This window comes from Dechloromonas denitrificans (genome assembly GCF_001551835.1).
GTDB lineage: Bacteria > Pseudomonadota > Gammaproteobacteria > Burkholderiales > Rhodocyclaceae > Azonexus > Azonexus denitrificans.
This window is the reverse complement of record NZ_LODL01000007.1, coordinates 54,108-109,691: the sequence shown is the minus strand read 5'-3', so window position 1 is coordinate 109,691 and position 55,584 is coordinate 54,108. Positions and strand designations below refer to the sequence as shown.

Here is a 55,584-nt window from a genome sequence, read left to right as displayed (position 1 = left end):
GACGATTACCCAGACGGTGCTCGCCCAGCACGAATTCGAAGTCAGCGTCGCCGAGTCGGCCGAGGAGGCTTTGCAGTTGATGCAGGCCGGCGAAGTGCCCGATCTCGTGCTGCTCGACGTACTGATGCCGGGCATCAACGGTTTCGAGATGTGCCGCCTGCTTCGGCATCAGGACCGCTTCCAGCATCTGCCGATCATCATGCTGACGGCGCTCGACGACCAGGCCTCGATCGACCAGGCCTATCGCTGCGGTGCCACCGATTTCATCACCAAGCCGCTCAACATGCCGCTGCTGCCGCACCGTGTCCGTTACCTGCTGCGTTCGGCCCGGACTTACAAGGAATTGATCGATAGCCAGAAGATCCTGATCAACACCCAGCACATCGCCCAGCTCGGCAACTGGGAAATGGATGGCCGGGGCACGGTGATTGCCGCCTCGCGCCAGTATCTCGACATCATCGGGGCAGCGGACGTGCCGGTCGATGCGGCGCGCTTGTTCGGCCGCGTACACCACGAGGACCAGGCCATGCTGAGAAAGGCCCGGGCCAGTCTGCAGGCCGGGCGCGCCTACCGTCTGGATTACCGGCTGCGCAGCCTGAATGACGACAACGAATGCTTCCATGTTCATGAGACGGCCTTCCCGACGCTGGACGAGCAAGGGGGCGTCTGCGGCAGCAGCGGCTTCACCCAGGACATCACGCAACGCGTCGCCCAGGAGGAGCGCATCCGCAAGCTGGCCTGGCACGACGGCGTTACCGGCCTGAATAACCGCAGCCGCCTGATCGAGTTGCTCGAGCGTGACATCGAAGGGGCCAGCGAGCCGCAATACATGGCGGCCCTGTTCATCCATATTGACAGTCTGCGCGATATTTCCAGCGTTTCCGGCCAGGAAGTGGCGGACGCCGCGATGAAGGTGCTGGCCGGCCGCCTCAAAGGCGTGCTCGAAACGCCACCGAGCTGTTGCAGCGGCCTGCGTTGCCATGCCCAGTCCGCCAAGCTGGCGCGCTACGACGAGCAGTCCTTTGTCATCGTTCTGCCGGGCAGCCAGGGGCGTGAGCAGTTGCACTGCTTCGCCGATGCGATCGTCGGCGTCATTGCCCAGCCCATGGTGTTGCTCGGCGAAGAGTTCCTGATCCGGACGTCGATCGGCATCGCCTTCTATCCCGAGGATGGGGCCGATACGCATGAACTGCTGCGGCGGGCGATGCTGGTTGCCACTCACGCCGCCAATCCCGAGGAGCACGCGCTGGTCAATTTCTTCGACCCGCAGCATGACCGCGAAGCGGCGCAGCGGATGATCCTCGAACGCAGCCTGCGTCAGGCGGTCGAGCAGGGCGGCCAGCTGCAACCCTATTTCCAGCCCAAGATTTCGGCCGGCAGTGGCGAACTGGTCGGGGCCGAAGTCCTGTTGCGCTGGCAGCATCCGGAGATGGGCATGGTCTCGCCGGTCAATTTCATCCCGCTGGCCGAGGAAAGCGGCCTCATCCACCCGATCAGCGAATGGCTGCTCGACGTCGTCTGCCGGCAACTGGCCGACTGGCTGGCGGATGGCCAGGCGCTGGCCAGTGTCAGTATCAACCTGTCGGCCGAAAGCTTCTTCGAGCGCGGCCTGGTCGAGTTGATCGACGAGGCTCTGGCCCGGCACGGCATCCCGCCCGGCCTGTTGATCGTCGAGCTGACCGAAAGCGTGCTGATGCGCGATGCCGAAGCGGCCCGCCGTGTCATCGATGCCCTGCGCGCGCTGGGCGTCCGTATCGCGCTGGACGATTTCGGGACCGGCTTTTCGTCGCTCGGCTACTTGAACCGTTTTGCCATCGACGAAATCAAGATCGACCGTTCCTTCATCACCGATCTCGCCAGCGACCGCACCGAACGGGCGCTGGTCCAGGCGGTGATCGATCTCGGCCATGCCCTCGGCCTGAAGGTGGTGGCTGAAGGCGTTGAAACGGCAGAGCAGGCGGCATTGTTGCGCCGGATGGGCTGCGATATCTTTCAGGGCTTCCTGTTCGCCCGGCCGATGCCGGCGGCGGAGTTCATCGCCTTCCAACCGCCCCTCGCCGCGGAGGCCCCTCAGCAATGAGCATGTCGTTATCACGCCGCCGGCTGCCCCGTGCCAGCGCCTTGCTGTTGGCACTGATGGCTGCCGGACTGGCGCGGGCCGAGTTCGATGCCATCGAGATACCGCTCGAAGATCTGGTCAATGTGCGCATCATGTCGACGCCGAAATTCGCCGAGAATGCCGACGCGATTCCCTCGGTCGTCTCGATCCTCAAGCGGGAAGACATCCGGCTCTACGGCTGGCGCAGCCTCGGCGATGCCTTGCGCACCCTGCAGGGGTTCAATGTCACCAACGACCACACCTACACCTATGCCGGGGTACGCGGCATTTCGGCGCCGGGCGACTATCGGCCGCGCCTGCAGATCCTGATCGACGGGGTGCCGATCAACGAGAACATCTATGCCGGCGCGCCGGTCGACAGCGCTTTTCCGCTCGATCTCGACTTGGTCGAGCGGATCGAAGTCGTGCGCGGGCCGAGTGCCTCGGTCTACGGCGGCGATGCGATGTTCGGTGTGATCAATGTCATCACCCGCAGCGGCCAGAGCCTCAAGGGCAGCGAGCTTGGCCTCGCCCTGGGCAGCGGCCAGGAAGGCCGGGCCCGCCTGAGCTGGGGCGGGCGAGCCAAGGAAACCGACCTGCTGCTCTCGGTGAGCGGTTTCGATGCCGGCGGGCGCAGCCTCAATTTCGACGATGTCAGCGCCAGCGGCGAGCCGCAGCGGGCGCACGGGGTCGGTGCCGAGAACGGCGGCCAGCTCTTCGTCCGGGCCCGCGGCAGCGACTGGCGCTTCACGCTGATCCACAGCGAGCGCGACAAGACGGTGCCGACCGCCAGTTACGGCACCATTTTCGACGACCACGGCCACCGGGAAAGCGATCGCTATTCGCTGGCCGAGTTGGCCAAGGACTGGCAGATCAATGCCCGGACCGCGCTCTACCAGCGCCTCTACGTCGGCGAGTACGGTTACGACGCGAATTTCCCCTACGACTATTCGCCGGATGTCGCCCGGGTGATCAACCGCGACCGGGCGCGCGGCAACTGGTGGGGTTTCGAAAACCGCCTGGTGTCCACCGCCTGGTCCGACCAGCGGTGGACGCTCGGTCTCGAATACCGCTTCGATACCCGCCAGTACCAGCTCAACGACGACCCTGGCTACGGCTGCTACGGTGTCGGCAGCGCGCCCTGCCTGAACGACAGCCGGCAGCGCCGGCAGGGCACCCTCTATCTGCAGGACGAAATCCAGCTCGGCAGTGCCAACCTGCTGACCCTGGGCGTCCGCTACGACCAGGTTCCCGGCCAGGAGTCGTTCTGGAGCCCGCGTCTCGGCCTCGTTCATGATGGTGCGGACTACGGTATTTTCAAGCTGCTCTACGGCACGGCCTTCCGGACGCCGTCGGTCTATGAGCGCTTCTATGTCGCACCGAGCTATTCCTACGGCAACCCGGACGTGCAGAGTGAAAAAATGCAGTCGCTCGAATTCGCCTGGGAGAAGCGTTTGGGCCTGACTTCGCGGCTGACCGCGGCGCTCTACACCTTCAACCTGCAGCGTCTGGTATCGACCGATACGACCGGCCAGGCGATGAATGGCAGCACGGTGCGGGCGACCGGTCTGGAACTGGAATATGAACAGCAGTGGAGCAACCGCGCCCGGCTGCGCACCGGCTACACGACGCAATATGCCGCCAATGCCGAGGGCGGCATGGACAATTCGCCGCAGCACATGCTCAAGCTCAACCTCGCCGTGCCGACCGGCCTGGCCGGCCTGATGGCCGCTTTCGAAGGGCAGTGGGTGAGTGAGCGGCGGGCGGCCGGCGGCAGCGAGAAAGTGCCGGCTTACGGCCTGGCCAATCTGAACTTCAGCTATGCCCCGGCGACGCAGCCCTGGGAGGTTTCCTTCGGCATCTATAACCTGTTCGACCAGCGTTACCAGGATCCGGTCTCGGTCGACGAGCAGCTCCCGATCACTCGCTGGCGCATGCCGCAGCTTGGGCGCAGCGTGTTGCTGAAAACGATCTTCCGTTTCTGATTGCTGCGGTCGACGTATCAAAAAGGGCAAAAACCGAATTCCGGTTTTTGCCCTTTGCACGCCTGGTCTGGGCGACCTGCTTAGTAGGCGGTGGCGGCGCGTGCCGCCTGGTCGTAGCGGCCGGACAGGTGGCGTAGCGTGCGGGCCAGTTCGCCGAGTCGCTCGTTCTCTTCCGAAAGGCCGGAAAAGCCGGGCAGCAGGCAGGCTTCGCGTACTTCCCGGTAGCGCTGGCAGAGGGCGGCGCCTTCGTCGGTGGTCGCGAAAAATACTTCCTTGCCGCGCTTGGTGCTGTTGAGCAGGGCCATGCCGAGCAGCTTTTTCACCGAGTACGAAACGACGTGGGTGTCTTCGATATTGAGGACGAAGCAGATGTCGGACAGCCGTTTCTCGCTGCGCCGGTGATTGATGTGGTGCAGCACCAGCACGTCGACCGGCGTCATGTCCTTGACGCCGGCGGCGCCCATGCAACGGATCAGCCAGCGGTTGAAGGCGTTGGCGGCGATGATCATGCCGAATTCGAACTCGGACAGTTCCGGCGACTTCTCGGAAACGAGGTGGGCCGACGAAACGATACGCTGGCCAACCGGGGCGCGATTTTCCTCAGGGCTGCTGGCTTGTTGCTTGGGTGCGGTCATGGCAATTCGGTCCGGGCAAGATGGTGAAAGTATAGCAAAACAATATGTTGACTTTTTATTAACGTTTTCTTAACGTTACATCGCCGTATCGAATTTGTTAAGCACCCGGGGCCGCCGTGTTGAACAGCGGCCCCGGTCATGATGTCCCACTGGCACGCCACCCCAACCCGACCCCAGGAGATTGCCATGCTGAAAACCCTCGCCGCCCTCGGCGTTACGAGCACCTTGCTGTTTTCAACCGCCGCCGTCCATGCCCAGCAGAAGTGGGACATGCCGACCGGTTACCCGACCTCGAACTTCCACACCGCCAATATCCAGTTCTTTGCCAAGGATGTCGAGAAGCTGACCGGCGGCAAGCTGACGCTGACCGTCCATGACAGCGGTTCGCTGTTCAAGGCCAATGAAATCAAGCGGGCCGTGCAGGGCGGTCAGGCCCAGATCGGCGAAATCATCATTTCCGGTTACTCCAACGAGAACCCGATTTTCGGCACCGATTCGATCCCCTTCCTGGCCACCAGCTACCCGGAAGCGCAGAAGCTGTGGCAGGCCTCGCGTGCCGTCACCGAAGCCCATCTCGCCAAGCAGGGCATCAAGCTGCTCTACGCGGTGCCCTGGCCGCCGCAAGGCATTTTCAGCGCCAAGCCGATCAACTCGGCGGCTGACCTGAAGGGCGCCAAGTGGCGGGCCTACAACCCCAACACCAGTCGTATCGCCCAACTCGTCGGCGCCCAGGCGGTTACCGTGCAGGCGGCCGAATTGACCCAGGCGCTGGCGACCGGTGCGGTCAATACCTTCATGACCTCGGCGGCGACCGGCTACGACAGCAAGGTCTGGGAGCAGGTCAAGTATTACTACGACGTCAGCGCCTGGCTGCCGAAAAACCTGATCATCGTCTCCAAGAAGTCGTTCGACGCCCTCGACAAGCCGAGCCAGGACGCCCTGCTGAAAGCTGCCGCCGAAGCCGAAAGCCGGGGCTGGAAGATCAGCCAGGAGAAGAATGCCTGGTACATCGAGCAACTGGTCAAGAACGGCATCAAGGTTGAAGGCGGTTCGGCCCAGTTGAAGGCCGATCTGAAGAAGGTCGGCGAAACGATGATCGCCGACTGGACGAAGCAGGCCGGCGCCGATGGCCAAGCCATCGTCGACGCCTTCCGCAAGTAAGCATTGCCAACCCCCAAGGGTCTTTCCGCCGGAAAGACCCTTTTTTGAGAGATTCGCCATGCGCAAACTGCTGAACAGCCTCTTTTCGATGGCCGGCTATCTGTCGGGCCTCTTCATGATCGGTACGCTGCTGGCTGTTCTGGCAAGCATTTTCGGCCGCCTGATTCCGGCGCTGGATCTGCCCGGTGCCGACGCCTATGCCGGTTACTGCACGGCGACCGCCGCCTTCCTGGCGCTGGCCCCGACCTTGCGCCGCGGCGAGCACATTCGCGTCACGCTGATCATCAATCAACTGCCGGCCGCCGCCCATCGCTACCTCGACATCTTCTGCCATCTGGTTGCCGTCGTGCTGGCCGGCGCCCTGGCCTGGTTCTCGATTCGCCTGGTGCTGCAGAGCCGGGAGTTTTTCGACATTTCCACCGGCCTCGATGCAACGCCGCTGTGGATTCCGCAGATCGGCATGGCCGTCGGCACCAGCCTGTTCGCGCTGGCCTTCGTCATGGATCTCGTTCTGCTGCTGACTGGCCGCACCCTGCGCGAAGAAGCGCTCGACGGCGAGCCGGCCCACATCGAATAAGGAAACAACCATGGATCTCACAATCACCTTGTTGCTGGTTGTCGCCCTGTTCGCCATTCTCGGCTCGGGCGTCTGGATCGGCCTGGCACTGACCGGCGTCGCCTGGATCGGCATGGAGCTGTTCACCAGCCGCCCGGTCGGCGACAGCATGGCCGTCACCATCTGGGGTTCGGCCTCGTCCTGGACGCTGACCGCCTTGCCGCTGTTCGTCTGGATGGGCGAAATCCTGTTCCGTACCAAGCTCTCCGAAGACATGTTCAAGGGCCTGGCGCCGTGGCTGGAAAAGCTGCCGGGCCGGCTGTTGCACACCAATATCATCGGCTGCACCATCTTCGCCGCGGTTTCCGGTTCGTCCGCTGCGACCTGCGCCACCATCGGCAAGATGACGCTGCCCGAACTGAAGCGGCGCGGCTACCCGGAGCACATCGCGATCGGCACGCTGGCCGGCGCCGGGACGCTCGGCCTGCTCATTCCACCGTCGATCATCATGATCGTCTATGGCGTCACGGCCAATGTCTCGATCGCCCAGCTCTTCATCGCCGGCGTCGTGCCCGGCCTGCTGCTGGCCAGCCTGTTCATGGGTTACACCATCGTCTGGTCGCTGCTCCATCCCGACCAGATCCCGCCGGCCGACCAGAACTTCACCTTCCTGCAGAAGCTGAGCGAATCGCGTCACCTGATCCCGGTCATCTCGCTGATCGCTGCCGTCCTCGGCTCGATCTATACCGGCATCGCCACCGCCACCGAAGCAGCCGCCCTCGGCGTCGTCGGCTCGATGATCATCGCGCTGACCCAGGGCGAGCTGAACTGGAAGAATTTCCGTGACGGCTTGCTCGGCGCGACCCGGCTTTATTGCATGATCGCACTGATCCTGGCCGGCGCTGCCTTCCTGACGCTGGCCATGGGCTACATCGGCCTGCCGCGGCATCTGGCCGAATGGATCGGCAGCCTGAACCTGTCGCCGTTCTCACTGATCCTCGCCCTGATGGTGTTTTTCGTCGTCCTCGGCTGTTTCCTCGATGGCATCTCGATCGTCGTGCTGACCATGGGCGTGCTCCTGCCCACGGTCGAGGCGGCCGGCCTGGATCTTGTCTGGTTCGGCATCTTCGTCGTGCTGGTCGTCGAGATGGCGCAGATTACGCCGCCGGTCGGTTTCAATCTGTTCGTGCTGCAGGGCATGACCAAGAAGGAAATCACCTGGCTGGCCAAGCATGCCTTCCCGATGTTCCTGCTGATGATTGGTGCCGTGCTGCTGCTCTATTTCTTCCCCGGCCTGATTACCTGGCTGCCGCAGCAGATGGCGGGCTGACCGACGATCATGAGCTACGAGAAAGATCAGCCCCACCTGCTGCCGCTGGGCGACGGGGCCTGGACCGTGGAGTTCGGCGATCGCATCGATCCGGCGGTGCACGGCCGGGTGATGGGCTTTTTCGAGTCGCTGCAGGCGGCCCGGGGGAGTTCGCCGGCCTTGGCCGGGATCATCGACATCGTGCCGACCTTTCGTTCGCTGACCGTTCATTACGATCCGTTGCGGGGCTCGGGGGCGGCGTTGGGCGAGGCCCTGCGCCAACTGGCCGGGCAGGCCCGGGGCAGTGTCGTGCAGGGCCGCCACTGGTCCCTGCCGGCCTGTTTCGACGACGACTTCGCGCCGGATCTGGCGGCGGTGGCCGAGCGTCATGGCCTGAGCCGGGCCGCCGCGCTGGAGCTGCTCTGCGCCAGCGAGTTCCGGGTGTACATGATCGGTTTCATGCCCGGCTTCCCCTACATGGGCGGTTTGCCGGCCCAGTTGCAGACGCCGCGCCTGGCCAGCCCGCGCCAGAAGGTGCCGGCCCGTTCGATTGCCGTGGCCGGCGAAATGTGCGCGGTCTATCCCTGGGAAAGCCCGGGCGGCTGGAATCTGCTCGGCCGTACCCCGGTTTCGCTGTTCGTCGCCGGCGAGGCGCAGCCCTCCTTGCTGGCCTCGGGCGATATCGTCCGCTGGCAGCCGGTCGACCGCGCCGCCTATGACGCCATCGCAGCCGACCTGCACAGCGGTCGCCGTCGGCGGCTCGATTTTCTGCAAGCGGGAGTGCCATCATGAGCGCCTTCGTCGAAGTGCTTGATGGCGGCCTCGGCAACAGCATCCAGGATGCCGGGCGGCCGGGCTATCGCCATATGGGCATCGCCAGTTCCGGTTTTCTCGACCCGCTGTTCGCCCGCTGCGCCAATGCCCTGGTCGGCAACCCGGGCGGGGCGGCCTGTCTGGAAATCCGCGGCATCGGCCCACGCCTGCGGGTTGGCCAGGGGCCGCTGCGCCTGGCGCTGACCGGCAACCTCACGGCCAGCATCGTCCGCCAGGGTGGCAGCCCGCAGGAGCTTGTCGCCTGGAGCACGGCGACGCTCGATAGCGGCGACTGCCTGACGGTCGGCCCGGTCAACGGTGGCACCGCCTATCTCGCACTGTCCGGCGGCATTGCCGTAGCGAGTGAACTGGGCAGCCGCTCGACCTATTTGCGGGCGGCCATCGGTGGCCTGCACGGGCGCCTGCCGGCGGCGGGCGACTGCTTGCCGTGCGCCCGCCTGGGCCAGCGCGAATATCGCGAATACCAGGCCGAGCCGTGGACGCACGACAGCGGACCGCTGCATGTCATGCTCGGGCCGCAGGCGACGCACTTCAGCGAAGCGGCACTGGCCGAACTGCTCGGCCAGCCCTACACGGTGACGCCGGAAAGCGACCGCATGGGCATGCGCCTGAGCGGTCCCCGCCTGGCTCATCGCAGCGCCGCGGCGGCCGATATCGTCTCGGATGCGGTGACGCCGGGCGCCATCCAGGTGCCGGGCAACGGCCAGCCGATCATCCTGCTCGCCGATTGCCAGACGGTCGGCGGCTATCCGAAAATCGCCACGGTGATCAGCGCCGATCTGCCCCGGCTCGGCCAGTGCCGCCCGGGGGAGGAATTGCGCTTTGCTGCGGTCGACCTCGAAAAAAGCGCAGAAATCCTCGCCGCCCGCGAGGCGCGCTGGCAGGCCTGGGTAAATGGCATCCGTCCTTATCTGCCGGCTGGCTATCTCGACGAGGCGGCCCTTTACCAAGGCAACCTGATCAGCGGCATGGTCCGCGCCGATCGCTAGTCAATTGCAAGGAGCAAGCATGGCCACTCGCATCAATCTCAATGCCGATCTCGGCGAAAGCTTCGGCGCCTGGTCGATGGGGGACGATGCCGCCTTGCTCGACATCGTCGGCAGCGCCAACGTCGCCTGCGGCTTTCATGCCGGCGACCCGCTGGTCATGCGCAACACGGTGCGCGCGGCAAAGACACGCGGCGTCAGCCTCGGCGCCCACCCGGCCTTCCCCGACCTGCAGGGCTTCGGCCGGCGGCGGATGGATATTCCGGCCGACGAGCTGGGCGCCTTGCTGATCTACCAGATCGGTGCCCTGCAGGCGATGGCAGCCAGCGAAGGGCAGGCGGTGACCCATGTCAAACCGCACGGCGCGCTGAACAACATGGCCTGCGCCGACCCGCAACTGGCCGATGTCGTCGCCGCCAGCATCGCCCGTCTCGACCGTTCGCTGATCCTGCTCGCCCCGGCCTGTTCGGCACTGGCCGAGGCTGGCCAGCGGGCCGGCTTGCCGGTCGCCATCGAGATCTTTGCCGACCGGGCCTATCAGGATGATGGCCAACTGGTGCCACGCAGTCAGCCGGGCGCGATGATCCACGATGCGGCAGCCAGCCTGGAACACGTGTTGCGCATGCTGGAAGCCGGGGCGCTGATCAGCCTGAGCGGCAAGCGGCTGCCGACGCCGATTGCCAGTATTTGCGTGCACGGCGACGGCGCCCAGGCCGTTGCCTCGGCCCGCGCCATCCGCCAAGGTCTGGAAGCGGCCGGCTATCAACTGGCGCCCTTGAGCGATCTCGCCCTGTAACCGCTTTTCCGGTGCACGAAAAACGGGCCGGACGCCGCCAGGCGTCCGGCCCGTTGTCGTTCAGCCGGAAAAACTTATTGCTTGATCGCTTCGATGGCGATGTCGATGCGGACATCGTCGCCGACGTGGGGGGCGTACTTGCCGGCGTTGAATTCGGAGCGCTTGACGACGGTGAAGGCATTGGCGCCGATCGCATCCTTCTTGACCATCGGGTGCGGCATCGCCTGGAAGGAGGTGACGGTCAGCGTGACCGGCTTGGTGACACCCTTCAGGGTCAGGTTGCCTTCGATGCTGACCGGCTTGTCGCCTTCGAAGACGACCTTGGTGGACTTGAAGGTGGCGGTCGGGTACTTGGCGGTGTCGAGGAAGTCTTCACCCTGGATGTGCTCGTTGAAAGTGTCGTAGCCGGTGTTGACCGACTTGGTGTCGATCACGACTTCGACCGAGGCAGTCTTGGCGGCCTTGTCGAGGACGATCTTGCCGCTGGCCTTGTCGAAGCGCGAGAGCTGGGTCGAGTAGCCGAAGTGGCTGTACGAGAAGCGCGGGAAGGTGTGGGTGCCGTCGGTGACGTAGGTTTCCGGGGCGGCCAGGGCCGGAGCGGCGGCAGCGGCGGCGAGGACGAGGGCGGCAGAGAGCTTGGTCAGTTTTTGCATGGTGATTCTCCTGGGGTTGGGGTGGGGTTTTACTTGCTTGCTGCGGTAATGCGGAACTTGATGACGACGTCGTTGGCGACGATATCGAACTTGGCCCAGCTGCCTTCGCCGATCGAGAAATCGGCGCGGCGGATGGTGAAGCTGCCATCGAAGACGCCGCTGTTGCCATTGGGCGTGAAGGTGGCGGGGACGACGACGTCCTGCGTCTTGCCTTTGATGCTCAACTGGCCGGCGACTTCGTACTTGTTGCCGCCGAGCGGCTTGACGGTGCCGGAAACGAAACGGGCGCTAGGGAAAGCCTTGGTGTTGAACCAGGCCTTGCCGGCCACTTCCTGGTCGCCTTCGGTGGCGCCGGTGTCGACGCTGCCGAGATCGACATCGAAGGAGGCCTTGGCGGCCGTCGGCTTGGCCGGATCGAAGCTGAGGACGCTGGCGAACTTCTTGAACTTGCCATCGACGGCGACGCCCATTTGCTTGTAGGTGAAGTTGATGGCGCTCTTGTCGGCCTGGACCTGGCTGTATTCAAGGGCCTGGGCCGAGGTGGCGGCCAGGGTGAGCAGGGAAAAAGCGGTGGCGAGGGTGAAACGTTTCATGTCAGATCTCCTTGGCGGGCTGGGGCAGCATCCGGGTCAGGATGTCGTCCTTGTCGATGAAATGATGTTTGAGGGCGGCGCCGATGTGGGCGGCGAGGGTGGCGACGAAGAGCAGGTTGAGGCCCATGTGCACGGTCTGCAGCAAGTCGCCGACTTCCTTGTTCTTGTCGAGCAGGTCGGGGATCGGCAGTACGCCGAACCAGACGGTCTGGAAGCCCTTGGCCGAACTCATCAGCCAGCCGGACAGCGGAATCGCCAGCATCAGCCCGTACAGCGCCAGGTGGCCGGCATGGGCGGCGAGTTGCATCAGTTTCGGCATGGTGGCCGGCAGGGCCGGCGGAACATGCGTGACGCGCCAGCCGAGGCGGGCCAGCACGAGCAGGAAGGCGGTAACGCCGGCCCACTTGTGCCAGGAATAGAGCTTGAGCTTTTCCGGTGACAGCGGCAGATCCTGCATATAAAAGCCGAGCGCGAGCAGGCCGAAGAGCAGGATGGCCATCAGCCAGTGCAGGCTCTTGGCGGTTTTGGTGTAGTGGGTTGCCACGGTCGACCTCCTTATTGGGGCAAAAATGAATAGGCATCCATGGCAATGACGTAATCGTCGATGCCGGCGTGGAAGCGTCTGGCCTGGGCCTGCTCGCCGCCCGCCCCGAGTGCGACATAGAGCGGCAGCAAATGTTCGTCGCTCGGGTGGGCCTGGACGGCGCCCGGTCCCTGCTGGCGATAGTCGAGCAGCGCGGCAATGTCGTGGGCGGCGAGACGGCTGGCCAGCCAGTCGGAAAACTGGCGGACATAGGCCGGGGTCTGGCCGCCGCTCTGGTAGGCCCGCTGGTAATCGCGCAGGTTGTGCGTGACATTGCCCGAGGCGATGACCAGGAAACCGCGGGCGGCCAGCGGGGCGAGCGCCTGGCCGAGGTGGTAGGCCTGTTCGGCACCGGCCCGGCTCTGGATGGAGAGCGGGATGACCGGCACTTCAGCTTCCGGGAACATCAGGCGCAGCGGCACCCAGGCGCCGTGGTCGAGGCCGCGTTCGGCATCCTTGGCGACCGGCAGGCCGGCGGCGGCAATTGCCGCCACCACTTCGTCGGCTGCCTCGCGGCAGCCGGTGGCCGGATAGCGGATGGCGTACAGTTCGTCGGGGAAGCCCCAGAAGTCATGGATCGTCTCCGGCCGGCCGGCAAAGCCGACGGTCGGCACGGCGGTGTCCCAGTGGGCGCTGACGATGATGATGGCGCGCGGCGTCGGCAGCGTGCCGGCCAGCGTGCTCAGCGCGGCGCCGGCCGCACCCGGGCGCAGCGCAAAGGTCGGCGCGCCGTGGGGAACGAATAGTGCGGTGGGTGAGGTGTTCATCGGAATGACTCCAGAAGCGATGGACGTACTTTATTCCCCCTTTTTGCAGCGAAATAGCCGACAATCTGCAAATATTTATTGCTGGATTTGCAACAATGGATCGACTCGACGCCATGCATCTTTTTGTCCGGGTGGCCGAACTCGGCAGCTTTTCCGCCGTGGCGCAGCAGATGGGCGTCGCCCGCTCGGTGGTGACCCGGCAGGTCGCCGCCCTCGAAGCCCACCTCGGCGTCAAGCTGATGGTGCGCAGCACGCGCCGCCTGGCACTGACCTCGGCCGGCACCGCCTACCTGGAAAAGTGCCGGGTCATCCTCAACCTGGTCGAGTCGGCCGAAACCGATGTCGCCGAGGAGCGCCTGACGCCGCGCGGCAACATCCGGATCAGCCTGCCGCTCAGCTTCGGCCTGAAACGGCTGGCCCCATTGCTGCTCGATTTCTCCCGGCGCTATCCGGAAGTCGGCCTCGACATGGATTACACCGACCGCCGGGTCAAGCTGATCGAGGAGGGCATCGATCTCTCGATCCGCATCACCCGCCGGCTGGAGCCGGGCGACGTGGCGCGCAAGATCGGCACCGGCCACATGCTGGTCGTCGCGGCGCCGGATTACCTCGCCCGTCACGGTCGACCGCAGCATCCGTCCGAACTGGCGCATCACGAATGCCTGGGCTATACGGCGGCCGGTAGCAATCAGGTCTGGCAGTTCATGGTCGATGGCCAGATGGCGAGTTACCCGATCCACAGCCGCCTCAACGCCAACAACGGCGAAGTGCTGACCGAGGCTGCCGCCCAGGGGCTGGGGCTGACCTGCCAGCCGGATTTCATCCTCGACACCTTCCTCGCCGCCGGCCGTGTCGAAGCCATTCTGGCCGACTATCCCATTCCCGAACTCGGCATCTACGCCATGCTGCCAAGCAACCGCCACGTACCGCACCGGGTCCGCGTGCTGATGGATTTTCTCGGGGCCGGGCTGGCTGAAATTGCCGCATCGTGAATTGATTCACAGACAGTTCGGGGGGGCCGCCGCATCATGAACTCACGTTCAATTCGACAGGACGACCGAGATGGCCTCCCTCAATCGCAATCAAGGCGCTTCGCCCAATGCCAGTGTTCAGGTGGGCCGCGATACATCCCGCGCCGGCGATGCCGAACTGTCGAATTTCGACCTGCGCGACGCCCTGGCCGACATCACCGTGCGCGAAACCTCGTTCAGCGAATTCCTCGCCGCCCTGCGCCAGAACGGCCAGCGGCCAGCCTGAGTCAGCTGCCGCGCTTATCCTCGCGAATCTCCATTTAGCACGCCGTGTTAGCGCCCAGCCAAGCGTTTGGCCAGATGCAGGCTGATGTCATCAGGCTTCAAGGAGCGGACGTTCATCGTTGCCAGATAACCGGCCGTCAAAGGGGCGATTAACTCTGATACTTGCCGGATGATCAACGGAAGCTCGTCGGCCTAAGCGGTCGGCCCAAGAAGTGACTGAGGATGTCCGCTCATTGCCGATCCGCCGATCGGCAGCGATTGGGCCGTCCGACAGCGAACGGCTTATCCCTCGTTCTTCTCGTGGTCGCCGAAAAGCAGACTCCCGGTGCACCAAACGGCGTGGCCGAAGTTGTGGATTAACTGCTCGCCCTGTCGCAGATACGACGCCGCGACGTCGATGCCGGCGAGCTTGAGTGCTTCGCCGATCTTTGAGCTAGTCGGGTGCGCATCGCCAAGGCGCATGTCGTAGGCTCCGACGATGGCAGCAAAGACCTCTCGCGCGCGCTCCTCCCCGGCCTTCTGGGCAAGGATGTTCTGCAGCAATTTGTTAGAGCCCAACTTGTCCTTGTCGGGGTGGTTGGACAGCTTTCGAAGAGAGCGCACGTCGAGTCGGTCGGAGAAGATGCGTACGAGCTCCTTGGCCAGCCGCAAGAGTGACGCCTGGTCCTTGCTCGAAAAGCGAGAGATCTGCTGCATCGAGGCCGCATCATCAATCTCATGTGAAAACAGCGACACACCGAATGTCTTGCGAAAGTCGCCCTCCAGTAACCGCATGCATTCAAACAGCATCTCCTCTACTGCATAGGTGTCCGCTGGCTGTGCCTTGACCTGCGAGGCGAGGAGCTCCGCGCTGACCTTGCCCTCCGGGGCGACATTAGTCGCGGCCCACAGGAGCTGTTCCCAGGCGGGCAGCTTGGCGATGTCGTACGCGTAGACGGTGATGAGTTCCGAGGAGTTGATACCGAAATGGGTTGAATACCCCGAAGTGGATTTGATTGCGCCGGTTTCAGCCGTGTACCACTTTAAGGAGAAGCCCCGATGGCTCAGGAGCTCGCTTACCACGGACGGACGGAACCAGAGCCACCGTCCAATGTCTTCGTTGTTGAGCTCGGCAGAGAACTTGCGCGAACCGTCAGTGTCGACGATGAAGTGCGGCAGATTCTGATCCTCGTCGCCGCGCACACGCGTGCTCTTTCCCTGATGTTCGATCCACTCGTCTCGCCAGAACTCGCCTTCGACGCGCACACCGGGGTAGCCGCTTCGATGGCCCCTGGCACTCTCTGCGGCGGTGTTGTCGTTCGTCTCAGGCCCCATGACCGGAGCGTCTTCCTCCTCGTCGACGTCGGTGCGCCACATACGAAACGACGCCCAGCTCCCGCCGAACACGGCGTTCAGTTCCTTGATGCGCAGCTCGTACCTTCCACCTTCACGCTGCTCCTGGAACTCGTTCAGGCCGGCATAGGGGCTGTCTTTGAGGTCGGCCACGTTTTCGACGCGCTGGCGGTAATAGGACAGACGAAGGGACAGGCCGCGCGCGGCCAGATAGTCCATTAGGAACTCGCGCTTGATCTCTATCAGGCGATGGCTGCTATCGCTGTCCACCGTCTCCCTGGCGACCACGACAAAGTCCTCTTCCGGCCTGACCCAGTTAGACCCTTCCTTAATCAGGCGAAGCGCGACCACCAAGTCAGGATTCAGGATCCACTGCCGGCCGCCAACTACGGGCTGTGGGTGCTCGAAAACAAGGTTGATCCCGATGGACTCCTTGTCGTTGTACTGGTACTCATCGATCGGCGAGTAATGTCCGTCCGAGTACGCATACGGTGCCACGGTGTGCCCGATGCCGATTTCGCTCCAGCTCAAGCGCTCGGCAAGTTCGCGATGCTTGCTTGGAAAGGCGACGGAGCCGCAAGCGAAGATGTCGCCGATATACCCAACTTCCTTCACGTTGCACTTCTCGTCATTGAGAGACGCGCGAAGAGGAACCCAGGTCGCCCGAGAGAACGGGCGCCGAATTTCAGAGGTTTGAAGAATCCAAGCTTCGTTCATAGATCGGCTTTCTAGGCGATGTCATCAACATCTACTTTAATCCATCAGCCCGCGCCCGAGTTACGTGGGGGCTGTTCGCTGATCGCAGGTGGGGAGGCCAGCGCTGCATCGGTACAAGTTGGGCCGGGAGCGACTACCAGAGAGCAGTCACGGACGCGCGCGAGCCCTTAGCCGGCAGCAGCTCAAGGGTCGTCTTATGGGAGAGACCGCTGTACGCTGCTCAGCGGTCGTTCGCGGATATGCAGCTCACCGTCCACTGCCGAAAATCGGCCTCATGCCAGTCGCAACCGGCAATAATTCGGCCATTCGGGTAGCCAATAAATTCAGTCCGCAATCCGTCTGTTTGCCGCCGACCAGCGATGCCTAGCGCCCTTCCGATGGAAATGGCACGGTCGTTTGGCTGGGTAGTTTGTGCATGCAGTGCATAAACAAAGGGCTTGAAAGCCAGTTTGCCAGCCATGCCTTTAGTGCTGGCAGTTGCAACAGCTCAAACCAGTCTGGCTCTACCGCCGCGAATTGCCGCACGAAGGGGAAGAGCGCAAGGTCGGTTGCACAGGGCCCGCTTTCGCCCAGGAAGCTGCTCTGTTCCAGTCGGGTGTTTAGCGGTCGAAGAAATGTTGCGAGCGCATTTTCACGATGTCCAGCCCGGTCTGTTTCGTAGTAACGCTCCGGGTATTTGTACCGGTCGAGGTGGTGTTTGAACATACCGTCGTTCCTGGTCAGCCATTCCAGGTTTTCAGTCGATTGAGCGGGCTCCCACCAACGCTTGCTTGCATCCTGATTCAGCGCCCAGCGCATGATGTCCCAGCTTTGCTCCAATACGCTGCCATCTGGTAGAAGCATGACGGGAACCGAGCCCTTGGGGGAGCGGGTCAGCATCTCCGGCGGCTTGTCGCGTAGCGACACCTCGTGTGCATCGAAATCGATGCCAGCGACCAAGAGCGCCATTCTGGCTCGCATGGCGTAGGGGCATCGGCGGTAGGTGTAGAGCAGTGGTTTTTGCATGCTCAGTTACTGAGACTGTTGATGTTTTGCAAGGACCTGTTCGACCTTCGCCTTGGGAATGCCTTGAATCTTGCGCAGCAATTCATGTGTCACCTGCCGAATCCCATACCTGCTGCGCAACTCATCGGCCAGGTGCGTCAAAAGGCTGGCGGCCATCTCGGCATCGGCTAAAGCCCGGTGAGCACGGCCTGCTAAGGGGAGGTTGGCATATTCGACCAGGGCCCCGAGTTTATGGCTGGGGGCCAGCGGCAGGAGTCGCCTCGAAAGGAGCAGTGAGCATGCGAATTCCTGCCGTCTGGTGAGGTTGATGCGCGCCACCTCAGCATCCCAGAACTTGCAGTCGAATGAGGCATTGTGGGCAACGAGGGGAATATCGCTAACGAAGTCGGACACTTCGCGCATGACGACGGTCGCCGTTGGCGCCTGGCGAATCATCGCGTTTGAAATTCCGGTGAGTTCCTCGATGAACGAAGGAATGCCTACGCCGGCGTTCATCAAGCTCTGGTAACGGTCCACGACCTTGCCGTTTTCAAGGATGACGGCCGCTATTTCAGTCGCCCGGTCACCCTGTGCAGGGGACAAACCTGTCGTTTCAAAGTCGATTACAGCTACAACGTCCAAAATTCATCCCCCTGGTGGTTCAATTCGCAATTCGTTGGTGCGAATTGTCTCATTTGCCAAGGTGCCGAGAACTTGCTTATAGTCAGCGCTCCCTACTCAAGGACGTCATCATGTTCTATCTCGCCGCGCTCGTTCCCAGCCATGACAAGCCTGAGCAATACACCTATGGAACGGTTCACACGGAAGCCGATAGCTACTTGAACGCTGAAGACCTGTTAAGCGGCCTCGTTAGTGAGGGCAACCACGTCTTTGAGCTCGGGGTGGATGAATTGCCGAGCGGCGCTGACGACATCCGGGAATGCCTGCTGTGCAACCCCGGCCGGGTTTTCGTCAGCATGCTATTCGGCGAGCCCGATTATTTCTGTATTGTCGAGCTGCCCTGAACTGGTCTCGAAATGAGCAAACTGACGATCAAATCCGGTTGCGTTGAAGCTGTGTTCAAGCGTGGCAGGGAGCGCACAAAAGGCACTGAGCGGAACCAGTCGCTCAAAGCCGAGCACCCCACGCCTGCGTCCGAAACAGCGTTGCGAGATGCCGAGCTGGACACTCCCCAACCGATGACCCAATCCCTGGGTGGCGGTTGTGAACACCTCGTACGGCCCGGCAAAATCGAGGACTTCGACCACGGGGAAAAGAAAAGTCCCGATGCTGGTTTGCCTCATCCCTGTTCCTTGCCAAGGCCTGCCGGCAGGGCCGGCAACGGGTAAAGATCGGCGCCGCTCTCCGCTTGCGCTGCGCCGGGCTGACAGTGCAGCGGAATGACGCCGGCCCAGACCGGAATCTGCATGTCGTCGGCGCTGTCTTCAACCCCCCAGTTGCGGATCTTGGCGGCGGCTTCGGCCAGCGGGATGCGCAGGATGCGGGTGCCGGCCAGTTCGGCCGGGCTGCTCGTCCGCACCAGGGCGTTGCGGCCGGGGCTGACGTGTTCGAGAAAGGCGGTCATCGCCATTTTCTTGTCTTTTCCATCGTCGACCGCAGCAAACTGCCCGTAGATCACCACCGAGCGGTAATTCATCGAATGGTGAAAGGCCGAGCGGGCCAGGACCAGGCCGTCGAGATGGCTGATGCAGACGGCGCATTGGCCGGCGAGCAGGGCAGCGGTCAGGCGCGAGTTGTTGGCGCCGTGGATGTAGAGAAAATCACCATCGCGCCAGCAGGCGGTGGGCAGGCAATGCGTGCTGCCCTGGTCGGCAAAGGCGATATGGCAAAGTAAGGCGGCATCGATGATGGCGTGGATGCTGGCGGGGTCGTAATGGCCGCGTTGCGGCTTGCGGCGGATTTCGGTGCGCGGACTGGGCGGTGAAGTGTTCATGACAGGCTCCGTTAAAGGGTAGGGCGAGCATAGTCGGCCTGTGGCACTATGCATGGAGCCATAACTGTCGATATTGATGGAGCCACATGCAGCTCGCCCATATTCTCCAGCCGCTCACCGTACCGCCCGCCGACCTTGCCCGGCCGCGCCAGCAGCAGCTTTACCAGTTGCTCAAAGAAGCGATTCTCGGCGGCGTGCTGGCCCCCGGCAATCCCTTGCCGGCCAGCCGCAGCCTTGCCGCGGAGTACGGCATGGCCCGCAACACCGTGCTTTACGCCTACCAGCAACTGATCGCCGAAGGTTTTCTACTGGCCGACCGGCGTGGCACGCGGGTTGCGGTACTGCCGGTTTTGCCACCTGCGACGAGGTCGACCGCCGGTGTTGCGCAAAATCAGCCGCAACTGGCGCGCCGCGCGGCAAGTTTGCAGGTGCGTCAGGGTGATGCGGTGTTGCCGTTTGCGCCCGGTGTCGCCGATCTGAACGCCTTTCCGTGGGTGAGTTGGGCGCGGCAATTGCAGAAGGCCTGGGGCGAGGTCAGCGCCCGGCAGTTGGCCTACGCGCCGCCCGGCGGCGAGCCGGCATTGCGCCAGGCCCTGGCCGATTTCCTGCGAGCGCGGCGCGGCGTACTCTGTCGTCCGGAACAGATTTTTATCGTCGGCGGCGCGCAATTGGCGCTCGACGCCTGCGCCCGCCTGCTGGCCGATGCCGGCGATACCGTCTGGCTGGAAAATCCCTGCTATCCGGCGGCCCGCACCGCGATGCAGGCGGCTGGCCTGAAAACGGAGTTCGTGTCGGTCGACCGCGCCGGTCTGGCGCCGCCCGACAGTCTCTGGCAAAACCAGCCGCCGCGCCTGCTCTACCTGACCCCGTCGCACCAGTACCCGCTCGGTTCGGTGCTCAGCCTGGAACGACGGCTCGACTTCCTGCGCCGGATCGGCGACGGCTGGATCATCGAGGACGACTACGACAGCGAGTTCAACCATGCCCGCCCCGGGCTGGCGCCGCTGCCGGCCATCCAGGGCCTGCGGCCGGAGGCTCCGGTGGTTTATGTCGGCACCTTCAGCAAGCTGCTCCATCCCGGCCTGCGTCTCGCCTACATGGTGGTGCCGGGCTGGCTGGCCAGCGATTTCGGCGAGCGGATCGGCAGTCTCTACCGTTCCGGCCAGGCCGTCGAACAGCGGGCGCTGGCCCGTCTGCTCGAAAGCGGCCGGCTGACCCGCCACCTGCGGGCGATGGCGCCACGCTACCGGGCGCGCCAGTCGCTGCTGCGCCAGGCGCTGCAGGCCGGCTTCGGCGAGGATGTCGAAATTCTCGGCGGCGATGCCGGCCTGCATCTGACCCTGCGCTTGCCGGCCGGCCCGCCGGATACGGAAATTGTCCGCCAGGCCGCCGCGCTCGGCGTCACCGTCCGCGCTCTCAGCGAGTACTACGCCGCGGGGGCCGCCGTTCCGGCGCAGAACGGGCTGGTCCTTGGCTACGGCATGGCCGAGGAAGCGCGCATCCCCGAACTGGTGGTGCGCCTGGTGCAGGCTTGGCGCAATGCCGAACAGCTTCGGCTTTGAGCTTGCCGGGTGAGCGCTTGGGCGTGGCCGATCAGTCGCCCAAGGTCTTTTCGTTCAGCTTTTGCAGTTTTTTGCTGAGGAAAGGTTTTTCGCAGTAAATGTAAAAAACCGCGCACAGCGTCAGGGTGCCGAATACGGTCAGGAGGGCGTTGAGCGGGCTGGTGATCGGCACCAGCTGCCGGACGACCATGGCTGGCAGCTCGAACAGCTTGCCGTGCAGCAAATAGACGGAATATGAAATCACCCCGAGAAAGGCCGCCGCCTTGATCAGCCAGCGCACCGGCCGATACCCCCCGTGTTTCGCCGCTTCCAGCTGCAGGCCGATCGGCTGGCCAAACCACAGGATCAGTGCGCAGACCGTGGCAAAGCCCAGACTGGCCGATGGAAAGAGCTTGCCCAGCACGTCGGTCAGGGTGCCGAGATAGGCCAGGCTGAGCAGCGTGCCGAGGAGCAGCGCAACGGCGGGTGCCGAAACGGCTAGGCGATCGATTTTGCAGTCGTGTTTGATGACGTGGAAAAGGCCGATGCCGAGTGCGAACATCGGCCAGAAATACAGGAACAGGCCGCTGTTCAGCGCTTGCGGGTAGGCCAGCAGCACCAGGCTGGCGGCGGTCACCGCGGTGATGATCAGCAGGAAATGGCGGCGGAAGAGCAGCGCCAGATAGACCAGCAGGTAAAACTGGAACTCGATGGCCAGCGTCCAATACACCGAATTGACCTGGCTGAACTGGCCTTGCAGGTCGCCGTCGTCGGCCAGGAAAACCTTGGTCAGGCTGATCAACTGCAACCACTCGCCGCCGGTCAGTGCCAGGAACTGTGGCAGGGGGGCTTCATAGACGCCACTTTTCAACATCGAGATGGCGGCGATCAGATAGGGCAGCGCGAGGACGACCAGGATCGAGTACCAGAAAGGCGGAAAAATCCGCAGGAAGCGCCGTTTCAGAAAGGCGTTCGCCGATTCGTTCTTGCGGATGATGGCGTCGGCCGAGGCGGAAATGACATAGCCGGAAATAACGAAGAACAAGGGCACGCCAAGGCTGCCAAAACGAAAAATGCTGGCCACGGCCGGCATCGATTCGTGCAGGCCGTCGCTGATGTGAAACAGGAAGACGCCGAGGGCGGCAATACCACGCGCGATGTCGAGGATCAGGTTCATGAGCTTTCCTCAGTAAAGGGCTTCTCAGGAATTCGCTTGGCCACGCCTCGACTGACCGGGGGGCGTGTTATGACGGCTGCTCAAGTATAGAGCAATGGCATGCCGGAAAAACGTCATTGACGCACTGCACAATTCGCCGGCAAAATAGCTTCATGGTTTACGTCCTTTCCCTGTTCGCACCGATCATTCCGTGCCACCGCGTCCTGCGTGCGTGGCGCGCTGCCGTTTTTCCGGGGCCTGGGGGGAGTTAGCCGAACGTTTCCACCGATTTTCAGCAAAGGCCGCGGATTTCAACCCGCGGCCTTTTTGTTTTTCATCCGTCCTCAGCGCATTACTGTAGGAGAACGCTGTGTCCATCCCTGTCGCCTATCTCTCCATCGTCCTTATCTGGTCTACGACGCCACTGGCCATCCAGTGGAGCACGCAAGGCACCGGTTTCGCCTTTGCCGTGCTGGCCCGCATGCTGATCGGCGTCATCGTTGCCGCCTTGCTGCTCGCTGTCTGGCGAATCAACCTGCCGCTGCACGCCCGCGCCCGCCGCGCCTATCTGGTCGGCGGCCTTGGCCTCTTTGGCGGCATGGCGCTGACCTACTGGGGGGCGCGTTACATCCATTCCGGCCTGATCTCGGTAATGTTCGGCCTGTCGCCGCTGATGGCCGGCGTGCTGGCGGCCCTCTGTCTCGGCGAACGCTCGCTGACGCCGTGGCGACTGGCCGGCATGGTGCTTGGCATGCTCGGGCTGGCGGTGATCTTCATCCACGGCGACAGCCTCGGCGGCGAACATGCGCTGGCCGGCTTGCTGGCGCTGCTGGTGGCGGTCTTCATCTATTCCGGTTCGCTGGTCTGGCTGAAGCAGATCGGCGACGACAGCCCGCCGCTGGCGACCACGGTCGGCTCGCTGAGCGTCTCGCTGCCGCTGTTCGGATTGGTCTGGCTGCTCACCGACGGGCAGTTGCCAGCGATGGTGCCGCCGCGCTCGGGGGCGGCGATCGTCTATCTCGGGATCTTCGGCTCGGTGATCGGTTTTGCGCTGTACTACTACGTGATCAAGCACCTCGAAGCGTCGAAAGTGGCGCTGATCACGCTGGTGACGCCGGCGCTGGCTCTGTGGCTGGGCAGTGTGCTGAATGGCGAAAGCATCAGCCTGCGTTTGTGGGCGGGCACGGCGCTGATCCTGTCCGGCCTCAGCGTGCATCAGTGGGAATCGCTGGTTTCCCTGCTGGCGCCTGCCACACCGGCGACTGAATAGGTCCGGCCAAGCATGGCAATGTCTTGTCCATCAGTGCAAGTTGGCTGGCTGGCGGGCCTTGCCAGCGGTCGGCTTCTGTTAAAATTCGACATCTTTGTGAATTTTGAATATCTGGAGCCGGTTCGATGCGGATCATGATCATCGATGACAATGCCGCCATGCTCAAAGTGCTGGCCGCCGTCTTCGCCAAGACCGGGCATGAGGTGGTTGGTGCTTATTCGGATGGCAATGGTCTGGAGGAGCGCCTCCGCCAGACCATGCCGGATCTGGTCTGCCTCGACTACAACCTGCCGGGGCGTGACGGCCTGGCGCTGTTGAAAGTCATTCAGACGCAGGCACCGAACATCGATGTCGTCTTCATGACCGCCTCCAACGAGGCCGGGCTCGAGGAAAAGGCGGCCGATGCCGGCGCCTCCGGCTTCATTCGCAAGCCTTTCGGGCAGAACCAGATCATCGATGAACTGCGTGAAGTGACCGCCGCCCGCAAGCTGGCCGAGAAGGCCGGACAGGCAGCCACTGCCGCTGCCACGCCGGCGCGCGGTACGGCTCGCGGCACGGCGGTGATCGCCGACGACAACGGTTCGGTGCGCCTGGTCCTCAAAGGTTTGCTCGAAGAGTGCGGCCTGCGTGTCGTGCAGTCGGTGGCCACCGGGGCGGAAGCGCTCAGTGCGGCCAAGGCCCACCAGCCGCGCGTCCTTTGCCTCGATGTCAATATGCCGGTGATGGGTGGCCTGGAAGCCTTGCCGCTGATCGTCGAAGCCAGCCCGGAGACGGCGGTGGTGATGGTCACCGGTTGTGCCGACAAGGTGCTGGTCGCCCAGGCGGCCGGGCTCGGGGCGGTCGGTTACATCATCAAGCCCTTGCGGCCGGCTTATGTCGAAGCTTTCATTCGCAAGTTGCTCGGCTGAAAGGCGGTATTTCGGCAAAAAGTTGCCGGTTTCGGGTTTTTCAGGGAATTGATTGACGATTGCGCGGTCAGAGTCGCTCTCGATCACAACCACAGGAGTTTCAAATGGCTAATTCCGTAACGCTGGGCGGCAATCCGATTGAAGTGAGCGGTGTTTTCCCCGCCAAGGGCGCGCAAGCTGCCGAGTTCTCGCTGGTCGGCAAGGATCTGGCGGACGTCACGCTGGCCAGCCTGGCCGGCAAGCGCAAGATCCTGAACATCTTCCCGAGCATCGATACGCCGACCTGCGCCACCTCGGTGCGCAAGTTCAACCAGTCCGCCAACGATCTGAAAAACACCGTCGTGCTCTGCATTTCCGCCGACCTGCCGTTCGCGCAGAGCCGCTTCTGCGGCGCCGAAGGCCTGGCCAATGTGCAGACGCTGTCCACGATGCGCGGTCGCGAATTCCTCGAAGCCTATGGCGTGGCGATCAAGAGCGGTCCGCTGGCCGGCGTCGCCGCCCGGGCCGTGGTCGTGCTCGATGAAAACAATCGCGTGCTGCACAGCGAACTGGTCAGCGAGATCAAGAGCGAGCCGGATTACGCCCCGGCACTGGCTGCCCTGGCCTGATCGCCCACCGGTCGATCGCCCGGTTTTTGCCCTTTTCGGGCGGTCGACCGCAGCCCTGAGCAAATATTCCCGATGCCGATGAACAGGCTTTTTCCCGGTGTGTCGAGCGGCCCTTCACCGTATGGGCTGAAGCTGGCCGAGCTGATTTCGGCGCTGTCGCACGCGCTCGATATCACCGAAGGCCAGCCGGAAGGCCATTGCGTGCGCTGTTGCTGGATCGGCATGCACATCGGGCGGACCATCGGCCTCGCCGACGAAGACTTGTGGGGCCTGTACTACACCTTGCTGCTCAAGGATCTCGGCTGCAGCAGCAACGCCGCCCGCATCTGCGAGTTGTACCTGACCGACGACCTCGGCTTCAAGCGCGACTTCAAGACGGTCGGCGACAGCCTGCCGCAGGTGCTCCAGTTCGTGCTCAAGCACACCGGCCTCAAAGCCGGGCTGGCCGAGCGCTTTCGCGGCGTGCTCAACATCATGCGCGAGGGCAGCGAGATCGCCCAGGAACTGATTGCCACCCGTTGCCAGCGCGGCGCCGAAATCGCCCGCCTGCTGCGCTTTCCGGAAAACGTCGCCCAGGGCATCTACAGCCTGGACGAACACTACAACGGCCAAGGCAAGCCGGAAGGGCTGGCCGGCGACGCGGTGCCGCTGTTTTCGCGGATCGCGCTACTGGCCCAGGTGATCGACGTCTTTCATACGGCCGGCGGTCAACAGGCGGCGCTTGACGAAATCCGGCTGCGCGCCGGGCGCTGGTTCGACCCGCGGCTGGTCGAGGCCTTCGAGCAGATCGCCGAAGTCGAAGTGTTCTGGTCGACGCTGACCTCGCCGCAGATCGGCGAAGCCGTGCTGGCGCTGGAACCGGCTTCGCATGTCGTGGCCCTCGATGACGATTATCTCGACGATATCGCCGCCGCCTTCGGCCAGGTGGTCGACTCGAAAAGCCCCTACACCAGCGGCCACAGCGCCCGGGTGGCGCTCTATACCGACCTGATCGCCGAGCAGATGGGGCTTTCCGCCGAGCGCCGGCGCTGGCTGAAGCGCGGCGCGCTGCTGCACGACGTTGGTAAGCTCGGCGTCAGCAACAGCGTGCTCGACAAGCCGGGCAAGCTCGATGCCGACGAATGGGCGGCGGTGCAGGCACATGCCATGTACACCGAAACCATCCTGGCGCGCATCGACGCCTTTGCCGAACTGGCCCGCGTTTCGGCGGCGCACCATGAGCGGCTGGATGGCAAGGGCTACCCGCGCGGTTTGCTGGCCGACGAAATCAGCATCGAAACCCGGATCATCACGACGGCCGACATTTTCGATGCGATTACCGCCGAACGCCCCTACCGAGGGGCAATCCCGATTCCAAAGACACTCGAAATGATGGCCGAAAACCTTGGAACGGCGATTGACGAACGCTGTTTTGAGGCGCTGAAGCAGGCACTCGACCGCCTGCCGGCCTGATTCCCCCGTAAAATACGGTTTTTTCGCATTCGGGCATTCCCGGACAAGGTTTTTTCGCATGACTATTGAACAAAAAGTGCCGACCGTCGGCTTCGTTTCGCTGGGTTGCCCGAAGGCTTCATCGGATGCCGAGCGCATCCTGACCAAGCTGCGCGCCGAAGGTTATGAAATCTCGCCGAACTACGACAATTCCGACCTGGTGATCGTCAATACCTGCGGCTTCATCGACGCCGCCGTCGAGGAATCGCTCGATGCCATTGGTGAGGCCTTGAACGAAAACGGCAAGGTCATCGTCACCGGCTGCCTCGGCGCCAAGGGCGACATCGTGCAGACAACCCACCCGTCCGTGCTCGCCGTGACCGGCCCGCATTCGGCCGACGAGGTGATGGGCTACGTGCACAGCCACCTGCCGAAGCCGCACGATCCCTATACCGACCTCGTGCCGCCGCAGGGCGTGCGCCTGACGCCGGACCACTTCGCCTACCTGAAGATTTCCGAAGGCTGCAACCATAGCTGTACCTTCTGCATCATCCCGTCGCTGCGCGGCCCGCTGGTGTCGCGGCCAGTCGGCGACATCCTGGCCGAAGCCGAGAACCTGGCGCGGGCCGGCGTCAAAGAGATTCTGGTCATTTCGCAGGACACCAGCGCCTACGGCGTGGACCTCAAGTACCGCACCGCCTTCTGGGGCGGCAAGCCGGTGAAGAGCCGCCTCAAGGAATTGTGCGAGGCGCTGGCCAGCTTCGGCATCTGGGTGCGTTTGCATTACGTCTACCCGTACCCGTCGGTCGATGACGTCATTCCGCTGATGGCCGAGGGCAAGATCCTGCCTTACTTGGATGTGCCTTTCCAGCACGCCAGCCCGAAGATCCTGAAGGCGATGAAGCGCCCGGCCTCGGCCGAGAACACGCTGGAGCGGATCGCCAAGTGGCGTGAAATCTGTCCGGAAATCGTCATCCGCTCGACCTTCATCACCGGCTTCCCGGGTGAAACCGAAGAGGATTTCGACCAGCTGATCCAGTTCCTCGAAGATGCCAAACTCGACCGCGTCGGCGCCTTTGCCTACTCGCCGGTCGACGGTGCCAAGGCCAACGAAATCGAAGGTCTGCCGCCGGAAGAAGTGCGTGAAGACCGCCGCCGCTGGTTGATGCAGGTCCAGGAAGACATTTCCGCCGCCAAGCTCGAAGCCAAGATCGACACCACCATCCAGGTGCTGGTCGATGCGGTCGATGAAGAAGGCACCATTGCCCGCTCCAAGGCCGATGCGCCGGAAATCGACGGCCTGGTCTATCTCGACGGCTACTTCGATGCCCAGCCGGGCGACTTCCTGCAAGTCAAGGTCATCGACGCCGATCACCATGACCTCTACGCCCAGCCTGTCTGAACGGCTGGCCGCGCAGTTGGCAAAAGCGGTCGGGGCGCCTAACGTCCTGACCGATCCCGCCGAGCTCGCGCCCTTTCTTACCGACTGGCGCGGGCGCTACCGGGGGGCGGCGCAGTGCATCGTCCGCCCGGCAAATACCGCCGAGGTCGCGGCGGTGGTCAAAATCTGCGCTGAAACCCAAACGCCCATCGTGCCGCAGGGCGGCAATACCAGCCTGTGCGGCGCGGCGACGCCGGATGGCACTGGCAGGGCCGTCGTCCTCAGCTTGGGCCGCCTGAACCGCATCCTGGCGGTCGACCGGCAAAACAACACGATTTCGGTCGAGGCCGGCTGCCTGCTGGCCGCCGTGCAGGAGGCCGCCCGCGCCGCCGACCGCCTGTTCCCGCTCGCCCTGGCCTCGGAAGGGACGTGCCAGATTGGCGGCAACCTGTCGACCAATGCCGGCGGCGTCCAGGTGCTGCGCTACGGCAATACCCGCGAACTGACCCTCGGCCTCGAAGTGGTGCTGGCCAATGGCGAAATCTGGGACGGGATGCGCGGTCTGCGCAAGGACAATACCGGTTACGACCTGAAGCAACTGTTCATCGGCGCCGAAGGCACGCTCGGCATCATCACCGCGGCCGTGCTCAAGCTCTTTCCGCTGCCCAGAACGCAGACCACCTGCTGGCTGAACGTCGCTTCGCCGAGTGCTGCGGTCGACCTGCTGAATTTGGCAAAAACCGTTTTCGACGCGCAACTGACGGCTTTCGAGCTGGTTTCCGAAACCGCACTCGGCCTGGTCCTGAAGAACATCCCGGACAGCACGCGGCCGGCGGCAGCCAGCCCGTGGTACGTGCTGGCCGAGTTTTCCGAGGCGGCGCCAGCCGCCGTCGAAAGCTGGCTGGCGAAGCAGCTGGCCAGCGGTGCGGTGGCCGATGGCGTCATTGCCCAGTCGGCGGCCCAGGCGAAAAAGCTATGGGCCTTGCGCGAAAACATCTCGGAAGCGCAGAAGATCGAAGGCATCAGCATCAAGCACGATGTCGCGGTGCCGGTCTCCCGCCTTCCGGCCTTTCTTGAACGGGCCGACGCGGCGCTGGCCAGCGCCTTCCCCGGCATTCGCGTCGTCGCCTTCGGCCATGTCGGCGACGGCAACCTGCACTACAACCTGTCGAAAGCGGATGCCCAGCAGAACACCGCTTTCATCGACAGCCAGCCGGCGGTCAACCAAATCGTCCATGACGCCGTGCACGCGCTGAACGGCTCGATTTCCGCCGAACACGGCATCGGCCAATTGAAGCGCGATGAACTGCTGCGCTACAAGAGCCCCGTGGAAATGGCGCTGATGCGCTCGGTCAAGCAGGCGCTCGACCCGCAAGGCTTGCTGAATCCGGGCAAGATTCTTTGATTTTCCCCGCCTGAGACATCTACGGGAGCTGCGGCTCCCGTTTTTTGTTCAATCCCGCTTGCCCGCGAAGTAGGGCAGCAGTGCCTTGGCTGCCTTGATCCGCTGGCCGGCCGAGGCCGACGGGTCGTTCATCACCGCCAGCAAAAAACTTTTCGGATCGCTGTAGTTGCTGCCGACAGTCAGCGTCGAGTGCTTGTCGGCGGGCCGCTGGGGGCTGTCATCCGGCGCAGGGCTGGGTTCGTCCGCTGCGAGCAGGGCCAGCCCATGCCGGAATGCAGCTGCGTCGATAGATTTCAGGCTGGCCAGAAGATCGGCTTGACGGTCCATGTTCGGCGCCATTTCGAGGCCCGACTCGTCGCTGAACATGCTGCCCAGGCTGGGGTCGATGAAGGCCGACCATTTGCCGGTGGCCGTGTTCAAAGCCGGTGCCAGGTCTATCGTCGCCGGCTCGGCGCCGGGAACGAGTTCGAGACTGGCCGGCGGCAGATCGGCCAGGTAGCGGCGCCGGAGTTCGGCAAGGAAGTGCCGGGCCTGCGCGACGGGGATCGGCTGGGCGAGCGACAGCCAGAGTCGAAAGCCCTTGTCACCCGACACCGAGATGGCCGGAGCCGGCAAATCAAGCTCCTCCCGCAGCGCCTGATAGAGCTGGGCCAGCACTTCCCAATCGCCGGGCCGGGCGAATCTGATGCTGAGGGTCCGCACCGTACCGTCGGCGCTGACCGGCTGGAAGGGCAGGTTGCTGCCGTCATCCTCGGGGCTTTGGCCAAGCCCAGGCTGGTCAGGCAGGAAGTAAAGCCGCTGTAGCTGGGTAATCAGTTTGTTCATGCGCTGGCGCGGAAGAAAATCCGCTCGTCCCGTGAATAGGAGTCAGGCCGCAGCCTGGGAGCTGGTGTTTTAGCATACTGCGCCCCCGGTGGCGGCTGAATTTCAATGCAACGCGGCCCGCTCCGGCTGACTGCTGCGGGCGCGCTTGATCTGGTACATCCGCTGATCGGCAATTTCGAGCAGATGTTCGATCTGCTCGCCATCGCCCGGAAATTGCGCGGCGCCGATACTGGCCCGCAGAGAGAAGTTCGTGTTGTCAAACGAGAAAGGCGGCGCGATCGCTACCTGGAGACGCTGCACCGCCTTCTCCACGCCATCGGGGGCATCGACCGGCGCCAGAACCACTGCGAATTCATCGCCACCCAGTCGGGCAACCAGATCGGACTGGCGGGACTCCCCCTTGATGCGCTGGGCAAACTCTTTCAGTACCGCATCCCCGGCGCGATGCCCGTAGGTGTCGTTGATCTGCTTCAGGCCATCCATGTCGATCATCAGCAGTCCGGCCGCACGATGTTCGCGCGTGCTGCGCTGGAGCACATTGCGCAAGCGATCCATGAATAGCGAACGGTTGGCCAGGTTGGTCAGGCTGTCATGCGTTGCCTGGTGGAACAGATCGTTGTCGGCGTACTTGGTCGCAAAGTACATCGAGGCGCCAACTACCTCGGTCAGCAGGGAGAGGAGTTCTTCGTCCGCTTTCCTGAAGCCGTTCGGGATCGCCGAGACTGCCTTGAGGACGCCAACCGTTCCACCTTGGTGCTTCAGCGGCCAGACGCTCATCGAGCGCAAGCCGACCTTGCGGCAGGCCTCCCGGTCCACGCGGGGATCGGTCTCGGAATCGTCGCAGCGCAGGAATTTTCCGGTACGTATGCACTCGCCGGACAGACTGTTTGCCTGCTTGAGGCGCAGGCCGAGATGCGGCTTGGCCAGGCCCGAGGCGGCGCGATAGACCATCTCGTCCTCCTCGGCCAGTTCGATGATGGCGCCGTCCACACCAATCAGCGTCAAGGTGCGCTCGACCACCAGGGCCATGACCTCCCCCAGGTCGAAGCCGAGTTTGCTGATCTCGCTTTGAATTTCTATGATCTTGAGAAGCTGGGTCTTGCTCGGCATGGCATCCCCCTGATGCGTTAGCGGCAGATATGAGTCGTCGCCTCTATTTTAGCCTTTAGCCATGCCGATGCTATGCCTTTAGTAATAATTCGCGTTGCTCCACCCGGCCGCCGAAACTCAGCTGCGGAAAAAATCCCCGAAGACGCGGGCGAAGAGCAGGGGTTGTTCCAGGTTCATCGAGTGCCCGACATAGGGGAAGACCTCGAGACGGGCGTTCGGCAGTTTCTGGACCATGATGTCCATGTGCTCGCGGGGGATCCAGTAATCCATCTTGCCAAACAGCACCAGATGTTCCTGCGTCATCTCGCCCATGCGTTCAGCCAGGGCGCCGGAATCCCATTCCATGCCCAGATTGTGCGGGGTGCCGAACCAGACGCCATCCGAAAGCAGGCGGGTCTTTTCGATGATCCGCGCGAACAGTTCGCGCTGGGCTGTCGATGTGGCTTCGGCAAACTGCGGCGTTTGTCCGGCAACCAGGGTTTCCGGCCGGAAGAGGGTCGGGGCAGCGCTGGCCAGGCCGGCGAAGCAGATGTCGCTGTCGGTCTTCATCGCGGTCAGCACGCCGACCTGGCCGGGCGCCAGTTGCAGTCCGAGCGGGCTGACCGGATCGAGCATCAGTACCTTGCCAAATCGCTGTGGGGCCATCGCCAGCATGTGCGAGGCAATGATGCCGCCAGTCGAATGACCGTAGAGATGGCATTTCTTGATGCCCAGGGCGTCGAGTAGAGCGAGGTGGTCGCTGGCGTGGACCGCCATCGTGTAGTTCGAGTAATCGGCGGTCGGTTCGGGCTTGTCGGAGTCGCCACAGCCTCGCCATTCGGCGGCGATGACGCGAATGTTGGCTGGCAGCAGGGGCATTGCCAGATCCAGCCAGTCGGCGCAGCCGAGGTTGCCATGGACGGCGAGGACGACGTGATCGCCGCTGCCGTGTTCGACGTAGTTGAGGGAAAGTTCTCCTGCGGTGATTCTCGGCATCTCGGTCTCCTTGTGGTGAAGCGATGTTCGAATTTGTCATTCCGGCAGACGGTGCAATCCTACTCCGCGTTAGCTGCGCAGAACCGTCCGCATGCACACCGGCTTATGGCATAGTAATTTTGTCCATTATCGACTTTTGTAGCAATCCGGGTATTCCATTTGCGAAAAAAATGGCACAGAATCAGCCGGCCATGTGCGTAGTCATCTGATTTCATGGTGCTCCGCACGAAGTTGAAATTTTTCGCAAATTACAACGAGGGGACAACAATGATGCACAAAAAGACGATCAAGACCGGTTTGGGTGGTACTGGTGCAATGGCTTTATGCATGCTTGGCCTGGCTGCCGTGGCGAATCCTGCGCAGGCACAGCAGACCGATGTGGCATTGCAACCTTTGGTGGCAGGCCCGAGCAACCCGTTCGTTGATAACGCCAAGGCGGGCTATGTCTTCCGTACAGCGTATTTCGATCGGCGTACGGGCGGGGACGATCGTGGTGCTGGTCCTTATGATGCCAATGCGATGGGTATTGGCGGCTGGATCTACGGGCGCACCGGCGAGATTGGCAATATCCTCTCCTTCGGGGCAACCTACAATTTCACGTGGGCGTTGTATTCGCCGGATGACGTGACCAATGCCAGCTACATCCTGCGCTATCCGGGGCAGAGTTCGGTCAACGTGCTTGGCGAACTCTTCGTCAAGGCGCGCTTCGACAACAATGCATTAGTTCTCGGGCGGCAGGAGATCAATAATTCCTGGTACATGCAGGATGTTGTCCGCTTCTACAACACGATCGACCAGAGCATGATTGGCCGCAACGACATCCGCGGCATGCAGCCGATCCACTTCTCCGCCGTGACCGCCAAGGGGCAGTTGCTCGATGACACCCTCCGTTACTACGGCGGTTATCTCTGGGGAGTGCGCGGCAACGCCGAAAACACCCTGTCCGACAACGAGAATCGCTTTAACAGCCTGGGCGAATTCAACGGCCTGGCAGAAACCGATGGTGGCGCCTATGGCGGGGTTCAGTACAAGCCGACCAAGAACAGCATGCTCGAGGGGTCCTACTATGACTTCCAGGATCTCCTCAACATGGCGTACCTCTCCGGTGACTACGTCTATCGGCTGGAAGGCAAGAACTATCTGCGCTTTGGTGCCCAGTATTTCTGGCAGGGCGGCAATGGCCAGAACCTCATGACGGGCGGCAAGGATTTCAGTACCAGTGCCTGGGCGCTGTACGGAGAATTCAAGCTGCTGCCGCACGTGGTTCCCTATATGTCCTATGGTGAGACCGACAAGGAGCAACAGATCCGCTCACCGTTCGCCATCGGTCCGCACTACGCGACGCAGCGTATCAAGGCGATGCCGGTCGCCGGTGAAAAAACCATGTTCATCGGCACGATCTTCGACTTCGGAACTTTCGGAGCGAAGGGGCTGACCTTTGATGTGGCCTATGCTCACCGCATTGACCGGCGTTCCGATTTCAACGGCCCGCGCTTGCCCGACTGGAGCGAATTCTCGACCGATCTGGTCTATGTCCATCCGGGTGATGGCTTCTTCAAGAACATGCGTACGCGGCTGCGCTGGGCAACCGCCAAGGAGGACGGCGGGACAGCATCACTCGCTGGCGAGCGTAATTGGCAGGACATCCGTTTTGATGTCAGCCTGCCGATTAGCTTCTTCTAATTCGCCGCGGCCCCCAAGCCTACAGCCTGAAGCCTAGGGGGCCGCACTCAGCCAGGTCAGCAAATCGTTGAAGACGGCATCGACGACTTCCTGGTCTTGTTCGACCAGTGCTTCGCGCTGGGCCAGCGGCATTTCGCTCCCCATGCTCTTCAACAGGCGGATCTGCGTCTGCAGCATCCGGCCGTTTTCCTGTTCGATGCGGTGCAGGACAAGTGCGAACGGGTTGAGCGGGTCTATCTGTTCCGGAATGATCGGTATCAGCCGGATGCGCGCCAACTGGGCATGGCCGAGCGAGATGCCACGGTAGACCGCCGGCGGATTGAAAAGTGGACCGGGGAATTGCATGACCTTGCCCCAGGCGGCGAGCAGCGGGGCGACGATACGTTGGGCTTCGAGTGCCAGCATGGCATTGGTCGACCACTGGGTCGTCCGCAGCAGCAGGGTGACGGCTTCCAGTTCGCGTGCTGCCTGCGAAATGAAAAATTGCTGGACGACGCCGAGATTGGGAAGCCATTGCGCCTGGCTCTGGAAGAGCAGATTGGCGTTCTTGGTGGCGCAGACGACCAGGGCAATCCTGCTCTGGGTGTCGGGAGTGAAGCCGTCTGCCGCAATGCGGTCGCGGGCCTGGTCGTAAAGGGTGGGTTCGATCATGTCGGCGTCTTCCGGGGCTGAGTTTTCCGGGGGCGGGCCGGCGTGGGCGTGGCAGGTGAAGCCGCGACCGGGCGCACGGCGCGCATCCAGTCGCCATCGCAGGGCAGCCACTGGATTTTGGCTGTCGGATCATCGGCGGCGATCCAGACGCTCTGGTCGCCTTGCCAGGTGCCGTTGGTAATGCGGTCGAGAAACTCGCCGAGCTGGCGCATGGTGACCGCCGGCATTTCCAGCGTGAAGGCATGATAGGCGTGCTGGATGATGAGTAGCCGGGAGTTCCTGATCTTGCTGCGAATCAGTTCGTGGCATTCGCGCGGCGTGAAGAAATCGAACTCGCCGTTCATGATCAGCGTTGGTACCTTGATCTTGGGCAATTGGGCCGTCAGTGGCTCGAATTCGACGAAGGACTCCATCAGGTTCTGCAGCGCATAGCCGTCGTTGCCAATGTAGCCGGCCCGCTTCATGGCCGGGATACGCTCGCGGTTGGCGGCGATCCAGGCTGAACTCATGTTCATCGGGTAGAGCATGTTCTGCAGGTAGGGCAGGCCAACCTCGGTCAGGCCCTGGGTCATGACTGCACCGAGAAATTCGAGTTGCGGCGTTAGTTCGGCAAAGGTGCTCATCGCTGTCAGGCTGTATAGCCGCTGGCCATAACGGATGGCGAAGTCGAGTGCGACGATGCCGCCGAAGGAAATGCTGACCAGATGAATCTTGTCGATTTCAAGCTCGTCGAGCAGGTGGGCCAGCGTGTCGGCATGAGTGGCCAGCTTACTGTCGATCACCGGCTTTGAGGATCGCCCCTGGCCCAGCATGTCGTAGGCTAGAACCCGGTAGCCGCGGGGAACAAAATGCTCAGCGTAACTCTTCCACAGATTGGCGTTCTGGGTCAGTCCGTTCAGGAAAGTGATGACCGGCCGGCCAGGCTCGCCGACCAGTTCGTAATTCACCTTGTGGGGGCCAAAAATGACGGTCGGCATGTTGCTCCGCAGCAATTAAATTGATTGGAAAAAGGCTTTTGTCATCGTGCTTCTGTGCCTATGATGATAGCGCGTCACGAAAATTATGTTTCATAAAAAACTGAAGCAAATAATCTCTTCACCGGAGGATTCGGACATGATCAATAACCCATCGGGTTGGCGAGGGGGGATGCGCTGGTTGGCATCGTTGACCTTGACGCTGACCATGGCTTTCACGGTCAACGCGCAGCAGTCATTAACAGCGCGTTCGGTAGTCGCGGCGCAGGACAAGTTGAAACAATCCTACTCAGTCAAGAATTTCCGGATCGGCGGGAAATATGACCTAGCCAATCCCTCCTCATGGGAGAACGGTGCCGAGGGCGGCACGACGCTCGAATCACTTGGCGCGCCGCCGGCGACCACAGCCTACATGGCGCTGGGTACGCCGAAGCGCAACGCCAAGGGCGAGATCGTCAATGCCATTGTGATCAACTCGTATTACTCCGGCGATGCGACGACGATGTACACCAACTGGGTTGCCGGCCAGGCCGGCAACGCCTTTTCCGGCGGCGCGCTGGTCGGCCCCGGTCTGTTGTTCGACACCAATCGCTTCTATGTCGTCTTCGTCGATGCCCTCGGCCTGTGGGGCGCCTCCAAGCCGTCCGACGGCCTTGGCCGAAAGTTCCCGGTCTATAGCTACTACGACATGGTGCAGCTCAACTATCGTTTGCTGCGTGATCACCTGAATATCGGCCAGGTTGTGCTGGCGACCGGTGCCTCGATGGGTGGCACGCAGTCCTATTATTGGGGCCTGATGCATCCCGGCTTCGTCAAGGCCGTGATGCCGATCGGCGGCGCCTCGGCGACCGATGGTGAAGGTCCGGTCGCGGCCTGGACCTTCCAGTTGGCCAAGGCGGCACTCGAGTCCGATCCGGTCTGGATCGAGACCAAGGGCGATTACTACAAATTGCCCAAGGAAAAGCATCCGAACAAGGGGGTCGAGTTCCACTGGTCGGTGTTGTCGCTTACCGGCTACCAGCTCAACTACCGCCAGTCGCTGGGCTGGGAGGCCGTTTCCAAGGAGGTGTTCACCTGGAATAGCGACCTGCGCATGGGTAAGGAGGCCGGGAACAACCTGAAGGGGCTGGCTGCACAGTTCGACGCGGTCGACCTCTGGTATCGCGACACCGTCGGCGAGATCCATAACGTCAACAAGCTGCTGCCCGGCATGAAGGCGCGGACCCTGGTCATGCATATCGACAATGACCAGTGGCTGATCTCCGACAAGGCCCGGGCGGCGGCCAACGCCATTCCGGGCGGTCAATACGTCGGTTTCAGCAGCCCGATGGCCCACTACGCGGTGTTCAAGGCGCCGAACGAAATGAAGAGCGATCCAACCTTCAATTCATTCATGCGCGACATCGGCGTGGTTCAGGACAAGAGCATCGTCTGCGAGGCGAAGAACTACCGCTCGCCGAAGATCAACATGAACCCGAACCCGGCTAAGTCCTTCTGGAAGGACGAGATGGTTTCGCCTTTCCCGGTCAAGTACGCCAAGGTCAAGGACAAGCGCGGCGTCGAGTGGGAAATCGGCTACATGGACGAATATTGCGGCAAGTCGGCCAATCCGCCGACCCTCGTCGTGGTCCATGGCAAGGGGGCTTTCGGCGCCCACTACGGTTACCTGATCAAGTTTGCCGTCGAGCGCGGTTACCGTGTCATTGCGCCGGACATGCCGCAATGGGGCACCTCCGGTCCGGGCAATATAGACAAGCCGATGACCAGGACGCTGGATGATGTCCGCGATGCCTTCCACAATCTGATTGTCGACAAGCTCGGTGTGCGCAAGGCCTTCTATCATGGCCATTCGCTGGGGGGGCAGACGGTAATCGGCTATGCCATGCGTTATCCCGATGCCGTGCAGGGCCTGATCCTTGAGGGGCCGGCCGGCCTGGAGGAATATCCCAAGTTTCTGGCGATGGGCGACAAGGAATATCCGATCTGCGACAAGTCGATCGCCTATGATCTGAAGCGCTGGCATGCCGCCTACGACCCGATGGGCTTGGTCGAAGGCGAGATCAAGCGGACGCCGCAGGGGGTAGAGGACTTCTTCTATTTCAAGAAGCGCGATGCCAACGGCAACGTGACGCCGAGCGCGGCCGGCTACTTCTTCAACGATACCGAGTACGCGCGTCTCCACACCAACCAGCGGATCGCGATGATCACCGGCAACAAGCGCGAGTTCGAGCAGTGGGCCTTCATGTTCACCTATGACCTGTACTCGATTTGCTCGGAAAACGACAAGGCCGATCCGAACTCGATCTACAAGCGCCTGCCGACCATCAAGGTGCCGATCTTCCTGGCCTTCGGCGCGAAGGAGCCGTTCATTCCGGGCACCGGCCTGAATGGCGTGACCGACCTCGCCAAGAACATCACCATTCCGTTCAAGGAGCGCATGACGGCGGTCGGCAACCCGCCGCAGATCAAGGTCTATCCGGGTGTCGGGCACTTCATTCATACCGATGTCCCCTATGAATTCGCCAAGGATACGGTCGATTTCATGAAGACCCGCCATGTCGATGCCGCTTCGGCGGATGTCATCGATGCGCTGATCAACAACGTCGGCCCCGCCACCGCTGCCCCGGCTGCTGCCGCCGGCAAGCCCAGCGGCCTTGCCAAGTGAGGTGCATGATGACTACGAACATGAGGAATACCCACATGAAAAAGTTCATCGCTACGCTGGCCCTGGGGACCGTCTGCGTGCTGCCCGGTGCCAGTTGGGCTGCTGACGACTACAACCCGAACCGGATCACGCCGCCGTCGTCGATCATGGCCCAGAATCAGATGAAAAAGTACTACGAGATTCCGGGCTTCCGCATTGGCGGCAAGTACAACCTCGATGCCAGCCCTGAAACCTGGCGCAACGGTGGTGAGGGCGGTACGACGCTTGAGTCGCTTGGCGCGCCAGCGCTCAAGGTCGGCTACATCGCGGTTGGAACGCCGAAGCGTAACGACAAGGGCGAGATCACCAACGCGCTGATCATCAGCACCTTCTACTCCGGCGACTCGACCTGGATGTACAACACCTGGTACGAGGGGCAGCCGGCCAATGCCTTCTCCGGCGGCGCCATCGTCGGCCCCGGCAGGACTATTGATACCAACCGCTTCTACGTCGTTTTCCTTGATGCCATCGGCCTGTGGGGCGAAGCCAAGCCCTCGGCCGGGCTCGGTCGCAAGTTCCCGCAATACAATTATTTCGACATGGTCCAAGCCAACTACCAACTCCTGCGCGATCACCTCAAGGTCGCCCAGGTCGAGGTGGCGACTGGCGTCTCGATGGGTGCGACGCAAACCTGGGTGTGGGGCGTAATGTATTCGCCCAGCGGCTTCGTCAAGGCGATCATGCCGATCGGCGGTACGACAGCCTCCGATGGCGACGATCCGGTTGGTCAATGGACCTTCCGCCTCGGTCAGGCAGCGATCGAGAGCGATCCGGTATGGCGCCAGACCAATGGTAACTACTACCACCTGCCAGTCGACAAGCAGCCCAAGCAGGGCCTGGAGTTCATGTGGTCGATCCTGCAACTGACCGGCTACACCTTCCCGGTGCGTTCGGCTACGCCCTGGGTAAACCTGCAGAAGGAGGTCTTCTATTGGGAACCAAAAGGTGACCAAACCCTGAGCTGGATCAACCGAACCAAGAACGAGGACATGGTCGACTACTGGTACCGCAATAATGCCGGGTTTAGCTACAACATCAACAAGGAGTTGAAGCGTATCAAGGCGCGGACCTTGGTGGTCCACGTTGATACCGACATGTGGCTGATGGTCGAAAATGCCCGCAAGGCAGCCGAGACTGTTCCAGGTGCTTCATTCGCCAGTTTCCCCGATGCAACGGCGCATTACGGTGTATTCAAGGCGCCGAATCTCATCCGGGATACGATCCAGGGCTTCGTTGAGAACGCTTTTGTCGCCAAATTGCCGGGTATTGGTGGTGGGGCGGGGGGCGCGGCGCCGGCTGCAACTCCGAAGCCTGCCGGGCTGGCCAAATAGCAGATAGCTGATCGAGAGAGGGACGGGCTGCCGGAACGGCAGTCCGGCCTTTTTCACACACGGGTTAGGATAATTGAAGGCGGCTAGCCTGTATGGCCAAAGCAGCGAAAGGCATTTCGAGCGGGCTTGTGTCGGATAAGCGCTACAACCGCTGCCTGCATTACTGGATCACCTTTGACCCCATCTTCCGCTTGGTGAGGTCACGGAGGAAGCGTTCGACCATGTTCAAGGAGGCCGAAGTCGGCGTGAGGTGCATGACGAAGCAATGACGCTTGACGATCCATTTCAGTACCCAGACGCGCTTAGCAAGATCAATTCAATTATTTGTGCAAGGTAGGGTTCAGGCCTATAGTCAGATTGCATTCTCATAACGAACTTAACGAAATGTGGGGGGCATCATGGATGCAATCAGGACGTTGCTGGAATCGCAACTGTTATTTAGTCTCTTTCTGACAGTTGCATTAGGTTATGTCGTTGGTGAAGTGAATATCAAGGGCTTCTCGCTGGGTTCGGGAGCTGTGCTTTTTGTCGGCCTGGCCGTCGGTGGCTTTGCCCCGAAGTCTGCTCCGCCGGGTCTTCTGGGTACTTTGGGTCTGTTGCTGTTCCTCTATGGCGTGGGTATTCAGTACGGCGCCCAGTTCTTCAAGGGCCTGACCAGTGCCAATGGCTTGAAAGCCAATGCATCGGCACTTTTCGGGGTTGTCGGTGCGGGCGTACTCGCCGTTGCGCTGGTACCGATGTTCGGCATCAAACTGGATGAATCGCTTGGTTTGTTTGCCGGGTCGGGGACCAGCACCGCGACCTTGCAAGCCATCATTGCCGCGCTCCATAGCGATGGTGCCTCCGTGGGGTACAGCGTGGCGTATCCGATCGGCGTCGCCGGCCCCATCCTGGGCTTATATGTCCTGCATGCGGTGCTGAAGCCCAAGATCGTCCAGCCAGCAGCCAAAGTAATCGAGACCGCTGAAATCCTGGTTAAGAATGCCGAATTCATTGGCATGAAGTTCTCGGCCCTTACTTCCCGGCTTCCCCCTGGTGTGGCAATTGCTGCTGTTCGCCGTGACAAGCACAACCAAATCCCGACCGAGGATCTGGTTATCCGTGCCGACGATGTCCTGTTGGCAACCGGAACGGACCCGGTAGCCCTGAAACAGGCTGCGGAGACCTTTGGCGTGTTACAGACCGGACGCATTACGAGCGATCGCGAAGATCTGGACTACCTGCGGGTCTTTGCCTCCAGTAAGGCAGTGGTGGGGCTTGCTCTCGGAGATATCCGGTTTCCCGAAGGCGTCATCTGCTCGATTGCCCATGTCCGTCGGGCTGACGCCGATATGCTGCCCAATCCCGATCTGATTTTGGAGGTTGGCGACCGTGTCGGCCTTTTGGTCAATCGCGCGCACATCAAGGCGGTGCGAAAACTCTTCGGTGACTCCATTAAAGGAACCGCCGAACTCAGTTTCATCTCGATCGGCATGGGGGCGGCGCTCGGCTTGTTGCTTGGCTTGATCCCTATCACCGTCCCAGGCGTTGGCAAGCTGACTTTGGGACTTGCCGCACTCCTCTTGCTGGCGCTCTATCTTGGCAAGATCCGGCGCTCCGGGCCGTTTATCTGGACCATGCCACTGTCGGCCAATCTGGTACTCCGGAATTTCGGACTGACCATTTTCCTGGCCCAGGTCGGCATCGCCTCCGGTCCGAAGTTCTTTGCGACGGTTGGAACGGCCGGTGTCTCATTCCTGCTCTACAGCCTTGCCATTGCCTTTGCCCTGGTCCTGATTACCGCGGTGTTTTGTCTCTGGGTATTCAAACTGCCCTTCGACATGGCCGTCGGCGTCATCAGTGGTGCGACCGGAAATCCGGCCATTCTGGGCTTTGGTAATCGAATCGCCCCGACCGATCAACCGGATATCGGCTACGCGATGATTTTCCCATCGATGACGATCGCCAAAATTCTGTTCGTACAGATTGCCGCAGCCCTGATGGGAGGGTAGCCCGCGGCATATTCAGGTAACCGAACACTATCTTGTTGGGAGACTGCAATGAAAGTTTCAGTATTTAGCGCCAAGCGCTACGACCGCGAATATCTGGACGCGGCAAATCGCTCTGCCGGACATCAACTCAAATATTTCGAAGATCCTCTCGATCTCGACACGGTTGCCTTGGCGGCCGGTGCCGAGGCGGTATGCATCTTCGTCAATGATAAAGCCAATGCCGCGGTGCTCGAACAACTGAAGGCCGGTGGTACGCGGCTCATCGCCTTGCGCTGCACCGGCTTCAATAACGTCGATCTGCAGGCTGCGGCGAGCCTTGGGCTCAAAGTGGTTCGGGTCACCGATTACTCTCCGTATTCCGTGGCGGAACATGCCGTCGCCTTGCTCCTTGCCATCAACCGAAAGATTCACCGGGCCTACAACCGGACCCGCGACTCCAACTTTGCGTTGGACGGACTGATGGGGTTCGATCTGCACGGCAAGACGGTCGCCGTTATCGGCACCGGCAAGATCGGCCGTGTCTTCGCCAAGATCATGGTGGGCTTTGGCTGCAATCTGATTGGCTACGATAAATTTCCTTCGCCGGAATTCGAGGCGCTTGGTGGGCACTACGCCGTCCCCGGCGAGATCGGAAAAGATGCCGATATCGTCTCGCTGCACTGCCCCCTGACGCCCGAGACGCATCATATCGTCAATGCGGAAACGCTCAGTCGTGCCAAGCGCGGTGCACTGCTGATCAACACCAGTCGGGGCGGGCTGGTCGATACGGAAGCGGCCATCGAGGCGCTCAAGAACGGTCAATTGGGTGGATTGGCGCTCGATGTCTACGAGCAGGAATCCGACCTGTTTTTCCGGGATCTCTCGAACACCATCGTGACCGACGATGTGTTCCAGCGCCTCATTTCCTTCCCTAATGTCATCGTAACGGGACATCAAGCCTTCTTTACCCAGGAAGCCGTTAGGACCATTAGCGAAACCACCCTGCAAAGCGTGTCGGAGTTTGCCAGCGGCAGACCGTTAACGAACGAGATCAAAGCTCCTTGAGCCAGCCTGGGTGCCCGGCACCCACTCACCTACGTTGTCGAAAAAATAGCGAAGGAGATCATCATGGCCATTACCCGTCATCCCGTAGCGGACTCCCTGCGTGCTTCGGATACCGGCAAGATTGTGTCGGCCAAAGAGGCTGTTCGTCTAATCAAGGATGGCGATACGGTGGCAACCGGCGGCTTCGTCGGCATCGGCTTTGCCGAGAACATTGCTATTGCCCTTGAAGAACGTTTTCTCGAAGCTGCTGCGAGTGATGTGCATGGTTTGGGAAGTCCCCGCGACCTGACCCTGCTCTATGCGGCCGGGCAGGGGGACGGGAAAGAGCGCGGCCTGAATCATCTCGGCCATGAAGGGCTGGTCCGCCGGGTACTGGGTGGTCACTGGGGCCTGGTTCCCAAGTTGCAGCAACTGGCCGTTGCCAACCGCATCGAAGCCTACAACCTGCCGCAGGGGGTGATTGCCCACCTGTTCCGGGATATCGCCGCCGGCAAGCCCGGCACGATTACCCGCGTCGGACTCGGTACCTTTGTCGATCCGCGCTTTGGCGGCGGGAAGCTGAATGAGATGACCACGGCGGATGTCGTCCGCCTGATGGAGATCGACGGCGAGGAATACCTGTTCTACAAGGCGCTACCGGTCAATGTCGGCATCATTCGTGGCACCACAGCGGATCCCGACGGCAATGTCACCATGGAGAAGGAGGCGCTGACGCTGGAAGCGCAGGCCATTGCGATGGCGGCGCGCAATTCGGGCGGCATCGTCATCGTCCAGGTCGAACGCATCGCCGAGCGGGGAACGCTCAATCCGCGCCAGGTCAAGATTCCCGGCATTTTGGTCGATTGCATCGTCGTCGCTGAGAAACCCGAGTACCACATGCAGACATTCAGCGAACAATACAGCGCGGCCTATGCCGGTGAGATCCGGGTGCCGATGTCGGCGATACCCGCCATGGAGATGAGCGAACGCAAGATCATCGCTCGCCGGGCGGCCCTGGAACTCAAGGCCAATGCCGTGGTGAACCTCGGCATCGGCATGCCGGAAGGGGTTGCCAATGTTGCCTCGGAAGAGCGGGTGATCGATCTGATGACGCTGACCGCGGAGCCCGGCGTGATTGGCGGGGTACCGGCCGGCGGGATGAGTTTTGGCGCGGCGATCAATCCGCAAGCCATCATTGATCAGCCGAGTCAGTTCGACTTCTATCAGGGCGGTGGTCTCGACATTGCCTTCCTGGGCCTGGCGCAGGCCGATAGCCAGGGCAATCTGAATGTTTCCAAGTTTGGCCCGCGGTTGGCCGGGGCTGGCGGCTTTATCGATATTTCCCAGAACGCGAAAAAAGTGGTGTTTGTCGGTACGTTCACCGCCGGCAAGCTCGAGATTTCGGTTACCGATGGGAAGTTGTCCATTCTTCAGGACGGCAAATCAAGGAAATTCGTCACGGAGGTCGAGCATCGGACCTTCAGCGGTTCACAGGCCGCCAAATGGGGCAAGGAGGTCGTTTATATCACCGAGCGCTGCGTCTTCAAGCTGCGCAGCGATGGAATTGAACTGACCGAAATCGCCCCCGGCGTCGATCTCCAGAAGGACATTCTGGACAAGATGGATTTCACCCCGATCATGGATCGCCCGCCGGTATTGATGGATGCCCGCATTTTTTCCAACGATCCCATGAACCTCAGGGCTGCGCTGTTGGAAATTCCGCTCGAAGATCGCTTTACCTACGATACGAACGAAAATCTGTTCTTTGTGAATTTCGAAGGTCTGTCGGTACGCAGCCTCGATGAAATCAATCGCATCGGGCAGGCCGTCGAAAAGAAATTGGCGCCGCTCGGCCACAAGGTCAATGCGATCGTGAACTACGACCGCACGTCCATCTTGCCGGAACTCGTCGAGCCCTACATCGCCATGGTCAAAGCTGTGGTCGATCGCTACTACATCGACGTGACCCGCTATACCAGCAGCGCGTTTATTCGCATGAAGCTTGGGGAGGCGCTGGAGAAGCGCAATATCGCTCCCCAAATTTATGAGACGCCTGAAGAAGCTCAGCAGCACTTGCCTCGTTAAGGCTGTTCCATACACCGACGATACATTCCGAGTTCAATATTTAGGAGCAAATGATGGCCAAGGAAAAAATGGTCCGCCGCCCAATTCTCGAAGGTAAAAAGGCCTTGATTGTCGGCGTGGCGAACGACAACTCGATTGCCTACGGCTGTGCCCGTGCGTTCCATGAACTCGGCTGTGAAGTGGCGATTACCTACCTCAATGAAAAAGCGAAGCCACACGTCGAACCGCTGGCCGGCGCGGTTGATGCCAAAATTTTTGCCCCCCTCGACGTCTCGCAGCCGGGCGAACTCGAAGCGCTGTTCGAGAGGATCAAGAATGAGTGGGGGGAACTCGACATCCTTGTCCATTCGATCGCTTCGGCCAAGAAGGAGGACATCAAGGGCAAGCTGGTCGACTGCTCCGCGGATGGCTTTGCGCTGGCCATGGATATATCGGTGCACTCGTTTATCCGGATGGCCAAGCTGGCCGCACCGTTGATGAAAAAGGGCGGCACGATGTTCGCCATGACCTATCACGGCGCCCGCAAGGTGGTCCCGAACTATGCCGTGATGGGGCCGGTCAAGGCGGCCCTCGAAGCAGCCTGCCGCTACCTCGCCTTCGAACTGGGCAAGAAGAAAATCCGTGTCCATGCGATATCGCCGGGGCCGCTGAAGACGCGCGCCGCTTCCGGTCTGAAGGACTTCGATCTGCTGCTCAACGAAGCCGTCGAGCGCGCTCCGGTGGGTGAATTGGTGGACATCATGGATGTCGGCTTCACCTGTGCCTACCTGGCAACGCCCTACGCCCGCCGGATGACGGGGGAGACGCTGTACGTCGATGGCGGCGTCAATATCATGGCCTGAGGGACATGGTAAAAAATATCAACTCTGATCTTTGGCTAAAATGCCGGGCATGAATCGATCAGAATCTGTATTCACCCCGAAGAGCGGAGAAAATTTTTTCCCGGGAAAGCTCGTCCCACCGCGCAGGGGCGAAGAAGTTGCGTGACCGGGGCGATGTCGTCAGATAAGCGCTGCAACCAGTGCCAGAATTACTGGATCACCTTTGACCCGATTTTTCGCTATGGCTGCCGGGCGCTGGACTTTAAAAGCCGGCGGTTGCCGGAGCGTGATGTCATCGAGTCATCCGGGCAGCCCTGCCATTTCTTCCAGGCCAAGCTGAAGTCGCCGGCCGGGCGTTAGCGGAGGACGGGCATCGTCCGCAGGCAGGCGACGTAGGATTTGTCGCTGACGCCGATGTGCTCGACCAGCCATCGCTGGATGAGCTGGATGATCGTCAGGCTGACGTCCTGACGCACCGCCTGTTCCTCCAGTTGCGCCAGGTGGGCCGAGAAGGCGCGATGCTCCGCGATATGCTGTTCCAGCTCGGGATAGCCGTGCAGCCGCATCAGGGCTTCTTCGACGACGAAATGGGTGCGCGCGAAATGGCTGAGTTCGTTCAGTGCAAAGTAGACGACGGACCAGTTGTCGCCCCCTTTGACGACGCCCTGAAGCTTGTCGAGGATCTCGAACAGGGTTTCGTGCTGTTCGTCGATTTCCTGAATTCCTGTCAGAAGTTCAGCAGTCAAGCCCATGGCGTGCGATCCAAGCTAAAACGCGATTGTAGCTTGCGTTGTCGGGCGCTTTGTCGCTCAGTCGCGAATATGCCGGGTCAAGGCTTGCGTAGTGCCAGGCCCGAGGTGCCAACGGCTTTCCAGAACTGCTCCAGTGTTGCCAGCAGCAGCGGCGAGCTGGCGACCGGGTGGCTGCCGTAAAGGGCAATGACCAGCCGGCGGTCGAAGTCGATGTACAGGCTGGTGCCGTGCGGACCGATTAGCGCGGCCCGGTTGCTTTCGCCGCCGAGGTGGATGAAGCCATAGCGCGCCTCGCTGCCTTTGGCAAGGCCGGGGATTTCCGGCGTGCGCAGGCCGGCCGAGGCGGTCAGGGTTTCGATGAACCAGCCGGGGATGCGGCTGCGCTGGCGCGTGTTGCGGGCCTCGAGCAGCACGTTGCCGAGGCGGCCGAAATCGCGCAGCGATAGGGCCAGGCCGTCGGCCAGTTCGACGCCTTGCGGGTCGGTCAGCCAGAGTACCGGATGTTCCGGTTTCAGGCGGCTCTGCAATTGTTCGCAAAAGAGGCGGGAGAGCGGTGTCGCGTTGCTCTCGGCGAGCAGCCAGGCGAGCAGGTCGTCGTCCGGGCTGCCGGCGCCGGGGAGGTCGATCTTATCCGGCAGCGCGTTCCAGCGGCCTGGCTGGCTCAGCCAGGGGCGCATGCCCTCGCTGGCATTGCTGGCGGTCCAGCCGCCGGCCTGGCGCCAGCCGGCGATCTCGTCGGCGCTCCAATTGTGGCCTTCCTCGTTTTCGAGCAGGCGCTGGACGGACAGTTTGCGGATGCCGGGCTGGCTGCTCAGGCTCGGCAGATAGCGATTGAGCGGGCGGTCGGCGGCAAGCTTGCCCTGGCCGATGGCGATGGCGCCGAGCAGGTTGAGCAGCGGCCGTGTCGCCTGCTGGAGCAGGCGCGGCTCATCGGCGCGCAGGCCGTTGCGGTAGCGCTCGGCGAGGATGCGGCCGTTTTGCAGTATCAGTACGCCGTCCGCCTGCAGCCGGCTGTCGAGCAGGAAGGCCAGGTCGCGTTCGCGGCCGTCGCTCGGATCGGTGGCCTTGGCGGCAGCGAGATCGAGCTGGCGGTTGGCCGGGCGCAGGGCTTCGCCGTCGGCTTCCGGCTGGCGACGCAGGGCGGGCATGAAGAGGTGGGCGGCGGGCAGTGTCAGGCGCAGGTTTTCGTCGTTCAACCAGTTGCTTTTGTTGATCCAGCGACCGAGTTTTTGCGGGCCGCTCGCCACTTTCTCGAACTGGCAGGCCGGCGCCGCTGCCGGCGCGGCGGCCGGCAGGGCGAAAAACAGCGTCAGGGCGGTCAGCCGGCGCATCATCGAATGTTCTCCCAGGATTTGTCGGATGAGCGCGGCATCAGTCGTTCGCAGGCGTCGCGCACCACGTCGTTCAGGTTGTTGTGTTGGGCATGGCGTCGCCGCAGCCAGGCGGCGTCGCCGGCTTCATCGCTGACGATCGGGCGCAGCGCATTGAGCCAGTGTTCGCAGCCGAGCTGGCGGGCATCGTCGCTCAGGGTGTCGAGCAGGTCGAGCAGGCTTTGCCGCAGCGGCACCTGGCTTGGTCCGGCGGGATCGGCCAGCAGCGCATCCATGCCGTAACGGCAGGCCTGGAACTTGTTGGCGCGGGCGACGTAAACCTGTTTCGCTGCCTGCAGTTCGGGCCGGGTGCGCAGCAGCCAGCGGCTCAGCGACTGGGCCAGCGCAGCGAGCGAGGCGGCCTGTTCGATGGCGAGCGGGGTGTCGCAGACGCGGATTTCGACAGTGCCGAATTCCGGTTTCGGCCGGACATCCCAATACAGATCCTTGATGCTGCTGGCGATGCCGCAGGCCTGCAGGAAGCTGAAGTGCTCGATGAAGGCCGCCCAGTCGGCCAGCGGTGGGCACTGGCCGCTTAGCGGAAAGGCCGAGACGGCGTTGAGGCGGGCAGACTGGAAGAAGCTGTCGACGCCATCGACATAGGGCGAGGCGGCGGAGAGGGCGATGAAGGTCGGGACGTAGATGCCGAGCGCCTGGGTCAGCCAGATCGCGTCGTCGGCCGAAGTGACGCCGACGTGGATGTGCTGGCCGAAGACCGTGAATTGCTTGGCCAGGTAGCCGTAGCGCTGGTACAGCGCCTCGAAGCGGTCGCCCGGGCAGATGCGGCGCTCCGGCCAGTGGTGGAAGGGATGGGTGCCGCCGCCGCAGATCGCGATGTTGTTGCGGTCGGCGTGAAGGCGCAAAGTGTCGCGCAGGCCGGCCAGGTCGGCGGCGATGCCATCAACCGTGGCCTGCGGCTGGGTGCTGACCTCGATCATGCTTTCGGTGATTTCGAGCTTGATCTCGCCATAGCGGCCGTCGTAGTCGAGACTGCCGATCAGATCGGTGGCGCCGCGCACCAGGTTGAAGTCGCGCCGGGAAACCAGTTGCAGTTCCAGTTCGACGCCGAGCGTCAGCGGTGCGCTGTGCTTGAATTCGCCGATCGCCTGCGTCATGCGATACCTCCTGCTTGGGTCGTTGTCGTCTCGCACTCGCCGGAACGGCGCAGCGCCATCTGGCACAGGGCGGGGCCGGCCAGTTCCATGATGGCGGCGGCGAACAGCGGCAGGGCCAGCGCCGAGCGGCCGATTTCCGGGTAGAGGGCGGCGATTTCGTAAGCCATGAAGACGGCGGTGGCCGACAGCGGCTGGATGCCGAGGCCGACCAGCAGGCGCTTGGGCAGGGGTAGGCTGCCACCCGACCAGGCCAGTGCCGCGCTCTTGGCGGCGGCGCGGACGACGAGCAGGCCGAGCGCCTGGAGGCCGGTCAGCCAGGTGAATTCCTGCCAGGGCAACGAGGCGCCGACGATGACGAAGAGAATGATGGCGAGCAGCCAGTGGCCTTCCGGCAGGCTGGTGTAGCGCAGTACCTGCTGGCGGTCGCCGGCGGCGAGCAGGATGCCCATCAGGAACAGGCTGAGGAAGACCGGCACGGCCAGCATGCGGGCCAGGCCGACGGCAAGCAGGGCGCTGGCGACCAGCACGAAGACCTGGGCCAGCGAGCCCTTGGGCAGGCGGCGGGCGATGACGATGGCGATCCGGGCGCCCAGCCAGCCGATCAGCAGGCCGCCGCCGGCCACCCAGAGCGGATGGGTGGCGGCATTCAGCCAGTCGGTGCTGTGTTCGGCATGGATGATGCCGAGCACCAGCGTGAAGGCGACGAAGGAGGCGGCCGAACTGAGTGCGGTGTGCAGCATGATGCGGTCGCTGACCAGGCCCTGCGCCTTGCCGTCCTCGATGGCGAGCAGCACGACACTGGGCGCCGAGGCCATGGTCACGGCAGCCGTCGCCGCCGCCCAGCCCGGACTCATGCCGATCAGCCAGAAGGCAAAGGCGAAGATCAGCGCAAAGGACAGGGTGATGTCGCTCAAGGTGCTGCGCAGCAGTTCCGGGTTGCGGAACAGCCAGCCGAGATCGAGCCGGCGGCCGACTTCCATCATCAGCAGGCCGAGTGCGGCATCGGCCAGCGGCCGTGCCTGGGCCAGCGCCTCGAAGCTGATCCAGCCGAGCAGGGTCGGGCCGAACAGCGTGCCGGCCAGCACGTAGCCGACCACCTTCGGCCAGCCGGCGCGGGCGTGCAGCCATTCGCCGAGCAGCAGGCCGACGACCAGCAGCAGGCTGAACAGGGCCAGTGAATCGATCTGCTCGGGAAAAGGTGGCAGGAAGAGCAGGCGCTCGAGCAGCGCTTCCCACGCCGTCCGCAGGGTCTCAAGCATTTTTGCCCTTTTTCGACAGTCGACCGCCGGCCTTGGCTTGTCCGGCCCTTACCAACGACGGCCCCGGGCAGCGTTCAGGAATTCGTCGAGGATCGGCGTGCAGTCGAGCAGTTGCTGGCTGCCCGGCGGGTGGAACTCCGGGTGCCATTGCAGGCCGAGGACGTAGGGCTTGCCATCGAGGCGAATGGCCTCGATCAAGCCGTCGCCGACGCTGCGCGCCTCGACCCGCAGGCTGCGGCCGAGGCTGCGGATGGCCTGGTGGTGGATGGAGACGACGCCGCCGCCGGTCTGCTCCGGGTAAAGCTTGCTCAGGCCGGAAGCGGCGTCCCACTCGATGGCGTGGGCGTATTTGTCGTAGTCGGCATGCAGGTGAATCGCCGGATTGTCGTACTGGGTCGGGATGTCCTGGTACAGCGTGCCGCCCAGTGCCACGTTGATCAGCTGCAGGCCGCGGCAGATGCCGAGCACCGGCTTGCCGGCTTCCATGAACTCGTGCAGCAGTTCCATCTCGTAGGCATCGCGCAGACGGTCACCGTTCCATTCGGCGTTGAGCGGCTCCTCGCCGTAGCTTTGCGGGCTGATGTCGGCGCCGCCCTGCAGTACCAGGCCGTCGAGATACTGCGGGTAGTCGGAGAGACGGATGCTGCTGCGATGGACGATGCCGTCGCCGCTGACCGAGGGAATCATCAGCACCATGACCTCGCGCGACATCACCCAGTGGGCGACCGACTGTTCCAGATAGTGCAGCGATTTCGACTGCAGGCCGGTGGCGCCGGGCTGCGGGTGGTAGATGCGGGCGGACAGGCCAATGCGCAGCGGTCGTCGACTCATGATGGCGTACCTCCTTGGGGGGCGGTTGCTGTGGGCGGCGGCATCAGCCGGCTGGCTTCGCCGAATCCCTTGATCGCTGTCTGAGTGGTCAGCGGTCCGAAGAGTTGCATGAGCAGGATGGCGGCGAGCAGGATGCCGGTCAGTTGTGGGTCGAGCCCGGCGTAGAGCATTTGCGTATTGGCCAGCAGGACCAGCGCGACGCTCGACATCGGTTGCAGGCCGATGCCCATGAACAGCGCTTCGCGCTGCGTCAGGCCGATCTGGCGGGCGGCTGCGGAGCACGGCAGCCATTGCGCCAGGAAGCGGCAGAGCGCGATGCCCAGCGCCTCCAGCCAGTAGTCGCGCAGGTAGGCGATATCGAGCGCGGCGCCGGCCAGCACGAAGGTGATGACGAGAAAGACCCGGGCATCGCTGGCAATGCGGATGGCGACGACTTTCTGCTCACGGTCGAGGGCGCGAACGAGAAAGCCGAAGATCAGCATCGGCAGGAAGACCGAGGTGTCGAGATAAATCGCTGTACCGACGCCGAAAACGATGCCGCCGAGAATCAGCAGGTGCTGGTGTTCCGGTTGTTTTTCCAGGCGGCGGGCGCCGAGCAGGACGAGCGCCGCGCCGCCGACGCCAATGCCGAGCGAGCCGGCAATGCTGCCCAGTGCTTCGGCCAGGCGCAGCAGCGGGCTGGCCTGAATGGTCTGGTCGAGAAAGGGCGTCATCAGCGCGATTGCGGCAAAGGCGATGCAGCCGTTGATGGCGACCAGCGTGTAGAGCAGGCCGCTCTTCTCGCCCCGGGCGCCGACATCGCTGCAGGTGGCGATGGTGATGGCCGGCGAGGTGGCGAGCAAGAGGGCGGCGGCGAACAGCGCGTCGCCGGCGGTGAACCCCCAGTAAAGCAGCAAAAGCAGCACGCCCAGGCCGGTGCTCAGCGCCACCAGCGTGCCGGTCGCCAGGCGCTTCAGGCCGACCTGGAGCGGGGTGCGCGGCACCAGGTAGCCGAGTTCGAAGAGAATCAGGCCGAGCGCCAGGTCGATGAATAGCTGGGCTGACTCGATATGCAGTGGGTCGATCCAGCCGAGGCCGCTTTGTCCGGTCAGCAGCCCGAACAGCACATAGCCGGTGGTGCGCGGCAGGGCGGCAACCCGGCGCGCCAGTTCGCCGGCCGCCAGGCCACCGAGCAGAACCATGCCGAACAGTTGGATCGAATTGAGCATGCGTGAACGGGGCAGCGGCCCCGCGCCTCTCCTCTGTGAAAATTCCTGGATTGTAAAAATCTGAAATTTAGTTTGATAAACAATATAATTTACGCCCCAAGGTTCGCGCAAGCCCAGTCTGGATATTCTCGTGAATTCACCCGCCGATGCCCCGTCTTCCACCGTTGCGCTGGAAGTGTTGCAGCAGTTTCGTCTGATCTATGGCTCGATGCGCCAGTATTTCAGGCTGGTCGAGGAGCGCTGCGGCATGCCCGGTTCGCAGATGTGGGTGTTGCAGGAAGTGGCGCGCACGACCGAGATCGGCATCGGCGAACTGGCCCAGCGCATGGGCGTGCACCAGTCCACTTGCAGTCTGCTGGTGGACAAGCTGGTGGCCGGCGGTTTCCTGTCCAAGGCGCGGCGCCAGGGCGATCAGCGGCGGGTCGGCCTCCGTCTGACCGCCCAGGGGCAAGGGGCGCTGGCCGCCTTGCCGGGCTCGGCCGAAGGCATTCTGCCGGAGGCCCTGGCGGCCTTGCCGGAGGTGGTGCTAAAAACATTGCATATCAACTTAAATGAGTTGATCCAACATTTACCCGGCAAGGACGAGTCCTGTGCCGGCACGCCGCTGGCCGACATGCTCGGACAGGTGGAAAGCGAGGATGACTGAAATGTCCGTTCAAGGATTTTGCCGCGTCTTGCCGGTGCTTTGTCTGCTGACGGCTTGTGCCGGCCAGCCGTCAATCGCGCCGTCAGCGCCGGATAAAAAAGGGAAGCGGCCAGCCGCCGTGCAGGTCGACGAGGGCAAGCCGCTCAGCGAGGCACAGGTGATTGCTGCGGTCGACGACGAAAAAAGCATCTATTTCGCCAGCGGCCAGACGATGGTCGATGAACCGGGCAAGCAGAAGCTGCAACTGCATGCCGCCCGCCTCAAGGAGAACCCCAAGCTGCAGGTCCGCCTGGTCGGCTATACCGATGATCGCGGCAGCAGTTCATACAACCTGCTGATCGCCGAGCAGCGGGTCGATGCGGTGTTTCGCCTGCTGCGCAGCTACGGCGTGCCGGCCCGCCAGTTGCAGCGCTATGCGCTGGGCGGCGAAAAAAACAGCAATAACTGCACTTCGCCGGCCTGCCTGGCCAAGATGCGGCGCGTCGAACTGATCGACAAGGAGTAGGCGGCGGCTCGGCCTCAGGCCTGGTCGAGAATGGCCTGCATCGCCTGTTGCCAGCCTGCGGCGGCCTCGCTGCCGGCGGCGGCGAAGGCGGCGGCCAGGTGCTGCGTCTGGACGCCGGTCAATTCATCTTCCAGGGCCTGACCCGCGGCGGTCAGCGATAGCTGCTTGACGCGCCGGTCGTGGGCGGCGACTTCGACAGCAACCAGTTGCATTTCCACCAGTTGGCGCAGCGGCGCGTTCAGCGCCTGCTTCGACACGCCGAGGATGCCGAGCAGGGCATTGACCGCAAGCTGCGGGTGGCGGCCGACAAAATAGAGAATCCGGTGATGCACGCGGCCAAGGCCGCGCTCGGCGAGCAGGCGGTCGGGGCGCGAGGTGAAGGCGCGGTAGGTGAAGAAAAACAGTTCGGCCGCGGCGTGCAGCGATCGGGAATCATTTTGGTCAATCATGTTGACATAATAGGGTGTGCTGCTTAGGCTGTCGATTGGTCAACAACATTGACGCATATCCATGACTAGCGAAACCTGCGCTCCCCGTTTTTCTCCCCGCTTCTCCCGCCGCATCGCCGGCCTTGAAGCTTCGCCGATCCGCGAGATGCTGGCGATCATCGACCGGCCGGGCATGATTTCCTTTGCCGGCGGCCTGCCGGCGCCGGAAACCTTTCCCGACATGCAGCAACTCGCTGTGCCGCCGGCGGCCCTGCAGTACGGTGCCAGCGAAGGCGATCCCGAGTTGCGGCAGGCGGTGGCGGCCGAACTCAACGCCCTCGGTCTGGCCTGCACGCCGGCCCAGGTGCTGATTCTTTCCGGCTCGCAGCAGGGTATCGACCTGGTCGGCAAGCTGTTCATCGATACCGGCACGCCGGTCGCGGTCGAGGCGCCGACCTATCTTGCCGCGCTGCAGGTCTTTCGCTATTTCGGCGCCCGCTTCACGACGCTCGATCCCAACCTGCCGGCGGCCGGCTTGGCGACCGACGAGCGGCCAGCCTTCGCCTACGCCATTCCGACTTTCCAGAACCCGACCGGACATTGCTACGACGCTGCGCAGCGGGCTGCGCTGGCCAGGGCCTGCGATGAGCTGCAGGTGCCGCTTTTCGAGGATGATCCCTATCGCGACCTGGCTTACGACGCCTGCGAGCGGACCCCGGTCTGCGCCCGTCTGCAGCGCGCTTCCTGGGTCTATCAGGGCTCGTTCTCGAAAAGCCTGGCGCCCGGCTTGCGCCTCGGCTACCTGGTCGCCTCGCCGGACCTGCTGACGCCGCTGGTTCGCCTGAAACAGGCGGCCGACCTGCACAGCAACCGGCTCAGCCAGTGGTATGTGCTCGGCCAGTTGCGCGATGCCGGGCGGCCGGCGCGGATTGCGGCGCTGGTCGAGATCTACCGGCGCAAGCGCGATCATTTCGTGCAAGGACTGGAACGCTATTTCAGCGGCCTGGCCGACTGGCAGGTGCCGCCGGGCGGGCTGTTCGTCTGGCTCAAACTGAAGGCGCCGCTCGATACCCGGCAACTGCTGCCGGCCGCCATCGAGCGCGGCGTCGCCTTCATGCCGGGCGAGCCGTTCTTTCCCGAGCGTCCGGCCGGCTGCGGTGCGCTACGGCTCAATTTCAGCCACGCCAGCGTCGAGCAGATCGAGCGCGGCCTGGCGATCCTCGCCGAACTGGTCGCTCAGGCCGGCAGCGGGGCCGGCGTGAAGGGCACCTTGCCGGTCGCCAGGTAGGCCTCGCAGCGTTCGATATATTCGCGGGTGCTTTTCGGCATCGGCGTCCGGGCGCGGGTGATGTAAAAAACCAGGTCGCGGCCGCTGCGCAGCAGCAACAGACCATCCGAAGCGCGGTGGGAAATCCGCTCGGGACTGGTCTTGGCCAGATCGAGCGGCGCTTTCGGGGTGAAGTTGGCGAGCCGTTCGCCGGCGGTGACCAGTTGCGACCAGACATCGAAGATGCTCGGGTCGGTGCGCAGGGTTTCGGTTTTCAGCTTGGCGGCTGCGGCAAAGTCGGCAATCGGTGCCTCGATGCCTTCGAACATCGGGATCTGCGTGAAATTGGCGCACATCGCTCCGGCGATGCGGTCGATATCGCGCATGCTCTGGCCGATCTTGATGTAGCGGCTTTCGTAGAAGTCTTCGACCGGAATCGAGAAGGCGCGGAACGGCTCGCCCCACAGTTCGTCGATGCCTTCCTCGCCGCTGCGGTGCAGCACGAAGCGGCCGAGTTCCATGGCGTCGAGCAGGCACTGGCCGCATTCACGCATCAGCGCGTTGTCGCTCTGGATCTCGATGCCGTCGGCCTGCAGGTCGACCAGCTTGCGGAAAATGTCGGTCGCCCGGTTGAACATGGCGCCGGCCAGCATGGCGCCCTTGACGCGGCGGCGGCCGGGGTCGGTTTCCGCCTCGTAGGTGGCGCGCGCCTCGGCCAGCCGGGTGCCGGGAATGTTCAGGCCGTGCTCGGTATGGTTGAACAGGCGCCGGGTCAGCGCTTCGATCAGCTGTTTCTTGGCGAGCAGCGAATCGGCCGGGACCGGGTAGGTCTTGACCCAGTAGCCGTCGTAATACACCCGCTCCTGCTGCTCGATGATGCGTCGAGTCCCTTCGGGCGGCGTCGCGTCGTTGTCTGGCGTAGGTTCCAGTCGAATGACTGTGTTCATCGCGGAGAATTTCAAGAAAGAGTTAACAGTTTACCAAGCAAAAGTCGTGCATTCCGGCTTGCTTTGCCAAGTGACTGATTTTGCGTTGAATGATTTCAGCCGGCCGAAAAGTGGGGCTTTTGGCGGCACCAGTATGGTGCAATTGCGGTGCGCCGGTGGCCCTTGGTCGTGCTAGGCGCGCATC

The 55,584-nt window shown here is 62.6% G+C and carries 53 protein-coding genes (1 of these 53 cut by a window edge); 29 read left to right on the top strand and 24 right to left on the bottom strand.

What is annotated here, in order from left to right; genetic code table 11:
* Positions 1-2,080 carry the 3' portion of a putative bifunctional diguanylate cyclase/phosphodiesterase gene (locus tag AT959_RS03125; protein ID WP_066880516.1) on the top strand. Its footprint begins 50 nt before the window's first position, so 2,080 of the gene's 2,130 nt are visible here — the last part of the coding sequence; the start codon falls outside the window, past its left edge; it ends in the stop codon at positions 2,078-2,080.
* Between the two features lie 2 nt (positions 2,081-2,082).
* The gene (locus AT959_RS03120) at positions 2,083-4,083 is read left to right on the top strand and encodes a TonB-dependent receptor plug domain-containing protein (protein WP_169795441.1); all 2,001 of its coding nucleotides are present in this window, start codon (positions 2,083-2,085) and stop codon (positions 4,081-4,083) included.
* An 80-nt stretch (positions 4,084-4,163) separates the two neighbouring features.
* Here the strand turns inward: AT959_RS03120 and AT959_RS03115 are convergent, their stop codons facing one another.
* Positions 4,164-4,718, bottom strand: a complete 555-nt coding sequence (locus tag AT959_RS03115; RefSeq protein ID WP_066880512.1) for a winged helix DNA-binding protein — start codon at positions 4,716-4,718, stop codon at positions 4,164-4,166.
* A gap of 186 nt (positions 4,719-4,904) precedes the next feature.
* On the opposite strand from AT959_RS03115, the gene AT959_RS03110 reads away from it, so the two are divergent.
* Genes AT959_RS03110 through AT959_RS03085 form a run of 6 tightly spaced genes read left to right on the top strand, consistent with a single transcriptional unit; the run spans position 4,905 to position 10,360 of the window.
* The gene (locus AT959_RS03110; RefSeq protein WP_066880509.1) at positions 4,905-5,879 is read left to right on the top strand and encodes a TRAP transporter substrate-binding protein; all 975 of its coding nucleotides are present in this window, start codon (positions 4,905-4,907) and stop codon (positions 5,877-5,879) included.
* Positions 5,880-5,937: 58 nt separating this feature from the next.
* Positions 5,938-6,456 carry a TRAP transporter small permease gene (locus AT959_RS03105; RefSeq protein ID WP_066880507.1) on the top strand — a complete coding sequence of 173 codons (519 nt, stop codon included), beginning with the start codon at positions 5,938-5,940 and terminating at the stop codon, positions 6,454-6,456.
* Positions 6,457-6,466: 10 nt separating this feature from the next.
* The gene (locus AT959_RS03100; RefSeq protein ID WP_066880505.1) at positions 6,467-7,765 is read left to right on the top strand and encodes a TRAP transporter large permease; all 1,299 of its coding nucleotides are present in this window, start codon (positions 6,467-6,469) and stop codon (positions 7,763-7,765) included.
* 9 nt (positions 7,766-7,774) lie between these two features.
* Positions 7,775-8,536, top strand: a complete 762-nt coding sequence (gene pxpB, locus AT959_RS03095) for a 5-oxoprolinase subunit PxpB (RefSeq protein ID WP_066880501.1) — start codon at positions 7,775-7,777, stop codon at positions 8,534-8,536.
* Positions 8,533-9,567, top strand: a complete 1,035-nt coding sequence (locus AT959_RS03090) for a 5-oxoprolinase subunit C family protein (RefSeq protein ID WP_066880499.1) — start codon at positions 8,533-8,535, stop codon at positions 9,565-9,567. The genes pxpB and AT959_RS03090 overlap by 4 nt, the downstream gene beginning before the upstream one ends.
* Positions 9,568-9,586: 19 nt before the next feature.
* Positions 9,587-10,360, top strand: a complete 774-nt coding sequence (locus AT959_RS03085; protein ID WP_066880497.1) for a LamB/YcsF family protein — start codon at positions 9,587-9,589, stop codon at positions 10,358-10,360.
* A gap of 74 nt (positions 10,361-10,434) precedes the next feature.
* Here AT959_RS03085 and AT959_RS03080 read toward each other — a convergent pair whose 3' ends face one another.
* The 4 genes from AT959_RS03080 to AT959_RS03065 are packed head-to-tail and all read right to left on the bottom strand — an operon-like array spanning position 10,435 to position 12,956.
* A complete protein-coding gene (locus AT959_RS03080) occupies positions 10,435-11,013 on the bottom strand; it encodes a YceI family protein (RefSeq protein WP_066880495.1) in 579 nt (192 codons plus the stop codon).
* Between the two features lie 29 nt (positions 11,014-11,042).
* Positions 11,043-11,606, bottom strand: coding sequence for a YceI family protein (locus AT959_RS03075; RefSeq protein ID WP_066880493.1), 564 nt, complete (start codon positions 11,604-11,606; stop codon positions 11,043-11,045).
* Position 11,607: 1 nt separating this feature from the next.
* Positions 11,608-12,150 (bottom strand): cytochrome b, encoded by a 543-nt coding sequence (locus tag AT959_RS03070; RefSeq protein ID WP_066880491.1) that lies wholly within the window; start codon positions 12,148-12,150, stop codon positions 11,608-11,610.
* 11 nt (positions 12,151-12,161) lie between these two features.
* On the bottom strand, positions 12,162-12,956 hold the full coding sequence (locus AT959_RS03065; protein ID WP_066880489.1) for a DODA-type extradiol aromatic ring-opening family dioxygenase: 795 nt from the start codon (positions 12,954-12,956) through the stop codon (positions 12,162-12,164).
* A gap of 95 nt (positions 12,957-13,051) precedes the next feature.
* On the opposite strand from AT959_RS03065, the gene AT959_RS03060 reads away from it, so the two are divergent.
* Positions 13,052-13,948 (top strand): LysR family transcriptional regulator, encoded by an 897-nt coding sequence (locus tag AT959_RS03060; protein WP_066880487.1) that lies wholly within the window; start codon positions 13,052-13,054, stop codon positions 13,946-13,948.
* Between the two features lie 70 nt (positions 13,949-14,018).
* On the top strand, positions 14,019-14,213 hold the full coding sequence (locus AT959_RS03055; RefSeq protein WP_066880485.1) for a hypothetical protein: 195 nt from the start codon (positions 14,019-14,021) through the stop codon (positions 14,211-14,213).
* Between the two features lie 281 nt (positions 14,214-14,494).
* On the opposite strand, the gene AT959_RS03050 is transcribed toward AT959_RS03055, so the two are convergent.
* The 3 genes from AT959_RS03050 to AT959_RS03040 all read right to left on the bottom strand — a co-directional run bounded on the left by AT959_RS03050 (position 14,495) and on the right by AT959_RS03040 (position 17,887).
* Entirely contained in the window at positions 14,495-16,261 is a 1,767-nt protein-coding gene (locus AT959_RS03050; RefSeq protein ID WP_066880483.1) for a hypothetical protein, read from the bottom strand.
* Between the two features lie 363 nt (positions 16,262-16,624).
* Positions 16,625-17,266 carry a glutathione S-transferase gene (locus tag AT959_RS03045; protein WP_066880481.1) on the bottom strand — a complete coding sequence of 214 codons (642 nt, stop codon included), beginning with the start codon at positions 17,264-17,266 and terminating at the stop codon, positions 16,625-16,627.
* A 6-nt stretch (positions 17,267-17,272) separates the two neighbouring features.
* Positions 17,273-17,887, bottom strand: a complete 615-nt coding sequence (locus AT959_RS03040) for a 3'-5' exonuclease (RefSeq protein WP_066880479.1) — start codon at positions 17,885-17,887, stop codon at positions 17,273-17,275.
* A gap of 110 nt (positions 17,888-17,997) precedes the next feature.
* On the opposite strand from AT959_RS03040, the gene AT959_RS20765 reads away from it, so the two are divergent.
* Positions 17,998-18,270 (top strand): hypothetical protein, encoded by a 273-nt coding sequence (locus AT959_RS20765; protein WP_157651193.1) that lies wholly within the window; start codon positions 17,998-18,000, stop codon positions 18,268-18,270.
* On the opposite strand, the gene AT959_RS21550 is transcribed toward AT959_RS20765, so the two are convergent.
* Positions 18,226-18,549 carry a hypothetical protein gene (locus tag AT959_RS21550; RefSeq protein ID WP_205629820.1) on the bottom strand — a complete coding sequence of 108 codons (324 nt, stop codon included), beginning with the start codon at positions 18,547-18,549 and terminating at the stop codon, positions 18,226-18,228. The genes AT959_RS20765 and AT959_RS21550 overlap by 45 nt on opposite strands.
* Complete coding sequence (locus AT959_RS20760) at positions 18,546-19,199, bottom strand: pyridoxamine 5'-phosphate oxidase family protein (protein ID WP_088178928.1); 654 nt, start codon at positions 19,197-19,199, stop codon at positions 18,546-18,548. Before AT959_RS20760 ends, AT959_RS21550 begins: the two co-directional genes overlap by 4 nt.
* Positions 19,200-19,285: 86 nt before the next feature.
* Here AT959_RS20760 and pdxR point away from each other — a divergent pair, with 86 nt between their 5' ends.
* Positions 19,286-20,761 (top strand): MocR-like pyridoxine biosynthesis transcription factor PdxR, encoded by a 1,476-nt coding sequence (pdxR, locus tag AT959_RS03030; RefSeq protein ID WP_066880476.1) that lies wholly within the window; start codon positions 19,286-19,288, stop codon positions 20,759-20,761.
* A 31-nt stretch (positions 20,762-20,792) separates the two neighbouring features.
* On the opposite strand, the gene AT959_RS03025 is transcribed toward pdxR, so the two are convergent.
* A complete protein-coding gene (locus AT959_RS03025) occupies positions 20,793-21,917 on the bottom strand; it encodes an acyltransferase family protein (protein WP_066880475.1) in 1,125 nt (374 codons plus the stop codon).
* 349 nt (positions 21,918-22,266) lie between these two features.
* Between AT959_RS03025 and AT959_RS03020 the strand changes: the two genes are divergently transcribed.
* The 6 genes from AT959_RS03020 to AT959_RS02995 all read left to right on the top strand — a co-directional run bounded on the left by AT959_RS03020 (position 22,267) and on the right by AT959_RS02995 (position 28,899).
* Complete coding sequence (locus AT959_RS03020; protein ID WP_066880473.1) at positions 22,267-23,166, top strand: DMT family transporter; 900 nt, start codon at positions 22,267-22,269, stop codon at positions 23,164-23,166.
* Positions 23,167-23,291: 125 nt separating this feature from the next.
* Positions 23,292-24,074, top strand: coding sequence for a response regulator (locus AT959_RS03015; protein WP_066880471.1), 783 nt, complete (start codon positions 23,292-23,294; stop codon positions 24,072-24,074).
* Between the two features lie 104 nt (positions 24,075-24,178).
* Positions 24,179-24,682 (top strand): thiol peroxidase, encoded by a 504-nt coding sequence (gene tpx / locus AT959_RS03010; protein ID WP_066880468.1) that lies wholly within the window; start codon positions 24,179-24,181, stop codon positions 24,680-24,682.
* A gap of 72 nt (positions 24,683-24,754) precedes the next feature.
* Positions 24,755-26,134, top strand: a complete 1,380-nt coding sequence (locus tag AT959_RS03005; protein ID WP_083518173.1) for an HD-GYP domain-containing protein — start codon at positions 24,755-24,757, stop codon at positions 26,132-26,134.
* Positions 26,135-26,192: 58 nt separating this feature from the next.
* On the top strand, positions 26,193-27,515 hold the full coding sequence (rimO, locus tag AT959_RS03000; protein WP_066880431.1) for a 30S ribosomal protein S12 methylthiotransferase RimO: 1,323 nt from the start codon (positions 26,193-26,195) through the stop codon (positions 27,513-27,515).
* Positions 27,490-28,899 carry an FAD-binding oxidoreductase gene (locus AT959_RS02995; protein ID WP_205629819.1) on the top strand — a complete coding sequence of 470 codons (1,410 nt, stop codon included), beginning with the start codon at positions 27,490-27,492 and terminating at the stop codon, positions 28,897-28,899. Before rimO ends, AT959_RS02995 begins: the two co-directional genes overlap by 26 nt.
* 48 nt (positions 28,900-28,947) lie before the next feature.
* Here the strand turns inward: AT959_RS02995 and AT959_RS02990 are convergent, their stop codons facing one another.
* The 3 genes from AT959_RS02990 to AT959_RS02980 all read right to left on the bottom strand — a co-directional run bounded on the left by AT959_RS02990 (position 28,948) and on the right by AT959_RS02980 (position 31,809).
* Positions 28,948-29,724: a hypothetical protein gene (locus AT959_RS02990; protein WP_066880429.1), complete on the bottom strand. Its 777-nt coding sequence runs from the start codon at positions 29,722-29,724 to the stop codon at positions 28,948-28,950.
* Positions 29,725-29,826: 102 nt separating this feature from the next.
* A complete protein-coding gene (locus tag AT959_RS02985; RefSeq protein ID WP_088178927.1) occupies positions 29,827-30,834 on the bottom strand; it encodes a sensor domain-containing diguanylate cyclase in 1,008 nt (335 codons plus the stop codon).
* Positions 30,835-30,951: 117 nt separating this feature from the next.
* Positions 30,952-31,809 carry an alpha/beta fold hydrolase gene (locus AT959_RS02980; protein WP_066880425.1) on the bottom strand — a complete coding sequence of 286 codons (858 nt, stop codon included), beginning with the start codon at positions 31,807-31,809 and terminating at the stop codon, positions 30,952-30,954.
* A 267-nt stretch (positions 31,810-32,076) separates the two neighbouring features.
* Here AT959_RS02980 and AT959_RS02975 point away from each other — a divergent pair, with 267 nt between their 5' ends.
* On the top strand, positions 32,077-33,492 hold the full coding sequence (locus AT959_RS02975) for an OprD family outer membrane porin (protein WP_066880423.1): 1,416 nt from the start codon (positions 32,077-32,079) through the stop codon (positions 33,490-33,492).
* 33 nt (positions 33,493-33,525) lie between these two features.
* Here AT959_RS02975 and AT959_RS02970 read toward each other — a convergent pair whose 3' ends face one another.
* The gene (locus tag AT959_RS02970; protein ID WP_066880421.1) at positions 33,526-34,143 is read right to left on the bottom strand and encodes a hypothetical protein; all 618 of its coding nucleotides are present in this window, start codon (positions 34,141-34,143) and stop codon (positions 33,526-33,528) included.
* Complete coding sequence (locus AT959_RS02965; RefSeq protein WP_066880419.1) at positions 34,140-35,120, bottom strand: alpha/beta fold hydrolase; 981 nt, start codon at positions 35,118-35,120, stop codon at positions 34,140-34,142. The genes AT959_RS02970 and AT959_RS02965 overlap by 4 nt, the downstream gene beginning before the upstream one ends.
* Positions 35,121-35,289: 169 nt before the next feature.
* On the opposite strand from AT959_RS02965, the gene AT959_RS02960 reads away from it, so the two are divergent.
* The 7 genes from AT959_RS02960 (at position 35,290) to AT959_RS02930 (ending at position 45,432) form a co-directional block, all read left to right on the top strand.
* The gene (locus AT959_RS02960) at positions 35,290-37,782 is read left to right on the top strand and encodes an alpha/beta fold hydrolase (RefSeq protein WP_066880417.1); all 2,493 of its coding nucleotides are present in this window, start codon (positions 35,290-35,292) and stop codon (positions 37,780-37,782) included.
* Between the two features lie 35 nt (positions 37,783-37,817).
* Positions 37,818-39,152, top strand: coding sequence for an alpha/beta hydrolase (locus AT959_RS02955; RefSeq protein WP_066880415.1), 1,335 nt, complete (start codon positions 37,818-37,820; stop codon positions 39,150-39,152).
* Positions 39,153-39,550: 398 nt separating this feature from the next.
* Positions 39,551-41,143, top strand: a complete 1,593-nt coding sequence (locus AT959_RS02950) for an aspartate-alanine antiporter-like transporter (protein WP_066880413.1) — start codon at positions 39,551-39,553, stop codon at positions 41,141-41,143.
* Positions 41,144-41,191: 48 nt separating this feature from the next.
* The gene (locus AT959_RS02945) at positions 41,192-42,187 is read left to right on the top strand and encodes a 2-hydroxyacid dehydrogenase (RefSeq protein ID WP_066880411.1); all 996 of its coding nucleotides are present in this window, start codon (positions 41,192-41,194) and stop codon (positions 42,185-42,187) included.
* A 63-nt stretch (positions 42,188-42,250) separates the two neighbouring features.
* On the top strand, positions 42,251-44,251 hold the full coding sequence (locus tag AT959_RS02940; RefSeq protein ID WP_066880409.1) for an acyl CoA:acetate/3-ketoacid CoA transferase: 2,001 nt from the start codon (positions 42,251-42,253) through the stop codon (positions 44,249-44,251).
* Positions 44,252-44,301: 50 nt separating this feature from the next.
* Positions 44,302-45,093 (top strand): enoyl-ACP reductase FabI, encoded by a 792-nt coding sequence (gene fabI, locus AT959_RS02935; protein ID WP_240481692.1) that lies wholly within the window; start codon positions 44,302-44,304, stop codon positions 45,091-45,093.
* 141 nt (positions 45,094-45,234) lie between these two features.
* Complete coding sequence (locus AT959_RS02930) at positions 45,235-45,432, top strand: hypothetical protein (RefSeq protein WP_240481690.1); 198 nt, start codon at positions 45,235-45,237, stop codon at positions 45,430-45,432.
* On the opposite strand, the gene AT959_RS02925 is transcribed toward AT959_RS02930, so the two are convergent.
* From AT959_RS02925 to AT959_RS02900, 6 genes are all read right to left on the bottom strand, one after another.
* Positions 45,429-45,824 (bottom strand): bacteriohemerythrin, encoded by a 396-nt coding sequence (locus AT959_RS02925; protein ID WP_066880404.1) that lies wholly within the window; start codon positions 45,822-45,824, stop codon positions 45,429-45,431. The genes AT959_RS02930 and AT959_RS02925 overlap by 4 nt on opposite strands.
* 77 nt (positions 45,825-45,901) lie before the next feature.
* Positions 45,902-47,158: a serine hydrolase domain-containing protein gene (locus AT959_RS02920; protein ID WP_066880402.1), complete on the bottom strand. Its 1,257-nt coding sequence runs from the start codon at positions 47,156-47,158 to the stop codon at positions 45,902-45,904.
* Positions 47,155-48,309, bottom strand: coding sequence for a YbdK family carboxylate-amine ligase (locus AT959_RS02915; RefSeq protein ID WP_240481688.1), 1,155 nt, complete (start codon positions 48,307-48,309; stop codon positions 47,155-47,157). Before AT959_RS02915 ends, AT959_RS02920 begins: the two co-directional genes overlap by 4 nt.
* On the bottom strand, positions 48,306-49,568 hold the full coding sequence (locus AT959_RS02910; protein ID WP_066880400.1) for a cation:proton antiporter domain-containing protein: 1,263 nt from the start codon (positions 49,566-49,568) through the stop codon (positions 48,306-48,308). The genes AT959_RS02915 and AT959_RS02910 overlap by 4 nt, the downstream gene beginning before the upstream one ends.
* 48 nt (positions 49,569-49,616) lie before the next feature.
* Positions 49,617-50,399 (bottom strand): gamma-glutamyl-gamma-aminobutyrate hydrolase family protein, encoded by a 783-nt coding sequence (locus tag AT959_RS02905; protein ID WP_066880398.1) that lies wholly within the window; start codon positions 50,397-50,399, stop codon positions 49,617-49,619.
* Complete coding sequence (locus AT959_RS02900) at positions 50,396-51,607, bottom strand: cation:proton antiporter (protein WP_066880396.1); 1,212 nt, start codon at positions 51,605-51,607, stop codon at positions 50,396-50,398. The genes AT959_RS02905 and AT959_RS02900 overlap by 4 nt, the downstream gene beginning before the upstream one ends.
* A gap of 130 nt (positions 51,608-51,737) precedes the next feature.
* Here AT959_RS02900 and AT959_RS02895 point away from each other — a divergent pair, with 130 nt between their 5' ends.
* The gene (locus AT959_RS02895) at positions 51,738-52,253 is read left to right on the top strand and encodes a MarR family winged helix-turn-helix transcriptional regulator (protein WP_066880394.1); all 516 of its coding nucleotides are present in this window, start codon (positions 51,738-51,740) and stop codon (positions 52,251-52,253) included.
* A gap of 1 nt (position 52,254) precedes the next feature.
* Positions 52,255-52,758, top strand: coding sequence for an OmpA family protein (locus AT959_RS02890; protein ID WP_157651192.1), 504 nt, complete (start codon positions 52,255-52,257; stop codon positions 52,756-52,758).
* Between the two features lie 14 nt (positions 52,759-52,772).
* On the opposite strand, the gene AT959_RS02885 is transcribed toward AT959_RS02890, so the two are convergent.
* Positions 52,773-53,207 carry a MarR family winged helix-turn-helix transcriptional regulator gene (locus AT959_RS02885; protein WP_066880390.1) on the bottom strand — a complete coding sequence of 145 codons (435 nt, stop codon included), beginning with the start codon at positions 53,205-53,207 and terminating at the stop codon, positions 52,773-52,775.
* Between the two features lie 61 nt (positions 53,208-53,268).
* Between AT959_RS02885 and AT959_RS02880 the strand changes: the two genes are divergently transcribed.
* Complete coding sequence (locus tag AT959_RS02880; RefSeq protein WP_066880388.1) at positions 53,269-54,474, top strand: aminotransferase-like domain-containing protein; 1,206 nt, start codon at positions 53,269-53,271, stop codon at positions 54,472-54,474.
* On the opposite strand, the gene AT959_RS02875 is transcribed toward AT959_RS02880, so the two are convergent.
* Positions 54,423-55,400 carry a hypothetical protein gene (locus tag AT959_RS02875; protein WP_066880386.1) on the bottom strand — a complete coding sequence of 326 codons (978 nt, stop codon included), beginning with the start codon at positions 55,398-55,400 and terminating at the stop codon, positions 54,423-54,425. The genes AT959_RS02880 and AT959_RS02875 overlap by 52 nt on opposite strands.
* Between the last annotated feature and the right edge of the window lie 184 nt (positions 55,401-55,584).

What these genes read in the sequence shown, in the direction of transcription:
- AT959_RS03120 (WP_169795441.1), top strand. Translation starts at nt 2,083, where the DNA reads ATGTCGTTATCACGCCGCCGGCTGCCCCGTGCCAGCGCCTTGCTGTTG.
- AT959_RS03115 (WP_066880512.1), bottom strand. Translation starts at nt 4,718, where the DNA reads ATGACCGCACCCAAGCAACAAGCCAGCAGCCCTGAGGAAAATCGCGCC.
- AT959_RS03110 (WP_066880509.1), top strand. Translation starts at nt 4,905, where the DNA reads ATGCTGAAAACCCTCGCCGCCCTCGGCGTTACGAGCACCTTGCTGTTT.
- AT959_RS03105 (WP_066880507.1), top strand. Translation starts at nt 5,938, where the DNA reads ATGCGCAAACTGCTGAACAGCCTCTTTTCGATGGCCGGCTATCTGTCG.
- AT959_RS03100 (WP_066880505.1), top strand. Translation starts at nt 6,467, where the DNA reads ATGGATCTCACAATCACCTTGTTGCTGGTTGTCGCCCTGTTCGCCATT.
- pxpB (WP_066880501.1), top strand. Translation starts at nt 7,775, where the DNA reads ATGAGCTACGAGAAAGATCAGCCCCACCTGCTGCCGCTGGGCGACGGG.
- AT959_RS03090 (WP_066880499.1), top strand. Translation starts at nt 8,533, where the DNA reads ATGAGCGCCTTCGTCGAAGTGCTTGATGGCGGCCTCGGCAACAGCATC.
- AT959_RS03085 (WP_066880497.1), top strand. Translation starts at nt 9,587, where the DNA reads ATGGCCACTCGCATCAATCTCAATGCCGATCTCGGCGAAAGCTTCGGC.
- AT959_RS03080 (WP_066880495.1), bottom strand. Translation starts at nt 11,013, where the DNA reads ATGCAAAAACTGACCAAGCTCTCTGCCGCCCTCGTCCTCGCCGCCGCT.
- AT959_RS03075 (WP_066880493.1), bottom strand. Translation starts at nt 11,606, where the DNA reads ATGAAACGTTTCACCCTCGCCACCGCTTTTTCCCTGCTCACCCTGGCC.
- AT959_RS03065 (WP_066880489.1), bottom strand. Translation starts at nt 12,956, where the DNA reads ATGAACACCTCACCCACCGCACTATTCGTTCCCCACGGCGCGCCGACC.
- AT959_RS03060 (WP_066880487.1), top strand. Translation starts at nt 13,052, where the DNA reads ATGGATCGACTCGACGCCATGCATCTTTTTGTCCGGGTGGCCGAACTC.
- AT959_RS03055 (WP_066880485.1), top strand. Translation starts at nt 14,019, where the DNA reads ATGGCCTCCCTCAATCGCAATCAAGGCGCTTCGCCCAATGCCAGTGTT.
- AT959_RS03050 (WP_066880483.1), bottom strand. Translation starts at nt 16,261, where the DNA reads ATGAACGAAGCTTGGATTCTTCAAACCTCTGAAATTCGGCGCCCGTTC.
- AT959_RS03045 (WP_066880481.1), bottom strand. Translation starts at nt 17,266, where the DNA reads ATGCAAAAACCACTGCTCTACACCTACCGCCGATGCCCCTACGCCATG.
- AT959_RS20765 (WP_157651193.1), top strand. Translation starts at nt 17,998, where the DNA reads ATGTTCTATCTCGCCGCGCTCGTTCCCAGCCATGACAAGCCTGAGCAA.
- AT959_RS21550 (WP_205629820.1), bottom strand. Translation starts at nt 18,549, where the DNA reads ATGAGGCAAACCAGCATCGGGACTTTTCTTTTCCCCGTGGTCGAAGTC.
- AT959_RS20760 (WP_088178928.1), bottom strand. Translation starts at nt 19,199, where the DNA reads ATGAACACTTCACCGCCCAGTCCGCGCACCGAAATCCGCCGCAAGCCG.
- pdxR (WP_066880476.1), top strand. Translation starts at nt 19,286, where the DNA reads ATGCAGCTCGCCCATATTCTCCAGCCGCTCACCGTACCGCCCGCCGAC.
- AT959_RS03025 (WP_066880475.1), bottom strand. Translation starts at nt 21,917, where the DNA reads ATGAACCTGATCCTCGACATCGCGCGTGGTATTGCCGCCCTCGGCGTC.
- AT959_RS03015 (WP_066880471.1), top strand. Translation starts at nt 23,292, where the DNA reads ATGCGGATCATGATCATCGATGACAATGCCGCCATGCTCAAAGTGCTG.
- tpx (WP_066880468.1), top strand. Translation starts at nt 24,179, where the DNA reads ATGGCTAATTCCGTAACGCTGGGCGGCAATCCGATTGAAGTGAGCGGT.
- AT959_RS03005 (WP_083518173.1), top strand. Translation starts at nt 24,755, where the DNA reads ATGCCGATGAACAGGCTTTTTCCCGGTGTGTCGAGCGGCCCTTCACCG.
- rimO (WP_066880431.1), top strand. Translation starts at nt 26,193, where the DNA reads ATGACTATTGAACAAAAAGTGCCGACCGTCGGCTTCGTTTCGCTGGGT.
- AT959_RS02995 (WP_205629819.1), top strand. Translation starts at nt 27,490, where the DNA reads ATGACCTCTACGCCCAGCCTGTCTGAACGGCTGGCCGCGCAGTTGGCA.
- AT959_RS02990 (WP_066880429.1), bottom strand. Translation starts at nt 29,724, where the DNA reads ATGAACAAACTGATTACCCAGCTACAGCGGCTTTACTTCCTGCCTGAC.
- AT959_RS02985 (WP_088178927.1), bottom strand. Translation starts at nt 30,834, where the DNA reads ATGCCGAGCAAGACCCAGCTTCTCAAGATCATAGAAATTCAAAGCGAG.
- AT959_RS02980 (WP_066880425.1), bottom strand. Translation starts at nt 31,809, where the DNA reads ATGCCGAGAATCACCGCAGGAGAACTTTCCCTCAACTACGTCGAACAC.
- AT959_RS02975 (WP_066880423.1), top strand. Translation starts at nt 32,077, where the DNA reads ATGATGCACAAAAAGACGATCAAGACCGGTTTGGGTGGTACTGGTGCA.
- AT959_RS02970 (WP_066880421.1), bottom strand. Translation starts at nt 34,143, where the DNA reads ATGATCGAACCCACCCTTTACGACCAGGCCCGCGACCGCATTGCGGCA.
- AT959_RS02965 (WP_066880419.1), bottom strand. Translation starts at nt 35,120, where the DNA reads ATGCCGACCGTCATTTTTGGCCCCCACAAGGTGAATTACGAACTGGTC.
- AT959_RS02960 (WP_066880417.1), top strand. Translation starts at nt 35,290, where the DNA reads ATGCGCTGGTTGGCATCGTTGACCTTGACGCTGACCATGGCTTTCACG.
- AT959_RS02955 (WP_066880415.1), top strand. Translation starts at nt 37,818, where the DNA reads ATGAAAAAGTTCATCGCTACGCTGGCCCTGGGGACCGTCTGCGTGCTG.
- AT959_RS02950 (WP_066880413.1), top strand. Translation starts at nt 39,551, where the DNA reads ATGGATGCAATCAGGACGTTGCTGGAATCGCAACTGTTATTTAGTCTC.
- AT959_RS02945 (WP_066880411.1), top strand. Translation starts at nt 41,192, where the DNA reads ATGAAAGTTTCAGTATTTAGCGCCAAGCGCTACGACCGCGAATATCTG.
- AT959_RS02940 (WP_066880409.1), top strand. Translation starts at nt 42,251, where the DNA reads ATGGCCATTACCCGTCATCCCGTAGCGGACTCCCTGCGTGCTTCGGAT.
- fabI (WP_240481692.1), top strand. Translation starts at nt 44,302, where the DNA reads ATGATGGCCAAGGAAAAAATGGTCCGCCGCCCAATTCTCGAAGGTAAA.
- AT959_RS02925 (WP_066880404.1), bottom strand. Translation starts at nt 45,824, where the DNA reads ATGGGCTTGACTGCTGAACTTCTGACAGGAATTCAGGAAATCGACGAA.
- AT959_RS02920 (WP_066880402.1), bottom strand. Translation starts at nt 47,158, where the DNA reads ATGATGCGCCGGCTGACCGCCCTGACGCTGTTTTTCGCCCTGCCGGCC.
- AT959_RS02915 (WP_240481688.1), bottom strand. Translation starts at nt 48,309, where the DNA reads ATGACGCAGGCGATCGGCGAATTCAAGCACAGCGCACCGCTGACGCTC.
- AT959_RS02910 (WP_066880400.1), bottom strand. Translation starts at nt 49,568, where the DNA reads ATGCTTGAGACCCTGCGGACGGCGTGGGAAGCGCTGCTCGAGCGCCTG.
- AT959_RS02905 (WP_066880398.1), bottom strand. Translation starts at nt 50,399, where the DNA reads ATGAGTCGACGACCGCTGCGCATTGGCCTGTCCGCCCGCATCTACCAC.
- AT959_RS02900 (WP_066880396.1), bottom strand. Translation starts at nt 51,607, where the DNA reads ATGCTCAATTCGATCCAACTGTTCGGCATGGTTCTGCTCGGTGGCCTG.
- AT959_RS02890 (WP_157651192.1), top strand. Translation starts at nt 52,255, where the DNA reads ATGTCCGTTCAAGGATTTTGCCGCGTCTTGCCGGTGCTTTGTCTGCTG.
- AT959_RS02885 (WP_066880390.1), bottom strand. Translation starts at nt 53,207, where the DNA reads ATGATTGACCAAAATGATTCCCGATCGCTGCACGCCGCGGCCGAACTG.
- AT959_RS02880 (WP_066880388.1), top strand. Translation starts at nt 53,269, where the DNA reads ATGACTAGCGAAACCTGCGCTCCCCGTTTTTCTCCCCGCTTCTCCCGC.
- AT959_RS02875 (WP_066880386.1), bottom strand. Translation starts at nt 55,400, where the DNA reads ATGAACACAGTCATTCGACTGGAACCTACGCCAGACAACGACGCGACG.